Origin of the sequence: Streptomyces sp. NBC_00669, from assembly GCF_036226785.1 — a bacterium.
In the GTDB taxonomy this organism is placed as follows: domain Bacteria; phylum Actinomycetota; class Actinomycetes; order Streptomycetales; family Streptomycetaceae; genus Actinacidiphila.
This window is the reverse complement of record NZ_CP109018.1, coordinates 5,919,850-5,975,000: the sequence shown is the minus strand read 5'-3', so window position 1 is coordinate 5,975,000 and position 55,151 is coordinate 5,919,850. Positions and strand designations below refer to the sequence as shown.

Below are 55,151 nucleotides of genomic sequence, written 5' to 3'. Positions count from 1 at the left end.
GGCCGGGCATCTCGTGCTCGGCGAGGGTGATCTCCTTGCGACCGAACGCGGCAAGGGAGAGGTCCGCGACCTTGAAGTCGGTGGCGGTGGTGGTCATACGGGCTGCTCCTCGTGGTGGTCGAGGTGGACATGGACACGGCGCTGCCGCGCGGCATGGCGTTCCGAGTACTACGGACACACCTGTCCCCTTGTGGCAGCGCAATCCGTCGGAGGCCCTCTCTCCCTCGGCCGGTCGTTGTGCGATGACCGCCCGACCGCCATCAGCAGCGACGTCTGGCTACGTATGAATCTACACCGGACGGCGCTTCTGCCGCAGGGGGTCGCGGTCAGCGGCCGCCGGGGGTCTGGTCGGGGTCGGGGCCCGCCGCGGCGGCGGCCGCGCTGTAGATGTCGGGTTCGAGATAGATGACGCGGGCGATCGGCACTGCGGCGCGGATACGTTCTTCGGCCGCGTCGATGGCGGCGGCGACCTGGACGGCGGTGTCGTCGTGGTCCACGGCGATCTTGGCGGCGACCAGGAGTTCTTCCGGGCCGAGGTGGAGGGTGCGCATGTGGATGACGCCGGTGACGGTGTCCCCGTCGGCGATGGCGGTGCGGATGCGGTCGCTGACCTCAGGACCGGCGCCTTCGCCGATCAGCAGGGACTTGGTCTCCGCGGCGAGGACAAGTGCGATGCAGATGAGGAGAGTTCCGATGCACAGGGTGCCGATACCGTCCCAGACCCCGCTGCCGGTGGCGAGGGCGATACCGACGCCGGCCAGGGCGAGGACGAGGCCGATCAGGGCGCCGAAGTCCTCCAGCAGGACGATGGGGAGTTCGGGTGCCTTGGCGCGGCGGATGAACTCGGCCCAGGACAGGCCGCCGCGGGTGTGGTTGGACTCCTTCACCGCGGTACGGAAGGAGGAGCCCTCGGCGAGGATCGCGAAGACCAGGACGCCGACCGGCCAGTACCAGTGATCGACGGGGTGCGGGTGGCGGATCTTCTCGTAGCCCTCGTAGAGGGCGAACATGCCGCCGACGGAGAACAGGACGATCGAGACGAGGAAGGCGTAGACGTAGCGTTCGCGGCCGTAGCCGAAGGGGTGTTCGTCGTTCGCGGCGCGCTTGGCCTTCTTGCCGCCGATGAGGAGGAGCGCCTGGTTGCCGGAGTCGGCCACGGAGTGCACGCCTTCGGCGAGCATCGAGGACGAGCCGCTGAACGCGAAGGCGACGAACTTGGCGACGGCGATCGCGAGGTTGGCGCTGAGGGCCGCGATGATCGCCTTGCTTCCGCCTGACGCGCTCATGGGTGGTGGGTGTCCTTTCGGTCGGCTCGGTCGGCGGGCGCTCGGAACCCGTCGGTTCGGGGGTTCGGACGGGCATTGTCGCAGAGCCCTGTGGCGGCGTCCCGTTCGTCTGGCGGTGCGTCAGGCGGGCTACGCGGTCACGGTCGCCCGGAAGAGGGTGCCCTGGCCGGTGAGTTCGGTGCGTTCGCCGGCTGGGACGTAGGCGGATTCGCCCTGGGAGAGGGTGAGGGTGGCGGCAGGAGAGGAGGCGGCGTGGGAGGCGTCGACGGTGCGCAGGCGGATCTCGCCGCTGGTGCACAGCAGGATCTGCGGGGTGCCGGCGGGCAGTGTGCGGGGGTCGGCGCCGGGGGCGAGGAGGTAGCGGGAGAGGCGGAACTCGTCGATGGGGGCCGGGTAGAGCTCCTCGCCGTCGGGCGCAGCCTCAGGGCGGAGCACGCCCGGGTCGCCGGCCTCGAAGCGGACGATGCGCAGGAGTTCGGGTACGTCGATGTGCTTGGGGGTGAGCCCGCAGCGCAGGACGTTGTCGGAGTTGGCCATGATCTCGACACCGAGCCCGTCGAGGTAGGCGTGCGGGACGCCGGCACCGAGGTAGAGGGCTTCGCCGGGCTGGAGGCGTACGTGGTTGAGCAGCATCGCGGCGATGATGCCGCGGTCGCCGGGGAAGCTGTGGGCGGCCTTGGCGTAGGCGGCGTAGGCGGCGGCGTGGGAGGTGCCCGGGGTCGCTGCCAGGCGGGCAGCGGCCTCGGTGGCGGCGCGTACGGTCTCGGCCATGGCGGCGGGGTCCGCGCCGAGGACGGCCGCGAGGACCTCGCGCAGGGCACGGTCCTCGGGGTGGGCGCGCAGGATGTCGACGTAGGGCGTGAGGGTGGGGACACCCAGGGCGTCGATGAGGTCGGCGGCCTCCGCGGGCCGGCGGAAGCCGCACAGGCCGTCGAAGGGCGACAGCGCGACGATCATCTCGGGCTTGTGGTTGGCGTCCTTGTAGTTGCGCTGCGGGGCGTCCAGGGGAATCCCGCGGGCCTCCTCCTCGGCGTAACCGGCCGCGGCCTGGGCGAGGTCGGGGTGGACCTGGAGGGAAAGGGGCGCGCCGGCGGCGAGGACCTTGAACAGGAAGGGCAGGCGGGGGCCGAAGCGCTTGACGGCGGCTTCGCCGAGTTCCGCGGTGGGGTCCGCGTCGATGACGGCGTCGAGGGCGACGGGGCCGTGGCCGCGGTCGATGCGGGAGGGGGCTCCGGGGTGGGCGCCCATCCACAGTTCGGCTTGGGGCTCGCCCGTGGGCGCGGTGCCGAGGAGTTCGGGGATGGCGGTGGTGGAGCCCCAGGCGTAGGGGCGGATGGTGTTGGTGAGGCGATTCATTCCGGTCATGGTCTCTCGGTCGAGGCGACGGCCAGGTACGCGGCGGCGAAGTCGGTGAGGGCGAGGAGTTCTGCGGCGGTGTCGAGCGGGCTACCGCCGGGAGCGGTGATCTCGCTGAGCGGGGTGTCGTGGGCGTATGCCTGCTCGCGGGCGGCGGGTGCCGCGGAGCCGGGCTGGTCGGGGGCCTCCTGGAACAGGACGATGCGCAGTCGCAGTTCCTGGGTGTCCTCGACCCGGTCGCGGAAGAAGTCGTCGGGGTCGCCGGCCAGGGTGTGGGCGCCTGCCTGCAGGGGGCCGTGAGCGGTGAGGGCGGCAGGCAGTTCGGCGGCGAGTGCGGGCCGCCCGGCGCGGGTGGCGAGGACGGTCGCGAAGCGGCGCGCACCGGCGGCGGCGACCGGGCCCTGGCTCCACAACAGGGGCAGGGAGCCGTCGAGTTCGGCGGCGAGGGTCTTGGCCGGGTTGCTGTAGGTCGCGACGGCCGGCCCGCAGCGGGCGGCGATCGCGTCGAGCCGGTCGGCGACGGCCTGGAGGGCACTGGTGGACGCGCTGATCAGGCCGATCCGGCCGATGAGGGCCAGCACCGGGGTGAGCAGTGCCCAGAACGCGCCGGTGTCGGTCGTCGCCGGGGCGGAGTCGGCGGCCGAGTCGAAGCCGCCGCCCGGGCCGGCGAAGGGCAGCGCGATGCCGTGGACCTGTCCGACGGCGTCGGCCAGCGGGGCTCTGGCCGGAGTGACGGCGGCGGCGGTGCAGCCGCGGCGGTACGCCTGCTCGACGAGATCGGTGAGGCCCTGCTCGGTGCCGTGCTCGCTGAGCAGGAGCAGCAGGTCGAGGGGGCCGGTCCAGCCGGGCAGGGTCCAGCGGGCCTGCGCCGGTGTGGGGCCGGTCGGGGTGAGCAACTGGACCGGGGCCACGCCGGAGCCGAGCGCGGCGAACAGGTCGGCGACGGCGGCGGCCTCGGGACCGCTGCCCGCGATGAGCAGCGCACGCGGACGGCCGTCGGGCCGCAGTTCGGCCAGGCCCGCTTCCTCGGCGAGCCGTAGGGCGGTGCGCACCCGTGCGCCGGCCGCGGCGACGCCGCGCAGCAGTCCGTGGACGTCGGCGCGGGCGAGCGCGTCGGGGTCCTCCAACAGCGACTCGTCGAACAACACGACCTCCCGGTCGGGTGCGGGTACGGCCTGGGGTCAGGCGGGGCGGCGGGCCTCGTCGACGAGGAGCACGGGGATGTCGTCGCGCACGGGGTAGGCCAGGCCGCAGGTGCCGGAGGTGCACAGGAGTTCGGCCGCGGCGTCGTCCTCGCGCAGGGGCGCGTGGCAGGCCGGGCAGGCAAGGATCTCCAGGAGGCTGGGTTCGACGAGCGGCATGGCGGGTCCTCCGTGCGGGTTGCGGCGGTCGTGGGCCGTTGCGGCCTGCGGGTTCAGCCTATCGCCGTGCCCGGTGGCGGGTCGGACCCGCCCGCTTGCCGGCTCCCGTCCGGGCGCGGTCGGGAGCCGGGCGGCCCGTCCGGGCCGCGGTACGGCGCCGCCCGGACGCCCGGTCCCTGCCGGCAACCGGCCGAACGGCGCCGCCGTTCAGGCCCGTCGGCCCGGCGCGGACAGCGCGGTCAGTCGCGGACAATGGCGAGCACCCGGTCGCGCAGGAGCCCGACCGTCGCGGCGTCGCGGGCCTCGACGTTGAGCCGCAGCAGCGGCTCGGTGTTGGACGCGCGCAGGTTGAACCACCAGTCGGGGGTGGAGACGGTCAGGCCGTCGAGTTCGTCGAAGCTGACACCCTCCTCCGCCGAGAAGGCGGCCCGTACGGCGGCGGTACGGCCGGCCTGGTCGGCGACGGTGCTGTTGATCTCGCCGGAGCCCGCGTAGCGGTCGTAGGAGGCGACGAGGGCGGACAGCGGCCCCTCCTGGGTGCCGAGGGCGGCCAGCAGGTGGAGCGCGGCGAGCATGCCCGTGTCGGCGTTCCAGAATTCGCGGAAGTAGTAGTGCGCGGAGTGCTCGCCGCCGAAGACGGCGCCCGTCTGCGCCATCCGCTGCTTGATGAAGGAGTGGCCGACGCGGGTACGCACCGCGGTGCCGCCGTGCTCGGCGATGACCTCGGGCACCGAGCGGGAGGTGATCAGGTTGTGGATGACAGCGGCGCCCGGGTGCTTGGCCAGCTCACGGGCGGCGACCAGCGCGGTGACGGCCGAGGGGGAGACGGGTTCCCCGCGTTCGTCCACCGCGAAGCAGCGGTCCGCGTCGCCGTCGAAGGCGAGGCCGAGGTCGGCGCCGGTCTCGCGGACCTTCTCCTGGAGGTCGACGAGGTTCTTCGGGTCGAGCGGGTTGGCCTCGTGGTTGGGGAAGGTGCCGTCCAGTTCGAAGTACATCGGCACCAGGTCGATCGGCAGGCCGTCCAGGACGGTCGGCACGGTGTGGCCGCCCATCCCGTTCCCCGCGTCCACGACGACCTTCAGCGGGCGGATGCCGGACAGGTCGACCAGGGAGCGCAGGAAGCCCGCGTAGTCGCCGAGGACGTCGCGGGTGGTGATGGTGCCCGGGGTGGCGGCGCCGGCCGGCAGCCCGGTCGCGGACCACTGCTCGGCCAGGTCGCGGATCTCGGCGAGGCCGGTGTCCTGGCCGACGGGTGCGGCACCGGCCCGGCACATCTTGATGCCGTTGTACCGGGCGGGGTTGTGGCTGGCGGTGAACATCGCGCCGGGCAGGTCGAGACGGCCGCTGGCGAAGTACAGCTCGTCGGTGGAGCACAGGCCGATCTCGGTCACGTCCGCGCCCCTGGAGGCGGCGCCACGCGCGAAGGCGTGGGACAGCCCGGGCGAGGACGGCCGCATGTCGTGGCCGACGACGATGGCGGTGGCGCCGGTGACCGTGGCGAAAGCGGCGCCGAAGACCTCGGCGAGCGGCTCGTCCCACTGGTCGGGGACGACTCCGCGGATGTCGTACGCCTTGATGATCTGCGACAGGTCGGGTGACGCCGAAGAACCCGATGATTGGGGCACTGCACACCTCTGCGTTACGGTCCCGGGCGGTCCGGTCCGGACAACCTATCCGAGACGCGGTCCGGGGCCGGCGAGCCTACTGGTCCGGTGACCGCAGGACCCGCAGGTGCCCGCGCCGGGCGACCTCCACCGGGTCGATGTCGCGCGCGGTGGCCGCACCGCCCTGGCCGCGTTCGTGCGGGCGGGCCGCTTCCCTGACCGCGTTGGCGAGGGCTTCGAGGTCGTCGCCGCTGGGCCGGACCGGGCCGGTGTCGGTGGCCAGGCGGACGACCTCCCAGCCGCGCGGCGCGGTGAGCCGCTCGGAGTGCTCCGAGCACAGGTCGTAGCAGTGGGGTTCGGCGTACGTGGCCAGCGGGCCGAGCACGGCTGTGGAGTCCGCGTAGACGTACGTCAGTGTCGCGACGGCGGGGCGGCCGCAAGCGGTGCGCGAACAGCGACGTACAGGGCTCACGAGGTTGGACGGTACCGCACTCTTGAGCGGGCCGCGACGACTCTCCGCCAGGTCACCCGGTCGTGTCGCTCGGCGCCGTTCAGGGCCGGCTACGCCGGATGTACGAGGCTGACCTGCGGCAACCGTCGGAGCACCAGAAGCGGATACCGAGAGTAACGCTGTGGCCGCCGTCGTCACGTGCGTCGGGTTCGCATGCCGGCTGGCGGATATCCGTCACTTCTGTGGCCCGATCCGGTCCCAACGGGAAACGGATCGGGCAGTAACCGGTCACTGTCGCGGTCGCAGACGCGGCCGGCGGCCGGGGCGTGGCTCGCCCGTACGGCGGGCCGGGCGCGGGTGGAGGTGACGCCCTGCTGTGCGGACCCGTCTCGGGGGCTAGGCTCACGCTGATGGACAGTTCGGCCCCCACTCCCCCGCCCCAGCCCGCGCCTCGGCCGCGGCACCGCGACCGCCACGGCCGCGGCATGCGCGGGCCCATCGCGCCCCCGCAGGTGCCGCTCGCGCTCAGCCGGGCCGACGCCTTCGACGACCTGGTGCGCGATGCCGCCGACCGGTTGGAGCGGCGCTGGCCGCAACTGGCCGACGTGGAGTTCGCCGTGCAGGACGTGCCCTGGCCGCAGGACGCTCCGCCGTCCGACGGCGACCCGGTGCCGCTCGGGCGGCTGATCGGCGCGGCGAAGGACCGGCCGAGCCGGATCGTGGTCTACCGCCGCCCGGTGGAGATCCGCGCCAAGGGCCGCGACGAGCGGGCGCTGCTGGTGCACGAGGTCGTCGTCGAGCAGGTCGCCGAGCTGCTCGGGCTGTCGCCGGAGAACGTCGACCCCAAATACGGCGAGGAGTGAGGGCCGCCTTCGCACCCTGGGCGCGAAGGCGGCACGACGGCGCCTGCGACCCTAGGACGCCAGGCGGCGCCAGGCACCCTGGGCGATCACGCACCCCAGGAGGCCAGGCGCCCCAGGACGCTAGTGCTGAAGGACGCGCAGGTCGGATGCGGCCTGCGGCACGTCGACCATCCCCTGGTCGTCCGGCATCGGCTGGATCGTGAACATCGGCACCCCGTCGAGCGGCAGCGCCAGCATCCGTGACGCGTACAACTGCCCGCCGGACAGCCGCTGCACGGTCACCGCGTAGGAGCCCTTGAGGCCGGAGGGCTCCGAGGGAGCCATGGACAGGGTCGAGCCCGCCTTGACGGTGACCGTCTTGCCGGCGGCGGTGCCCGCGGTGGAGCCCGCCGAAGAGGTGATCTTCACGCTGACGTCCTTGCCGGTGGCGGTCAGGGCGAGCGTGGAGCCCTTGGCGCGGTTGTCGGCGACCGTCGCCTGCCGGTCGATCGGGCTGGTCGCGGGCAGGAAGGCGATCTCCTGCTTGCTGCCCTTGCCGCGGGTGATCCGCAGCGCGGCCACCACCGGTACCGGGGAGTGCGAGCTGCTCGATCCGATGACCAGGGACCCGGCGTCGCCCTTGGTGAGGTCCCCGAGGTCGACGGCCGTGGTCATGCCGCTCCGCACGTGCAGCGTCTCGTGGCCGGCCGGGGTGATCGAGCCGGTGGAGGTGGCGAGCTTCAGCGTCAGGTCGGCGTCGTCGGAGCCGGGCGCATAGGTGATCAGGCGGACGTCGGTGGCATCGGCGGGGATGCCCGGCATGACGAGGTCGCCGGCGGGCTGGGCGGCGGCCGGCAGCCAGTCGGTGCCGGCCTTGTTGTCGGTGGCCTGCACGGCCGCACCGACCCGGCCGCTGCGCGCGACGACGTGCACGGTCAGGTCCTGGACCTTGTCGGCGATGAGCGTGGACAGCAGCACCGGCTTGGAGCTGTTGCCCGGGACCGTGATGCCGTCGCCGGTCGAGCCCTTGAGCTGGCCGTCCTTGCCGTACAGGTCGACATCCACCACGGCGGGGGTCTCGTCGGGGTTGACCAGGTGGACGTAGTCCTGGCGGCCGTCCTGGGTGCTGGCACCGGGGAACCAGAACTCGCTGTCGGGGGCGACACACGAGGTGCCGAGCAGGCCGCGGCCGGGGCCGTCGCTCACGACGGTCGTCTGCTGCACGCTCCACCCGGGCGCCAGGGGGCCGTTCGCCGTGCCGATGAGCGCGGGCGAGTCCGACTTGTCGGTGGACGACGTGACGGGCTTGCCGGTGGCGGTGAGCGGCTTGAGCGCCTTGGGTTTGGGCGTGGCCGGCAGCAGCGTGGCGTCGCCGCCGGACGCGCCGGTGCCCGAACCGCTGCCGGGCGGCGTGAAGGACGTGTACGTGGTGTCGGCGAACTCCGACGTCGACGGCTCGGGGCACAGCAGGGTGCTGCGCTGGACCGGCAGGCGCGACGCGGACGCCGCAGGGGCGGTGTGCGAGTCGTCTCCACCGGTCATCGAGGCCGCGCCGGTCAGGACGGCGAGCGCGACCACGGCACCGGCCAGGGACAGGGTGCTGCGGTTCACTGGTAGTCGCTCCCATCGCGGCGCTGGTCGCCATCTGCGTAGTACGGGGCGGGGTCGACGTAGCCGGCCTGGTCGGGATACGGCTGCTGCCCGCCGCCCTGGCCGTCCTGGCCCTGCTGCTCGCCGTACTCCTGCCGCTGCTCGCCGTAGCCCTGTTCGTACGGCGCCTGGCCGTCCTGGGCGGGCTGCTGCGCCGCGTAGGGGTCGTAGCCGGGCTGCGCCGGGTAGCCGTAGGAGTCGCCGTACGCCTGCTGGTCGTACGTCCCGGGCTCGGCCGGGTACGGCTGCTGCCCGCCCTCCCAGCCGGGGGCGCCCTGGGCGTAGGACGGGTCCGGGTAGCCGCCTTCTTGGTAGCCGCCCTCCTGGTAGCCGGTGTCCTGGTACGTGTAGCCGTCGGCGCTCTCAGGGGCCGCGTACGGGTCGTAGCCGCCGGCCGGGGCGGGATAGCCGGGCTGCTGGTCGTAACCGGCTTCCTGGGCCTCCTGGGCCTCTTCCCGGGCGGGCGGTACGCGGACCGGCAAGGGTTCGGCGGGGGCGTCCGGGGAATCGGGCTCCTCGACCGTCGCGGTGGATGGCGCGGCGGCGGAGGTCGAGGCGGCCCCGTCCGCGGCTTCGGCGGCCTCCGCGTCCGCGGCTGCCTGGAGGCGGCGGGCGCGGCGGCCCTCGCCCGTGGCCTGGCCGGGGATGTCGGCGGTGACGGCGCCCTCCGCGTCGGGCAGGTCGTCGTCGATCTCCTGACGGCGGCCGGGCAGCGCGAGCACGACGACGACGAGCAGCAGGAGCGCCTGGACACCGAGCCAGCCGATGTGGGTGATCGGCTCCTTGTAGGTCACGTCCAGGCGGCCGCCGGTGGCCGGCAGGTCGAAGCCCTGCGCCCAGCCGTCGACGGTGACCGGGGTGAGCGCGGAGCCGTCGAGGGTGGCGTGCCAGCCGGAGCCGGCGGTGTCGGCGATGCGCAGCACCCGGCCGGACGGGCCGGCGGGCACCTTGGTGTGCGCCTGGATGCGGCCCGAGGGGACGCTGACGGGCTGGGAGCCCTTGCTGGTGATGGTGATGCGGGCGACGTTCTGGTTGACCTGCCACAGCTCGGTGCCGTCGGACTGGCTGAGCCGGGACAGGCCGGGGGTGCTGTCGAGGACGCGGCCGAAGGAGTGGGGCGCGCCCTTGGGGGCCAGGACGTAGCGGACCGCGTATCCGGCGAGCCGGCTGCCCTGGTCGGCGCCGGACCCCGCGACGAGGTTGGCCACCACGGTGTCCAGGGCGTGGTCGTGGGGTGCCTCGGCGGCGAGTTCGGCGTCGCCTATCCGGGCGCCGGAGCCGCGCACGACGGCGTAGTCAACGTGGCCTTCGGTGCCACTGATCACCAGGGTGCGGGGCTGGTCGCTGGTGGTTGCTTCCTCGGCGACGAACGCGGGCACCTGCTGCGGGTTGGTGCGCTTGAGCGGGCCGTCGGCGCCGTCGATGACCCAGGTGAAGGCGGCGAGCAGCGGGGCGGCGACCGCGGCGAAGGCGACCAGGGCGGCGACCGGCTGGCGCCAGCCGAAACCGCTGGCGGCGATCCGCTCGTTGGCGCCCTCGGCGCCGATCGCGGCGGCGGCCAGCAGCGCGAGACCGTAGACCAGGGTGGCGGGACCGGCCCAGTCCTTGCCGTTCTCGATGACGGCGAAGAGCAGGCCGGTCAGGGCGACGGCCCAGGCGGTGACGATGGCGGTGCGGCGGGTGCCGCGCATCAGGGCGGCGAGGGCGGCCAGCACCACACCGATCAGCAGGAAGCCGCCGGACGCCTTGGGGCCGCCGGGGCTGAGCAGGAGCAGGTCGAGGCCGGAGGCGGTCTTGGTGGAGTACGCCAGGCCGGCCTCGTTGAGCATGCGCCCGGGGTGCGCGAGCAGGGTCAGCGACCAGGGGGCGAGGAGCACCATCGGGGTGACGACCAGGGCGGCCGAGCGCAGGAGCTGCGGCACCAGCAGTTGCTGCTGTCCGCGCACCAGGCGCCAGGCGATCGCTCCGGCGGCGAGCACCAGGGCGATCGGCCAGGTGACCGGCGTGAACGCGGTGGTGAAGGTGAGCATCAGGGCGAGCACCCAGGTGGCGCGCCAGCCGGGACGGGTGCCGCGCTCGATGGCGGAGTCGCTCAGTTGCAGGCCCGCGGAGGAGATCGCGGCGCGCGCCATGAGCGGCAGCAGGATCGCCAGGACGGCGGTGCCCAGGCGGCCGCCGGCCAGCGCGCCGGTCGCGGCCGGCAGGAACGCGTAGGCGACCGATGCCCAGGCGCGCAGCAGGCGGGACTCGACCAGCGGCCGGGAGGCGAAGTAGGCGGTGACGCCGGCCAGCGGCACGGAGGCGACCAGGAACAGGGTCAAGGTCAGGCCGGTGGAGCCGAACAGCACGGTGGCGAAGAGCGCGAGGACCGCGATGTACGGGGGCGCGGCCTGGGTGCCGCCGTTGCCGAGCGCGTGCCAGGAGCCCGCGTAGGTGTCCCACAGGTCGGAGGCGCCGGGGTCGGCCGGGAGCAGGGCGCCGCCGGCCAGCGCTCCTCCGCCGAGCAGGCCGCGGCAGGCGGCCAGGGAGACGACGAGCAGGACGGCGAAGAGCACCGGCCCCGGTTTGCGGGCGATCCGTTTCAGCCGGCCGAACTGCTCCAGCTCCAGGAAGTCGCCGTCCTCGTCGCCGGGTCCGGACTCGACGGCGCCGCCATGGCGGCCGGCGGCGGCGGTCGCGGCGTCGGCGCGGCCGGCGAAGTTGCTGACGACCTGGTCGACGGTGGCGCGCACGGTCGCGCCGGGCGGCGGGAACAGGGGGCGCAGTTCGGACGGCGGTATGGCGCCGCGGCCTCGGCGGCGGCGGGCGGCGAGTACGCGGCCGGGACGCAGCAGGACGCCGAGCAGGCCGACGATCTCGTCGACGGCCTGGCCGGGCACCTTGCCGACGAGGTAGGCGAGGGTGCGCAGCAGGGTGCCGACGACGATGCGGAGCATGACGTACGGGAGCAGCGGGCCGCGGGTGTTGGCCAGGAGGGTGTAGACGGCGCCGGACTTGTCGACGCGGTGCGGGTTGACCGCGGAGCGGCCGGCGCAGTCGACGGGCCGGCGTTCGCGGGAGGCGGCCTCGGCGTGCCGCATCACCGCGTCGGGGGCGATCAGGACGGTGTGGCCGGCGGCGTGGGCGCGCCAGCAGAAGTCGACGTCGTCGCGCATGAGGGGCAGGCGCCGGTCGAAGCCGCCGAGTTCCTCCCACACGTCGCGGCGCACGAGCATGCCGGCGGAGGAGACGGACAGCACGGGGCGGACCTGGTCGTGCTGGCCCTGGTCCTGCTCGCGGCGCTCCAGGCCGGTCCAGCGGCGTCCGCTGCGGGCGATGGAGACGCCGGTCTCCAGGAGTTGGCGGCGGTCGTACCAGCTGCGCAGCTTGGGGCCGATGATCGCGGCGGACGGCGAGGTCTCGGCGGTGCGCAGCAGCGCGGCCAGCGCCCCGGGGTCGGGTTCGCAGTCGTCGTGCAGCAGCCACAGCCACTGGATCGGGTCGCCTTGCGGCTCGGCGGGCTCGTCGTACGCGTCGTCGTTCCAGGTGCGGCTGACGGGGTCCCAGCCGCTGCGGCGGCGCAGGTAGGGCAGGTCGTCCGCGGTCAGGGGCGTGGTGGAGCGGGCGGCCTCCTCGACGGCGGCGCCGAAGCCGGTGCGGCGGGCGAGGTGCAGCACCCGCTGGTCGCCGAGGGCTTCGGCGAGCAGCCGGGCGGAGTCGTCGGCGCTGCCGGTGTCGGCGGCGACGACGTCCTGGACCGGACGGTCCTGCGCGAGCAGCCCCTGGAGGGCCTTGGGCAGCCAGCGCGCGCCGTCGTGCGCGACGAGCACGGCGGTGACGACATGGCGCGGGAACTCAGGGGTACCGGGCGGATGGACGGCCGGTGCTGGGCTGTTCACGGACATCGAGGTTCGGGCCCCGGTTCGCTGGACTGCGGTGGACGCATCAACCCGCCACTGGCGGGGCATGCATCTCGGACGGCCCCCCACACTAACGGCTCACAACGGCGCGGCCGTCCGGGTGTGGGCACAACAGCGGCCCGCCTGCCGTGCCGAAGGGCGCGGGAGACGGGCCGGATGCGAGGTCCCCGAGGGGCGGGAACCGGGTGGGCGGCGGGGTGCCGGCCAGGGATCGGGGGTCAGACGACGCCCTTCTTCAACCGGCGGCGCTCCCGCTCGGACAGGCCGCCCCAGATGCCGAAGCGCTCGTCGTTGGCGAGGGCGTACTCCAGGCAGTCGGAGCGGACTTCGCAGGCGAGGCAGACCTTCTTCGCCTCGCGGGTGGAGCCGCCCTTCTCGGGGAAAAAGGATTCGGGGTCGGTCTGCGCACACAGCGCGCGCTCCTGCCAGCCGAGTTCCTCGTCGGCCTCTTCAGCCAGCAGCAACTGGAACTGCTCGGTCATGCGCGCCCCTGTCTGTCGTGCTTCCCCGTGATGGTGCCTGGCCGTCGGACCACGTCCGGCGGTCCGGCCGAACGACACGAGTGAAATTACAAGTGTGCCGATCCGGGCCAGTCAAGCCGAGATCTGCTATTGGGCCCGTTATTCACTCCGCTGAACCAAGGAGTGACAGATAGTGTTGATATCGGCCTAAACGACCGCATCCGTCAACCATGGCCCTCACGGCCAAACGCTCACGTTCCGTCAGACGCTGCGGTGACGGGCGACGTTCCGTCCGTTCGAGTGAAGCGTTGCGGATCACATTTCGATCACAGAAGCACAACGTCATACCGGGATGGCGCGTTCTCCCAGATCCGGAAGGCAATCCGCATCAGATCTGCGCGGATGCGCCACCTCCTATCCGCACCCCGTCGCGCACAAACCTTTCACCACCCGACCCTGCCGGATCAGGTGAAAGCAGTCGGGCATTTCGGACATTCGGTTGACAGGCCACCGCTCCGACCGCTTTGCTTGCTCTCATGCATGCCGAGCACAACGCGCCCTTCCGGACTCGCCGCCGCGAGTCCTGCTGCGTCGCGCTCGCACAGAGCTGTTGTTGTTCCTCCCGCTGCCGCTGATCCCCTGACCGGCCGCCACGGCCGCCGGCACCTTCCGCATCATGCGCACCCCGAGGAACTCACCCCATGTACTCCGACGTCTCGATCGCCGGTGACCCGCTCGAACTGCCCCACCTGCTCCCGCCGGTGCCCCAACACCCCCACAGCGTCGCGGAGTTCGCCGGGCTGGCCCGCTCCATCGCCGCCGACCGCGCGCAGTGGGCTCCGCAGGTGCGCTACGACGCCACCACCCGTTGGTACGCACGCCTGCGAACCGGCCCCGGCTACGAGGTGTGGCTGCTGAGCTGGCTGCCCGGACAGGGCAGCGGGCTGCACGACCACGGCCTTTCCAGCGGGGTGCTCACCGTCCTGGACGGCACCTTGCACGAACGCGCGCTGACCGCCCGCGGCGAGACCCGCCGCACCCTGACGCCCGGTCACCAGCGCGTGTTCGCCCCCGGCTACGTCCACGACGTCGTCAACGAGTCGCTGGACGGCGCCGTCAGCCTGCACGTGTACTTCCCCGGGCTGACCGAGATGACCCCGTACGCGTGCACGCCCGGCGTCCGCACGCCCGCACAGGCGTAGCCGGCGGGACGGCCCGGCGTCCCCGGTCGCGGGGCTGACAGACTGGGCCCATGCGAATCGTGGTTCTGGCCGGAGGTATCGGAGGAGCGCGCTTCCTGCGCGGCCTCAAGGCAGCGGCGCCGGAGGCGGACATCACCGTCATCGGCAACACCGGAGACGACATCCACCTGTTCGGGCTGAAGGTCTGTCCCGACCTGGACACCGTCATGTACACCCTGGGCGGCGGCATCCACGAGGAGCAGGGCTGGGGGCGGGCCGACGAGACCTTCGCGGTCAAGGAGGAGCTCGCGGCCTACGGCGTCGGGCCGGAGTGGTTCGGGCTGGGCGACCGGGACTTCGCCACGCACATCGTCCGCAGCCAGATGATCAGCGCCGGCTACCCGCTCAGCGCGGTCACCGAGGCGCTGTGCGCCCGCTGGAAGCCCGGGGTGCGGCTGATCCCGATGTCCGACGACAGGATCGAGACGCACGTGCTCGTCGAGGTCGACGGGGAGCGCAAGGCGATCCACTTCCAGGAGTACTGGGTGCGGCTGCGCGCTTCGGTGCCCGCGCACGCGGTGGTGCCGGTGGGCGCGGAGGGCGCGAAGCCCGCGCCCGGGGTGCTGGAGGCGATCGGCAGCGCCGATGTGATCGTCTTCCCGCCGTCCAACCCGGTGGTCAGCGTCGGCACCATCCTGGCCGTGCCCGGCGTGCGGGAGGCCATCGCGGAGGCCGGGGTGCCGGTGGTGGGCCTGTCCCCCATCGTCGGTGACGCGCCGGTGCGCGGGATGGCCGACAAGGTGCTGGCCGCCGTGGGCGTCGAGTCCACCGCTGCGGCGGTGGCGGCGCACTACGGCAGCGGGCTGCTGGACGGGTGGCTCGTCGACACCGTGGACGCGGGCGCCGTCGAGGAGGTCGAGGCGGCCGGCATCCGCTGCCGAGCGGTGCCGTTGCTCATGACGGACCTGGAGGCGACCACGCGGATGGCGCGGGAAGCGCTCGCGTTCGCCGAGGAGGTGCGGGCATGACCGCGGAAGCGCCCCGCTACGAGGTGTTCGGGGTGCCCGGGATCGGCGAGGTGCAGCCGGGTACCGACATCGCCAAGCTGATCGCCGAGGCCGGCACCGACCTCGCCGACGGCGATGTGCTGCTGGTCACGTCGAAGATCGTCAGCAAGGCCGAGGGGCGCGTGGTGGACGCGGACGACCGCGAGGCCGCGATCGACGCCGAGGCGGTGCGGTTGGTGGCCCGTCGCGGGCCGACCCGGATCGTGGAGACGCGGCACGGCTTCGTGATGGCTGCGGCCGGGGTCGACGCGTCCAACACCCCCGCGGGCACCATCCTCCTGCTGCCCGAGGACCCCGACGCGTCGGCCCGCGCCATCCGGGACGGGCTGCGCGACGCGCTGGGAGTGCGGGTCGGCGTCATCGTCACCGACACCTTCGGGCGGCCCTGGCGCGAAGGGCTCACCGACGTGGCGATCGGCGCGGCCGGCGTGCGGGTGCTGGACGATCTGCGCGGCGGCCAGGACTCCCACGGTAACCCGCTGAGCGTCACGGTCACCGCGACCGCGGACGAACTGGCCGCGGCCGGCGACCTCGTCAAGGGCAAGGCCACGGGGCTGCCGGTCGCGGTGGTGCGCGGCCTGGGCGGCGTACTGCTGCCGGCCGCCCCCCGAGCGGATGGCGCCGCGGACGGTAGCGGCAGCGGCACCGGCACCGGCCCCGGTCAGGACGACGACGGCGCGGGCGACATCGGGGCGCGGGCGCTGGTCCGGGTCGCCGCCAACGACATGTTCCGGCTCGGCACATCGGAGGCGGTGCGGGAGGCGGTGTCGCTGCGCCGCACCGTACGGGAGTTCACCGACGTCCCCGTGGACCCCGCCGCCGTACGGCGTGCCGTGGCCCTCGCGGTGACGGCGCCCGCCCCGCACCACACCACGCCCTGGCGGTTCGTGCTGCTGGAGACGCCCCAGGTGCGGGTGCGGCTGCTCGACGCGATGCGCGACGCCTGGGCCGCGGACCTGCGCGGGGACGGCTTCTCCGAGCAGAGCGTCGCCAAGCGGCTGCGGCGCGGCGACGTGCTGCGCAAGGCGCCGTACCTGGTGGTGCCGTGCCTGGTCACCGAGGGCGGCGCACACCCGTACCCGGACGCGCGGCGGGCGACGGCCGAGCGGGAGATGTTCCTGGTCTCCGGCGGCGCCGGCGTGCAGAACTTCCTGGTCGCCCTGGCCGGCGAGCAGTTGGGGTCGGCGTGGGTGTCCTCGGCGCTGTTCTGCCGCGACGTGGTGCGGGAGGTCCTCGACCTGCCGCCCTCCTGGGACCCGCTCGGCACGATCGCGATCGGGCGGCCGGCGGAGGCGCCCGCGCCCCGGGCCGAGCGCGCGGCCGAACCGTTCCTCGCGGTGCGCTGACCGCCCCCGGCGGGCGGCGGGCCGTCCCCGCGGCCGACCGGTGCGGCTTCAGTGGTGGCGGGGCGGCGCCATCCGCGGCGCGCGCCGGGGCGGTGCGGGCGCGGCGAGCAGGATCAGCCGGGTGGCGCGGTGCCGCTGCCCTTCGTACGGGGCGAGCAGGCGCAGCATCGTCTCGTCGTCGGAGCGCGGTTCGCCGGTGAGGGCGTAGCCGATGTGATGCGGGAGGTGGAGGTCGCCGACGGTGACGGCGTCGGGGGCGCCGTGGCTGCGCTGGAGGGTTTCCGCGGCGGTCCACGGCCCGATGCCGGGGACCGTACAGAGCAGGGCGGCTGCGTCCTCGGCCGGGCGGTCGGCGAGGGAGTCCAGGCGGGCGCCGAGGCGGACCGCGCGCAGGACGGCGGAGGCCCGCTTGTTGTCGACGCCGGCGCCGCGCCAGTCCCACGACGGCACCCGGGCCCAGCCGCGCGGGTCCGGCATGACCCGCATGCCGCGCGGGATGTCGGCGCCCTGCGGCCCCGGGGCGGCCTCGCCGTGCTGGAGCAGGAGCAGCCGCCAGGCGCGGTACGCCTCGATCGTGGTGACCTTCTGCTCCAGTACGGACGGGATCAGCGATTCCAGCACCAGGCCGGTGCGGGTCAGCCGCAGTCCGGGGTGCCGCCGGTGGGCGGCGTGCACGATGCGGTGCCGCGGCACGAAGGCGGACGGGTCGTCGTCGGCGCCGAGGAGCGCGGGGAGGCCGTCGAGCAGCCACTGGGCGCCCGGGCCCCAGGCCGTGCCCTCGATCGCGGCCGGGCTGCCGGTCAGTCGCAGGGTGCCGGGACCGGCGGGGGTACGGCTGGCCCGCCACACCGTGCCGTCGGGGGCGATGCGGAAGGCGGGGTCGCCGCCGCCACGGCGCAGCGGCATGAGGGTGCGGCGTACGTCGAGCGGGGCCGGGGGCACCCACGTACGCGTGCGGCCCGGCGCCGGGGAGGGCGGCTGCGTCGGGGCGGTCGCCTGCGCGGCGGCCGCCCGCGGGGGCGCGGTCTCTTCGGGCACCCCGGAAGGGTATAGCGCGCCGCCGGGGAGCCCCGCCGCGAACGTCACGGTTCGCCCCGGGCCGGCCCCGGCGGCCGCTTGCCGTGTCGGTCGCCGTGCCGGGTTACCGGTCGGGCTACCGGTCGGGCTACCGGTCGGAGGAGAAGCGGATGGCGGCCGCGGGGAGGCGGGCGTCGCACCAGACGCGGGCGCCGCGGAGGAGTTCGTTGTCGGAGCCGACGTCGGCGTTGTCGCCGATCACCGCGCCGACGAGGACCGTACGGGAGCCGACGCGGGCGTTCGCGCCGACGAGGCTGTCGCGGATCACCGCGCCGGGGGCGATGTGGGCGCCGGACAGGATGGCGCTGCCCTCGACGAGGGCGCCGGAGCCGATGACGGCGCCGGGGGCGACGGAGGTGCCGCCGAAGAGTTTGGCGTCGTCGGCGACGACCGCGCCGGGCAGGACGAGGTGCTCGCCGCGGCGGCCGGGGACCGCGGGCGAGGGGGCGCGGCCGAGGACGAGATCGGCGGAGCCGCGTACGAAGGCTTCGGGGGTGCCGAGGTCGAGCCAGTAGGTGGAGTCGACCATGCCGTGCAGGTGGGCGCCGTCGGCGAGCAGTCCGGGGAAGGTCTCGCGTTCGACGGAGACCGGGCGCCCGGCGGGAATCGCGTCGAGCAGGGCGCGGGTGAAGACGTACGCGCCGGCGTTGATCTGGTCGGTGACGATCTCCTCGGGCGTCTGCGGCTTCTCCAGGAACGCGGTGACGCGGCCGTCGGGGTCGGTGGGGACGAGGCCGAAGGCACGCGGGTCGTCGACGCGGGTGAGGTGCAGCGACACGTCGGCGCGGTGGGTGCGGTGGGCGGTGACGAGGGCGCGGATGTCCAGGCCGGTGAGGATGTCGCCGTTGAAGACGAGGACCGGTTCGTCGGGCGCGGAGTGCAGCCGGTGGGCGACGTTGCGCAGGGCGCCGCCGGTGCCGAGCGGATCGGTCTCGGTGACGTACTCCAGGTGCAGGCCGAGCGCGGAGCCGTCGCCGAAGTGCGGTTCGAAGACCTCGGCCAGGTAGGACGTGGCCATCACGATGTGCTCGACACCGGCGGCGCGGGCCCGGGCCAGCTGGTGGGTGAGGAACGGGACCCCCGCGGCCGGGACCATCGGCTTGGGGGTGTGTACGGTGAGCGGGCGCAGTCTGGTGCCCTTGCCGCCGACCAGCAGGATCGCCTCGGTGGCGGGACGTTGGGTCGGATCGGCTGTACCGGCCGCGGAGGCGGGGTGTGCTCGCATGGGAACGATAGTGGCATAAGCGGTAAACCCGATAAACCATCATCTGATAACTCGTCAACCGTTTCGCCACCCCGTCCGACGGCCGCACCGCGCGGCGCCGCGGATCTTCCCAGGTAGCCTGACCGGCGTGACCTCCAGCGCACTGACTCCCGCCGGACTGCTCGCCGACGCGCTGCGCGCGGACCCGGGCCGCCCGTTGATCACGTTCTACGACGATGCGACCGGCGAGCGGGTCGAGTTGTCGGTGGCGACGTTCGCCAACTGGGTGGCGAAGACCGCGAACCTGCTCCAGGACGGCCTCGGCGCCGAGCCCGGCGACCGGGTGGCGCTGCTGCTCCCGGCGCACTGGCAGACCGCGGTGTGGCTGCTGGCCGCGTTCTCCACCGGCGTGGTCGCGGTGCCCGGCGGCGACCCCGCGGACGCGGACCTGGTGGTGAGCGGCCCGGACACGCTGGCGGAGGCGGAGAGCTGCGGCGGCGAGCGGATGGCGCTGGCGCTGCGGCCGCTCGGCGGGCGGTTCCCGCAGCCGCCGCGGGGGTTCGCGGACTACGCCGTCGAAGTGCCGGGCCAGGGTGACCGGTTCGTACCGTATGTGCCGGTGGGTCCGGACGACCCGGCGCTCGAACTCCCGGGCGGCGAGGTGCTGACCGGCGGCGAGGTGGTGGTCAGGGCGCGCTCCGAGGCCGACGTGCTGGAGCTGTCACCTGGCTCGCGGCTGCTGTCCGGACTGCCTTACGACGGCTGGAACGGCCTGGCCGCGGGGCTGTTGGCGCCGCTCGCCGCCGAGTCCTCCGTCGTCCTGTGCCGCCACCTCGACCAGTTGCCGGCCGACGGGCTGGCCCGCCGCAAGGACGCGGAGCGGGTCACCCACACGGCAGTGCCGGACGCCGGCTGAGCGCCCGCTGATCGCGCGGGTGTCGATCCTGCATGAGAACTTCCTCAACTCCCGCACGTAATGGGTGCCCTGGGCAACCCTTGAGGCGTTTCGACAGTCTGAACGAATGCCGTGCGGGTACTCGGGTCCGATCCCCCGGCGACTGATGACGCCCGGCGCGATCCGCCGGGCCCCTGACCGAGGGACGGGCACGACGTGACCACGCCAGCAGAGCCACCGCAGGACGACTCCGCCGCCGACGCGGCGGACGGCTCCGCGACGGAGGCGGCCGACGCAGCGGACCAGAGCGACACGGACTCCGACGGCCCCGACGCGGACGACGGCTCCGACGCCGACAAGGGTTCGGATTCGGGCGAGGCTTCGGATTCGGGCGAGGGTTCCGATACGGGCGAGGACGCGCCGAGTTCGGCAGCCGCACCCGTCGCCGAGCCGACCGCCGAGGGCACCGCGGACGCCCCGAAAGAGCCCGGCCCCCCAGAAGCATCGGACGCCTCGGACGTACCGGAAGTACCGGACGTACCGAACGCCCCCGAGATACCCGGCATATCGAACTCGGCGACCGCCGAGGACTCCCCCGAGGACGCCCCCGGCACCCCGGAGACGGCAGTCGCCGCGGCCGCGGCGGACACCCCCGCCGCCCCCGCCCCCCGGCGCCGTTTCCGCTGGCTGAAGGTCGTCGCGATCAGCACCGCCGTCCTCGTGCTGGCCTGCGCGGGTGGCGTCTGGTACGTGTACCAGCAGCTCAACGGCAACATCACCACCGACACGGTGACCGAGAACGAGCTTAAGGCGCAGGCGTCGCAGCGCCCGCCCGAGGGCCCCGCCTCGACCGAGAACATCCTGCTGATCGGCTCGGACATCCGCGACGGCGCCAACGCGAAGTACGGCAAGGACAGCGGGCAGCGCTCGGACACCACGATCCTGCTGCACCTGTCGGCCGACCGCAGCAACGCCACCGCGGTGAGCATCCCGCGCGACCTGATGATGCACGTGCCGAAGTGCACCAAGTCCGACGGCAGCACGGTCAGCCCGGCGTTCGAACAGTTTAACTGGGCCTTCCAGTTCGGCGGCGCGGCCTGCACGATCCGCGCGGTCGAGGAGCTGACCGGGGTGCGGGTCGACCACCACCTGATCGTGGACTTCAGCGGCTTCAAGAAGATGGTGAACGCGGTCGACGGCGTCGAGATCTGCACGCCGGAGCCGATCGACGACAGCTACTCGCGCCTCCACCTGTCCGCCGGCAAGCACAAGCTCAACGGCGAGCAGGCGCTGGGCTACGTACGGGTCCGGCACGGCATCGGTGACGGCAGCGACACCGAACGGATCAGCCGCCAGCAGGACTTCCTCGCGTCGCTGATCAAGAAAGTGCAGAGCAACGGGGTGCTGCTCAACCCGGGGAAGGTGTACCCGCTGCTGAACGCGGCCACCCACTCGCTGACCGCCGACCCCGGCCTCAACTCGCTCAGCGAGCTGTACTCGCTCGCGCAGCGCCTGCAGAAGATCCCCACCGGCGCGATCCACTTCGTCACCACGCCCGTCGAGCAGTACGTCAAAGACCGCAACCGCGACCAGCTGGTGGAGCCCGACGCCGACAACCTCTTCGCCGCGGTGCGCGCCGACCAGCCCGTGCGGGTGAGCAGCGACGGCAAGAGCAGCGGTTCCCACGGCGGCTCCAGCACGGCCCCGGGCAGCCCCGACCCGTCCGGAACCCCGTCGGGCAGCACCTCGGGCACCCCGTCGAACACGCCCTCGAGCACCCCTTCGAACACCTTGACGTTCAAGGGAACGACGGCCGACCGAGACATCTGCGGCGAAGGCCGATGAACTAAGGTAGGGCGCTCCGGCCACTGCGGATGGAGGTCCCGAGCGACCGTGGACACGCAAGGCTCCGGGTACGTCGACCCGGCGGACCAGTGGGTGCTCGACCCGGTCACGGGCACCTACCAACTGCGGCTGGAACCGGCCGAGTCGGCGGACCCGCCCGCAACCGGCTCCGTATCTCCGCAGGAAACGCCGGCCGCCTCCGCCGCTCCGGCCGCTCCCGTGGCGCCCGCCGCCGTACCGCCGGACGCCGCCGTACCGCCGCCCGCCGCCGTACCGCCGCCCGCCACCCCGCGCGCCCCGGGCAGCCGCCGGGCCCCCTCCGGCCGGGGCGCCCGGCGCGCGCACGGGGCCGCGAACGGAACGGCGACCGGGGGCGCCCCGAGCCGCCGCAAGCCCAAGCAGCGCAGGAGCAAGGCGATGCTGTGGACGGCCGGCACCATCGGCCTCGCGGTCGTCGCCGGCGGGATCGGCGGCTACGTCGCCTTCCACCGCTCCGGCACCGTGGTCCACGCCGTGGACGTCGGCAACGCGGGCAGCGCGGCCTTCTCCACCACCGGGCAGATGAACGTACTGGTGCTGGGCACCGACAGCCGGGCCGGCCTCGGCCACGAGCACGGCACCGCGGCCGCGACCGGGCAGGCCGACACCGCGGTGCTGCTGCACCTGTCGGCCGACCGGAGCAACGCCACCGCGGTGAGCATCCCGCCCAACCTGGTCACCGATGTGCCCGAGTGCCCGGTGGGCAACACGGTGGTGAAGGGCGCGAGCGGGCAGCGGTTCTCCACGGTGCTCGCCGGGCGCGACCCCGGCTGCGCGATGCGGCTGGTCACGCAGCTCACCGGGGTGCGGGTGGACCACTTCCTGATGGTGGACTTCGCGGCGGTGCAGAAGCTGACCACGGCGCTCGGCGGCGTGGAGATGTGCCTGAAGGAGCCGCTGCGCGACCCGGCGTCCGGTCTGTCGCTGGGCGCGGGCAAGCAGAAGGTGGCCGGCGCGCAGGCGCTGGCGCTGGTGCGCGCCGAGCGGGAACTGCCCGGCTCGTCGGGTGTGCCCGCCGGCGGCGACCTGGCCAGGGTGCAGGTGCAGGAGCGGTTCCTGGCCGCGCTGTTCCGTACCGCCACCTCGGGCGCGACCCTGACCGATCCGAAGAAGCTCACCGCGCTGGCCACCACGGCGGCGAGCCTGCTGACCGTGGACACCCCGATCGGCAGCGTCAGCGCGCTGGACGACCTGGCCGGGGAGTTCGGCAAGGTCGACGGGAAGCACTTCACGTTCGCCGAGCTGCCGGTGAAGGACAACCCGGCCGACGGCACCCACCATACGGTCGTCCTCGACAAGGCGAAGTCGACGCAGCTGTTCGACGTGGTCAAGCAGGACATCTCGCTGTCGCGCGGCCCGGTCGGGACCGACGCCAAGCTCGTCGGCGCCAAGGCCACCCCGCACGACACGCGGGTGACGGTCTACAACGGCACCGGCACCTTCGGCGCCTCCCAGGACGTGCTCGCCTGGCTGCAGAACGACGAGGGCGTCAACCGCTCCGCCAACGGCGGCGACTCCTCGCAGCACCCCGCGAAGACGACCCTGCGGTACGCCCCCAACCAGGCCGACCAGGCCCGCTCGCTCGCCGCGATGATGGGCCTGCCCGCCTCGGCCCTGATCGAGGGCACCAAGGACGTGCCACCGCTCACGTACATGTCGCTCACCCTGGGCGCGGACTACACCGCGCCCGGCACCCCCATCGCGTTGCCCACCACCCCGCCCAAGGGCCTGAAGTCGATCACCGCGGACGACACCACCTGCGTGGGATAGGTCACACTCCTGATTGTCCGGTGATGACCCATGTGTCCGGTCCCGCAACCCCGTTGACGGCGACGCGGCGAGCCGGCGGGCGTTTCGGGTGCCCGGTGCCCATGGGCTCCGGAGCACCGGTGTGAAAGCATCACCGGCATCGGCAGCGTGACGCCGACCGTCGTTGTCGGCCGCGAGGGCGCGGCCTCGCCGGTGGTGGGGGATGTGCGGTGCCCGCGGTACACGAAGTGCCCGCTGGTCGCGTCCGGCCGGCGCACACGGTGTGTACGGTGCGTCACGCGCGCGGCCGCCCGGGGGGACCAGGCGGCGCGACGCACGGCGTGAGAGGTCACAGCAAGTCACAGGCACCGGGTTGCAACTATGGCCGGTGCCTGACCGTCTGACATGAGGACGGTCTGAGAAGACGGTCTGAGCAGCAGACGGCGAAGACAGGATGACGGCTGGCACAGCCACCGGTGACAGTGGAGGAGTCCCCATGCGCGACGGCAGGGCGGGAGGGCCCGGATACGGGGCCGCTTCCAACCCCGGCGGCCCGGAGTGGGACCAGGGCTCCTACCACGAGGGGTACCCGCAGGACCTCCGCCAGGGCCGGCCTCCCGGCGACCCGTCGTACGCCCGCTACGAGAACGACTTCGCCCCGGCCGCGGAGCCGCCGCTGCACGACGGCGCGATACCCGGGCCGCGTTCGGCCGGGTACCCGACCGAGCGCGGCGGCGGCGCGGACGGCGCCGGCGACGGGATCGGCGACGGTTCTGGCTCCGGCGGACCGGGAGGTCCGGGCGGACCCGGCGACTCCGGCGGACCCGGCGACTCCGGCAGTTCCGGTGACGGCACCGGCCCGGCCGGTCAGGGCGGCGGCCACCGGCGCGGCGGGCGGCGCAAGGCCAAGAGCCGCAAGCGCAAGGTCATCCGCTGGGTGGCGATCGTGGTCGCGGTGGCCGTCCTCGGTTCCGCGGGCGCGGCCTACGGCTACTACGAGTACCTCGCCAGCAAGATCCGCAAGGGCGAGCGCAGCAGCGGCAAGACCACCGTCGCCAAGTCCAAGGCGAACTCGGCCGGCCAGACCCCGATGAACATCCTCATCCTGGGCTCGGACACGCGCGACGACCCCGAGGACGCGAAGCTCGGCGGCGCCGCCGACGCGGCCGGCGCCCGGGCCGACGTGATCATGATCGCGCACCTGTCGGCCGACCGCAGCAACATGTCGGTGGTCAGCATCCCGCGCGACACCCGGGTGGACATCCCCGAGTGCACCGACCCCAAGACGCACCACGTGTACGCGAAGAAGAACGCCATCATCAACGAGTCGCTCGGCCGGGGCGGCGCGGGCTGCACGCTGGCCACGGTGCAGAACCTCACCGGCCTCTACATCGACCACTGGCTGACCATCGACTTCGCCGGCGTGGTGAAGATGGCCGACGTGGTCGGCGGCGTCGAGGTCTGCGTCAAGGAGAACGTCGACGACCACCCGACCACGGCCCAGCCCGGCGGCTCGCACCTGCACCTGACCAAGGGCACCCACACCGTCAAGGGCAACCAGGCGCTCCAGTGGCTGCGCACCCGGCACGCCTTCGGCAGCGACGCGGGCCGCTCGAAGGCCCAGCACATGTACATGAGTTCGCTGATCCGCAAGCTGCGCGGCCAGGATCTCTTCACCGACCCGGCGAAGCTCAACAAGATCGCCACCACCGCGATGTCCGCGTTCGAGGTGTCCTCCGAGATCGGCACCCCGAAGAAGCTCTACGACCTCGGGATGCAGCTCAAGACGATCCCGCCGGACCGGATCACGATGGCGACCATGCCGCACATCGCCGACCCGGAGGCCCCCGACGCGCACTACCTGCCGGCGCCGAGCGCCGCCACGGTCTGGTCGCTGCTGCGCAACGACGTGGCGATGGACGCCAACGGCAAGGCGAAGACCGGCACCGCGTCGCCCAAGCCGAGCACGTCGGCGCCGTCGGGCCCGGCGGCCGAGGCCGCGGCGAGCATCCCGGTCACCGTGGTCAACGGCACCGCGGGAAGCGCGGACGGCGTGGCGACCCCCGGCCGCGCCGGTTCGATCGCCCAGACGCTCGGCACCGCCGGCTTCACCAAGGCCGAGGCGAGCCAGAACACCGCGCCCCGGGAGAGCACCGTGCTGAACTACCCGTCCAGCGGCGGCGCGCAGAGCAAGTCCGACGCGCTGTCCGTGGCGAAGGCGCTGAAGATCCCCTCGAACAACGTCAAGGCGTCCTCCGACGTGCAGACGATCACCCTGACGATCGGCTCGGACTGGAAGAGCGGCACCGACTACAGCAAGACGCTGCCGAAGGCGGGCTCCGTGCCCGACGACGCCGATGTGATCAACGGCGCCGACACCAAGGGATGCATGGACATCCTGCCGACCTACCAGTTCTGACCGCCGGCGCGGATACGGCAGCCGGTACGGATGCGGCGGCCGGCGCGGATACGGCGAGGGAAGCGGCGAGGGCCCACCGGAACTTCTCCGGTGGGCCCTCGCCGTACTGCTGTGGCGCGGCGGGCGACGGCTACACGTCGGCCGGCGCGGGGCGTGCGGGGCCGGTCACCGCGGGACGGCGGCCGGCGATGACCCGGCGGGCCAGCGAGCGCGGGCTGGTGAGGAAGCCGAAGCCCCAGCACATGTGCATGGTGGCCAGCGCGAGCGGGACCCGCAGCCGGGCGCCGACCGGCAGGCCGCGCCCGGCCGGCAGCGAACCGGCGGTGATGCCGACGACGTACGCGGCCGGAACGGCCAGGGCCCACGGGGTGAGGGCGGCGCCGACCACGATGCCGGCCGCATTGGCCAGCAGGGCCGCCGGGGCGGCGAGGTAGCGCAGGTTCACCGAGCCGCGGTGGTAGCGGGTCACCACGCGGCGCCAGCGGCCGTAGTCCCTGTACTGCCTGGCGAGGGTGCGCACGCTGGGCCGGGGCCGGTAGGAGACCCGCAGTTCGGGCGAGAACCAGATGAGGTGGCCGGCCTCGCGGATGCGGTGGTTCAGCTCCCAGTCCTGGGCGCGGACGAACTCCACGTTGTAGCCGCCCTGCCGCTCCAGCACCTCGCGGCGGAAGACGCCGAGGTAGACGGTGTCGGCGGGGGCGGCGGGCCCGCCGGTGTGGAAGGCCGCGTTGCCGACGCCGATCTTCGACGTCATGGCGGCGGCGACCGCGCGCTCCCAGTCGTTCTCGCCCTCCGCGTGCATGAGACCGCCGACGTTCGCCGCGCCGGTCTCCTCCAGCAGGCGGACGGCAGTGGCGATGTAGTCCGGCGCGAGCATGCCGTGGCCGTCGACGCGGACCACGACCGGGTGCCGGGACGCCTTGATCGCCGCGTTGAGCGCGGCGGGGGTGCGGCCGGTGGGGTTGGGCACCGTACGCACCCGGGAGTCCTCCGAGACCAGCTCCGTGGCGATCGCGTCGGTGCGGTCCGCGGACGGGCCGAGCGCGATGACGACTTCGAGCTCGCCCGGGTAGTCCTGCTCCAGGATGTGCCGGACGGAATCGCGCAGGTGACGCTCTTCGTCGAGCACCGGCATGATCACGGAGACCGCCGGGAGCGGGACGGGGGTGACGGCGTTCATCCCATCAAACGTTACCGCTAACGGGGGACACCAGCGCGTGGGGTGAGGACTGACAGTCCTATTTGTCCCTAGCCTGAACGGGTCTGTACGCAGCCGCTGTGTCGCAGTGCGTCGTCCTGCCCGCATCGCGACGGCTGCACCGCTCTGTTCGGAGGTCGCCCGTGCCGCCCACCCGAAGCCGCCAGTCGTCCTCCGCGGTCCGCCCCCCGGTCCCGGGACCGGTACCGGCGTCGGCTCCGGCGCGGGTCCCGGCACCGGCCCGCGGCGCGGCGCGGCGGCGGCCCGCGGGCGGACGGCGGCCGCGCCCGCGCCCGCCGGTCCGGCTCAGCACCCGGATCGCGGGCGGGGTGGCGCTGCTGGTGATCACCGCCAGCGGCGTCGGCCACGCGGTGGTGGCCGGGCTGAACGGCGCGATCAACCGGGTGGACGCCTTCGGCGGCATGCAGGACCGCCCGGGAGACAGCAAGGGCACCAACTTCCTGCTCGTCGGCACCGACGGCCGGGACGGCCTGAACCCGGCGGAGAAGAAGCAGTACCACCTCGGCGGCGCGCCCTGCCACTGCACGGACACGATCATGCTGGTGCACCTCTCGCAGGACCGGCAGCGCGCGAGCGTGGTGAGCATCCCCCGCGACACGTACGTGCAACTGCCGGACGTGGGGCCCGCGGCCGTACTGGCGAAGCGGCGGGGCGCCGCGCCGAACGCCAAGGCGACGGAGCCGCACGGCAGCGGTACGGCGAGATCCGGCGGCCCGACGCCCGCGGCCGCCACCGCGAGGGCCACCGCGACCGCCACCTCGGCCGGCGGGAAGCCGCTGGTCCCGACCCACCCCGCGAAGATCAACGAGGCGTACGCCGACGGCGGGCCCCAACTCACCGTCAGCACCGTCGAGAAGCTGACCGGCGTGCACATCGACCACTACCTGGAGGTCGACTTCGTCAGCTTCATGAAGACCGTGGACGTGCTCGGCGGCGTCCCGGTCTGCACCACCCGCCCACTGAAGGACTCCTACAGCGGCCTGGACCTGCCGGTGGGCACCACGACGCTCAACGGCGGGGAGGCGCTGCAGTACGTACGCTCCCGGCACATCGACGCCGACTCCGACCTCGGGCGGATGCGGCGCCAGCAGCAGTTCGTGGCCCAGGTCATCCACAAGATCACCTCGGGCGGCACCCTGGCGAACCCGATGAAGCTGGAGAAGGTGGCGGGCACCGTGCTGGGCTCGGTCCGCGCCGACGAGGGGCTGGAGCCGACCGACCTGATCTCGCTGGCCCGCAGCATGAAGGGCTTCACCTCCGACGCCTCGGAGTTCGAGTCGGTGCCGCTGAGCAACCTGAACTACAACGTGCCCGGCGTCGGTTCCACGGTGAAGTGGGACACCGACAAGGCCGGCAAGCTGTGGGCGGCGATCCGCGCCGACCAGCCGCTGACGGCGCACCACGCCGCGTCGGGGTCGTCGAGGCACTCCGGATCGTCCGGCTCCTCCGGGTCTTCCGGGCCCTCCGGTGCGGAGGGCGCGACGTCGGGCGCCTCCTCCGCCAATGCGGTCAAGGTCGATGTCGCCCCCGGCTCCATCAGCGTGCAGGTCGCGAACGCCACCGGGGTGAACGGCCTGGCCGGCACCGCGCAGAAGGCGCTGCACGCGACCGGCTTCGCCACCCCGGGGCTGCCCGTCACCGCCGACCGGCACGCCCAGCACACCACCATCCGGTACGACCCCCGGTGGGACCGCTCGGCGAAGTCGCTGGCCGCCGCGCTGCCCGGCGCGCGACTGGTCCAGGCGAAGGGGCAGGGTCCGGTGATGCGGGTCACCCTCGGCATGGACTTCAAGGGCCGCACGGTGCGGCCGGTGACCACGCAGGCGCCGAAGCCCGCGTCGCAGCCAGCGTCGCAGCCCGCGGGCAGCGGGCAGACCAGCGACGTGGTGGGCTGCTGACCCGTCGCCGAGCGGCCTGCCCGGCTGCCGCTGTCCGTCCGGCTGCCGCTGTCCGTCCGGCCGGAGCTGTCCGTCCCGCTGCCGCTGTCCGTCTCGCTGCCGCTTGTCCGTCCGGCCGGAGCTGTCCGTCCTGCTGCCGCTGTCCGTCTCGCTGCCGCTTGTCCGTCCGGCCGGCGCTACCCGTCCAGGCCCTCCGCGGCCCGCTCGCGGCGCAGCTCCAGGATCGCCCGGCGACGGGCCAGCCGGTGGGTGCGGCGGATCTGGGCCTCCTGCCAGCGGCCCCGGTCCCGGTCGGTCTCGGGGAGCAGCGGCGGCACCGGCCGCGGCTTGCCGTCGGCGTCGACGGCCACGAAGACCAGGTAGGCGCTGGCGACCTGCTCGCCGGGGCCGGCCTGGTTCCACCGCTCGGCAACCACCCGTACCCCGACCTCCATGGAGGTCTTCCCGGTCCAGTTCACCTGGGCCTTGACCTTGAGCAGGTCGCCGACCCTGACCGGTGCGAGGAAGGCCATCTCGTCCATGGCGCCGGTCACCGCCGGGCCCTCGGAGTGCCGGCCCGCGACGGCGCCCGCCGCGTCGTCCACCAGTTTCATCACGACGCCGCCGTGCACGGTGCCCAGCAGGTTCGTGTCATGGGCGCTCATGATGTGCGAGAGCATGATGCGGGAAGCGGAGGTGGGCTTGCCCGGGAGGACCGGGACCTGCGGGGTGGGCAGCGGTTCCGGGGCGGCGGATGAGTCGATCACGTCCCCCACTGTAAGTCCGCCGTGAAATGTGTCGCGGTCCTGTATGCGTCTGTCGCGGATGTGCTGCGGCCGGTGGCCGAATGCATCGGATCTGCTACAGAACCGCCGGTGATTGCGGGTCCCCCGCCGGGTCCGGGCACACTGGCGGACATGAACGGTAGGAGCGATGACACCGAGCGGCGCAGGCTCGCCGAGCCTCCGCTGCCCCCAGAACTGTCGCCGCGCCGTGCCGCCGCTGCCCACGGCGGGGTCCCGCCGCAGCAGGCGCGGCGGCCGCAGCCGAGCCCGCAGCCGGGCGGCGGCTCCGGTGACGGCTACGGGCCGCCGAGCACAGGCGGGCCGGGCGGGCGCGGACCGCGCGGACCGCGCTGGAGCACCCGCAAGAAGCTCGGCTACACCGCGCTCGGCCTGGTCGTGGTGCTGCTCGTGGTGTCGGTCTCCACGTACTTCTGGGCCGACTCCAAGGTGCGCCGCCAGGTGGACCTGAGCGCCATCAACAACGAGCAGGGCGCGCCCGCCAAGGGCAAGGGCACCAACTACCTGATCGTCGGCTCCGACAGCCGCGAGGGTCTGTCCAAGGCCCAGGAGAAGGAGCTGCACACCGGCTCCGACTCCGGCCAGCGCACCGACTCGATGATGATCCTGCACACCGGCAGCAACGGCACCACCATGCTGAGCCTGCCGCGCGACTCCTACGTGACGATCCCGTCGTTCTACGGCAAGGAGACCAAGAAGCAGTACCCGGCCTCCACGCACAAGCTCAACAAGGCGTACGCGGACGGCGGCCCGGAGCTGCTGACCCGTACCGTCGAGCACGACACGGGCATCCACATCGACCACTACGCGGAGATCGGCTTCTCCGGCTTCGTGAACCTGGTCAACGCCCTCGGCGGGGTGCAGCTGTGCCTGGACTCGCCGTTGAAGGACAAGGCGTCGGGCGCGGACCTCAAGAAGGGCTGCCAGAAGGTCAACGGCAAGGAGTCCCTCGCCTACGTCCGCGAGCGGCACCAGGAGGCGGACCAGGACCTGGGCCGGATGAAGCACCAGCAGCAGTTCCTCGCCACGCTGGCGCACCAGGCGGCGTCGCCGTCCACCATCCTCAACCCGTTCAAGCTCTACCCGGTGATCGGCTCCGGCCTGGACACCCTGGTGGTGGACAAGAACATGAGCCTGCTCGACCTGGCGCACATGTTCTTCGCGATGAAGAGCGTCAGCGGCGGCAAGGGCAACCAGCTGACGGTGCCGATAGCCAACGCCAACTACCAGACCGGGGACGGCGACTCGGTGCTGTGGGACAAGACGAAGGCGGGCCGGCTCTTCAGCGAGCTGCAGCAGGACCAGAAGGTCAGCGCAGGCTGACCGGACCGCACTCCCGCGCACCGCGCACCGCGGCCCCGGCTCCCGCCAGGCGGGGGCCGGGGCCGCGGTCGTTCACTGGGCGACGGGCATCCCGGTCGCCGCCGGCACCCACTGGTCGAGCTCGTTGCGCCAGTAGCGCGCGACGTTCAGCCGGGTCGGCTTCTCCTGGCCGGGGAGCAGGAACTTCAGCGAGCTCCACATCGTGTTGCGGTGGACCTCGCTGATCAGGCGGGCCGCCTCCTGCCGCGGTATCGCCGCCACGAGTTCCTTGGGGCGAGCGCTCATCCGGCTCGCCTTGTGGAAGACCACGGCCTGCTCGGTGACCGTGACGAAGTAGTACTTCACGAACAGTGTGCCCATGGCACCGATGGCAGCGATCAGCCACGGGCTCGGACCGGTCTGGACGTGGATCGTGGCGATCGGCCGGTCGCCCGGATTGATCTCCGCGATGGCCTGCGCCACCTGCTCCTGCATGGTGGACTTGCGAATGGCCATGACGTGCCCCCATTTTTTGGACGTGCTGACATGCGACGACGCCGCCACCGGCGAACCGGCGGCGGCGTCGCAGCGTACCGTCCTCGAAGCTGTCGGGGACATGCTGGGAACGTCGTCGAGACGAACCCGTGACGAGCCCGAGGGTCAGTGGCGCGCGGAAGCCGCGCGACGGCGCAGACCGAAGACGGCGCCACCGCCGACGACCACCAGGGCACCCGCGATGCCCGCGATCATCCCGGTGTTGCTGCCGCCACCGGTCTCGGCGAGGTTGCCGCTGGGCGACGGGGAGCTGGTGTCGGCCACGGCGGCGGCCGACGTGCTGGCCGCGGCGGTCGGGCTGGCGGACGGCGCCTCGCTGGTCGGCGAGTTCGACGGCACGGAGCTCGCCGGGGTCGTCGGGGAGTCCGACGGGGAGGCGGTCGGGGTGCTGCTGGCGCCGCACTCGGTGTTCGGCAGCGTGACGCCGTTGCCGACGGCCTGGTTGTCGAAGTACTTCGCGACGGACGCGAGCACCTGGTAGTGCGTGCCGGCGGCCCACGGGACCGAGATGGTGAAGTCACCACTGCGGTCGTTGTACTGCTGCTGGGCGACCTGCTTGCCGCTGTCGTCCTTGACCGTGATCGTGACCGGACGGGTGCCGTCGGTGTCGTGGACCGTGATGACACCGGCGCGGTTCGGCTGGTCGCAGGTGACGGAACCGGTGAACGAGAAGTCACGGATGTTGCAAGCTGACGCGGTGCCTGCGACGCCCAGCGCGAGAGCGGCTGCGGCGGAGGCAACGCCTACGGAACGCACCGTGAGAGAGGTGCGGCGGGATATGGACACGTTTGCCCTTCACAGATTCGGAGCAGAAGCGCGGATGGCCATCCAGCGAGTGGCGTACGCCCCCCGTCGCTGCTGATGGCCCACACAGCTCTACAAGTGTCTGCGGTTGCTTGTCAATTGATCGCAAACCGCCCGCTAAACCTTTCCAACCACCCAAAGTTCGCCCAGCCGGTCACGGCTCCGTCCGCGTTTATTACAGAGTTGAGACGTAGCGGAACCGCGCGCGCCGGACCCCGGCTTCGACATCGCGCCGCAATTGCACCCGGAGCCCCGGGGGCCACGGTCGGTGTCGACGGCCGCGGCCGGGGGCCGCCGGGTTCAGCCCTTGAGGAGCTGACGGGCCATCACGATGCGTTGGACCTGGTTGGTGCCCTCGTAGATCTGGGTGATCTTGGCGTCGCGCATCATGCGTTCGACGGGGTAGTCGCGGGTGTAGCCGTAGCCGCCGAGCAGTTGGACGGCGTCGGTGGTGATCTCCATGGCGGCGTCGGAGGCGTAGCACTTGGCGGCGGCGCCGAAGAAGGTCAGGTCGGGGTCGGAGCGTTCGGACTTGGCGGCGGCGGCGTAGGTGAGCTGGCGGGCGGCTTCCAGTTTCATGGCCATGTCGGCGAGCATGAACTGGATGCCCTGGAACTCGGCGATGGCCTTGCCGAACTGCTTGCGTTCCTGGACGTATCCCTTGGCGTAGTCCAGGGCGCCCTGGGCGATGCCCAGGGCCTGGGCGGCGATGGTGACGCGGGTGTGGTCCAGGGTCTTCATCGCGGTGGCGAAGCCGGTGCCCTCCGCGCCGATCATCCGGTCGGCGGGGATGCGGACGTTGTCGAAGTAGACCTCGCGGGTCGGGGAGCCCTTGATGCCGAGCTTCTTCTCCGGGGCGCCGAAGGACACGCCCTCGTCGTCCTTCTCGACCACGAACGCGGAGATGCCCTTGGAGCGCTTGTCGGGGTCGGTCACGGCCATCACCGTGTAGAACTGCGAGACACCCGCGTTGGTGATCCAGCGCTTGACGCCGTTGAGGACGAATCCGTCGCCGTCGCGTACCGCGCGGGTCTTCATCCCCGCCGCGTCCGAACCCGCCTCCGGCTCCGACAGCGCGTAGGAGAACATGCCCTCCTTACGCGCCAGCGCTCCCAGGTACTTCGCCTTCAGCTCCTCCGACCCCGACAGCTGCACCGGCATCGACCCCAGCTTGTTGACCGCCGGGATCAGCGAGGACGACGCGCACACCCGCGCCACCTCCTCGATCACGATCACCGTCGACAACGCGTCCGCCCCCGAACCGTCGTACGCCTCAGGGACATGGATCGCGTGCAGGTCGTTCGCCTCCAGCGCGTCCCGCGCCTCCTGCGGGAAACGGCCCTGCTCATCGACCTCCGCGGCGAACGGCGCGATCTTCGCCTCGGCCAGCGACCGGACGGCGTCGCGGAGCATCTCATGCTCCTCGGAGGTCCGGAACAGGTCGAAGTCGGCTGCTGCGGCCATGAAGTCTCACTCCCGAGTGTGTTCGCTACCGTTCAGTAACCCCGTCACCCTACGGTCGCGGGAGGGCGGGTGCCAACGGGCCCGCGCGGGTGATCCTTGCCCTCGCGTGACGTCGGCGACACCCGGGCCGGGCGGATCAGGACACGTTCTTGCCGAGCGTGTCGACGCCGTCGGCGGTCGCCATGTAGTGCGCCATGGTGTCGTTGCGCATCGCCTCCCACAGCTCGGCCGAGGCGTTGGCGTCGAGCAGCACCACCGACTGCTTGTCGATGGTGTCGAAGCCCGCGACCGGCGCGTTCATGAACGACATGTCCTTCGAGCGCACCCCGTGCATGTTCCACACCAGGTCGCGCAGGTCGCCGTCGGAGAGCTTGTCGTCGAAGCTGACCACCGAGGTGACCTGGTCGAGGGCGCGCTTGAGCTTGAGCGGGTTGGTGAAGGTGCCGGTGGAGAGCATCTTGGCGAGCACCGCGCGCAGGAAGTTCTGCTGGCGGTGGGTGCGGTCGAGGTCGCCGCGCGGCAGGCCGTAGCGCTCGCGGACGTAGTCCAGCGCCTCGGCGCCGTCCATGTGGTGGGTGCCGGCGGTCCACACCCCGCCGGGGCCGTTGCGGCGCGAGACGGTCTTGTCGACGGTGATGTCCACCCCGCCGATCGCGTCGGTGAGCTTCTTGAACCCGCTCCAGTCGATCACCATCAGGTGGTCGATCCTCACCTTGGTCATGCGCTGCACGGTGTCGATCAGCAGCGGCGGACCGCCCCAGGAGAAGGCGGCGTTCAGCTTGGCCTTGCCGTGACCGGGGATGCTCACCCAGGAGTCGCGGGGCAGCGAGACGACGTACGCGTTCTTGTGGTTCGCGGGTATGTGCACCAGCATCATCGTGTCGCTGCGCTGGGCGCCGGGCTTCCACTCCGGGGCCTTGGCGCCCTTGCCGGTGGTGGGCAGGTCGGACCGCGCGTCCAGGCCGACCAGCAGGAAGGTCTGGCTGCCGCCCTTGGACGGCTGCGGCAGCGCGGACTCCGGCACATCGGTGGGGAAGGCGTTGGGGATGCGCTGCACCCGGCCGGTGTAGTGGTGGTACGCCCAGTAGCCGGTGCCGACGATCAGCAGGACGCCGGCGCACAGCAGGCTCAGGGCGGCGTAGAGCACCCGGCGGGTACGGCGCCGGCGCCGGGAGCGACGGTCGGGTAAGGGGCCGGGGGCGAGGGCGGCGGGTCCGGGTCCGGGTTCGGGTTCGGCAGGTGCCTCTTCGGCGCGCGCGGCTTGAGCGGGTACGGCCTCTGCGGGTACGGCTTCATCGCATGCGGGGCCCGCGGGCTCGTCCGGAGGGCCGGCCGGACCCTCGTCACCCTCGTTCGTGCCGTCCGCTCCACCCTCGTCCGCCATGGACGCACCCCCACCCCGGTAGACCTGTGGCCCTATGCACGCATTGTGTCCCTCTGGCCCTGTCCCCACGCTGGATTCGGCCCAGCCGGTGCCGACTATGCTTCGGCGCATGCCTCTGAAGCTCACCGTCATCGGCACCGGTTACCTCGGCGCCACCCATGCCGCCGCCATGGCCGAGCTGGGATTCGAGGTGCTCGGCCTCGACATCGACGAGGGCAAGGTCGCCATGCTGGCGCAGGGCCGGGTGCCGATGTACGAGCCGGGCCTGGAGGACCTGCTGGCCAAGCACGTGGCCGGGATCGACGGCTCCAGCGGACGGCTGCGCTTCACCACCTCGTGGCAGGAGGTGGCCGACTTCGGCGACGTGCACTTCGTCTGCGTCAACACCCCGCAGAAGCACGGCGAGTACGGCTGCGACATGAGCCACGTGGACAGCGCTCTCTCCCTGCTCGCCCCGCATCTGCGGCGGCCCGCGCTGGTGGTGGGCAAGTCCACGGTGCCGGTGGGCAGCGCGGCCCGGCTGGCCGGGATGCTGAGCGACCTGGCGCCGGCCGGTGAGGACGTCGAGCTGGCCTGGAACCCCGAGTTCCTGCGGGAGGGCTTCGCGGTGCAGGACACCCTGCACCCGGACCGGATCGTGGTCGGCGTGGCGAGCGAGCACGCGGAGTCACTCCTGCGGGAGGTTTACGCCGGGCCGCTCGCAGAAGAGACGCCGTTCATCGTCGCGGACTACCCGACGGCCGAGTTGGTGAAGACCGCGGCGAACGCCTTCCTCGCCACCAAGATCTCCTTCATCAACGCCATGGCCGAGGTGTGCGAGGCCGCCGGCGGCGACGTCGCGGTGCTCGCCCGGGCCATAGGGCACGACGACCGGATCGGCCACAAGTTCCTGCGGGCCGGGATCGGCTTCGGCGGCGGCTGCCTGCCCAAGGACATCCGCGCGTTCATGGCCCGGGCCGGCGAGTTGGGCGCCGACCAGGCGCTGACCTTCCTGCGCGAGGTCGACTCGGTGAACATGCGGCGCCGCACCCACATGGTGGACTGGGCCCGCGAGGCGCTGGGCGGGAGCTTCCTCGGCCGCCGGATCGCGGTGCTCGGCGCCGCGTTCAAGCCCGACTCCGACGACGTGCGCGACTCTCCCGCCCTCAACGTGGCGGGCCAGATCCACCTCCAGGGCGGCCAGGTCACCGTCTACGACCCCAAGGGCATGGAGAACGCCCGGCGGCTCTTCCCGACCCTCGGCTACGCCCCCAGCGCCGTGGACGCGGTCCGGGGCGCCGACATCGTCCTGCACCTCACCGAGTGGCGGGAGTTCCGCGAGCTGGACCCGGCGCGGCTGGCCGAGGTGGCCGGGCAGCGGCACATCCTCGACGGGCGCAACGCGCTCGACGCCGAGCTGTGGCGGAAGGCCGGCTGGACCTACCGCGCGATGGGCCGCCCGAACGCGTAGCGCGACCAGGTCCGGTAAGGCCCGGCCTCCAGGAGCGCGGGCCTTACCGGACTCCAGGGCGCGCGGGTCCGTACGCACGAACACGCGTCGCCGACCCGCGGCGCCCGCCGGTCACTTCCTGCTGCGGTACGCCCGCATCTTCGCCCGGCTGCCGCAGATCGCCATCGAGCACCAGCGACTGCGGCCCGCCGGGCTGCGGTCGTAGTAGACCCAGCGGCAGGTGTCCGCGGCGCACGCCTTCATCCGCTGCCAGGTGCCGTCCGCGGCGGCCGCGGCGATCACCGCTGCCACCCGCGCGGTGAGGGCGGCGACACCGCCGGGCGCGGGCGCCGGGAGCACCGTGGCGGCGCCCAGCGGGTCGATCGCGAGCCGCAGCGGGGCGGCGGCCAGCAACCCGTCGAGCGCGGCCAGCGAGTCCGGGGGCATGTCGGTGCCCGCGTGCGCGGAGCAGACGTCCCGCAGCGCCTCCCGGAGCACCAGCACCGCGTCGAGTCCGGCCCGGTCGAAACCCTCGGGGCCCGGGTCGACACCGCGCCCGCGCACCCAGGCGGTCAGCGCCTCGGGGCTGTCCAGCTCGTCCGCCTCGTCCTCCAGGTCAACGGTGTTGACCAGGTCCTGCACCAGCCGCAGCGGCTCGGGTGCGGCATGACGGTCTCCGGGCTGTTCCACCCTCGCAACGTTACTGCCGAATCACCCTTGCGTCGTTACCACTGCTCCCCCATCATGGAGTAACTGTTACCGGCATAGGCCGTTCACAGGTAACGCAGCCCGCGCAGGTGCGCACGCGACGCCTTCCGGGTACCCGCCCACCTCCAAGGAGCCCGCATGATCGGCACCCTCGGCGCTGTCGTCCTCGACTGCCCCGACCCCGTCTCGCTCGCCGCCTTCTACGCGGAACTGGTCGGCGGCACCGTCGACGCCGAGGACAAGACCTGGGTCGACCTCAACCGCGAGGGCGGCCAGCGGCTGTCCTTCCAATTCGCCCCCGACCACCGGCCGCCGGCCTGGCCCGACCCCGAGCGGCCCCAGCAGTTCCACCTCGACATCGCCGTGCCGCGCGCGGAGTTCGACGCGGCCGAGCGGCATGTGCTCGGCCTGGGCGCGGCCTTGCTGGAGGGCGACCAGGACGGGGCGCGCAACTGGCGGGTGTACGCGGACCCGGCGGGGCACCCCTTCTGCCTGTGCGCCTGCTGACCCGGTAGCCCTCCGGGCGGGCCCGCCCGGAGGAGGGGAGTCCGCCACCTCCGGGCGGGCGGCGCGCGGGTCCGGCCGACGCCAGGACGTGTCCCATCCGTGGCCTGCGCGTATCCCCGCCGTATCCCGGCCCCGCGATGCTGCCCCAGGGGGGGCCGCCCGGTCGCGCCCGACAGGCGGCGACAAGCGGGGCGGGGGCGAGGGCGATGCTGCGGACGCCGGCCAGGACCCGGCTGCGGCCGCGCACCCGCGCGCGCACCCGGACCGCGACCGACGCCGAGCCCGGCCCCGGCACAGAGCCCGGCGCGGCCCCGGACACCTCCCCGGCCCCGGACGCCGCCAGCGGCCCCCGCAGGCCCGCCCAGGCGCCCCTGTGGCGGCGCCTGCCGCTGCGCACCCTCGCCGGACTCGTGCCCGCGGTCCTGGTGGCCGTGTGGGTGGCCCTGCACCGCTCCTTGATGGCGTCGGGCCTGCACGACATGGTCGACGCCGACCCCGGCTGGCTGCTGGCCGCGCTCGCGGGCACCGGGCTCGGCTACGTCGCCAACGCCGTCGCCCGCCAGGGCACCGTCCTGGAGCCCCTGCCGCGCGGCCGGCTGCTGGCCACCCAGTTCGCCGCGACCGCCGCCGGCCAGCTCGCCCCCGCCGGGCTCGGCGCCAGCGCGGTCAACCTCCGTTTCCTGCGCGTCAACGGCGTGCCGCTGGCCCGCTCCACGGCCGCCCTGGCGCTGTACTCGCTGGCCGAGTCCGCCTGCCGCGTGGGCCTGTTGCTGGTGCTGCTCGCCGCCTACCCGCACGCCCTGCACGCCGGGGGCCTGCTGCCGGACGGAACCGGCGTCCTGCTGCTGGCCGCGGCGGCGGCCGCCACCGTGACCGCCGCCGTCCTCACCCTGGTGCTGGTCCGGCCGCTGCGGCGCGCGGTGGCCGGCTTCGTCAGCGCCGCGCTCGCCGACGCCCGCGCCCTGCACGCCCGGCCCGGCCGCGTGCTGGCCCTGTGGGGCGGCTCGCTGGTCTTCCCGCTGCTCCAGGCGTGCTCGATGGCCGCGGTCGCGCGGGCGCTCGGCCTGCCGGTCGCGCCGGTGCACGTGGCGCTCGCCTACCTCGCCGCCACCTGCGCGGCCGCCCTGGTGCCCACCCCCGGCGGAATCGGCTCGGTCGACGCCGCCCTCGCGCTCGCCCTGGTCGCCGCCGGCTCCCCCACCGAGACCGCCGCGTCGGCGGTGCTCGCGTTCCGGATCACCAGCGTCTGGCTGCCGCTGCTGCCCGCGACCTTGACGCTCAGCGCACTGATCCGCCGCAAGGTGCTGTGACCGGCGGTCGAACGGGGTCTGCGTACCACCGGGCCGGTACGGTCCGGCGCGGACTACCATCAAGCCCATGACCCGCGTACTTCTCGCCGAGGACGACGCATCCATCTCGGAACCGCTCGCACGCGCCCTGCGCCGCGAGGGGTACGAGGTCGAGGTGCGCGAGGACGGACCCACCGCATTGGAGACCGCGCTGCTCGGCGCTGTCGACCTGGTGGTGCTCGACCTGGGCCTGCCCGGCATGGACGGTCTCGACGTATGCCGCCGTATCCGCACGGAGGGCCACACCTTCCCGGTGCTGGTGCTCACCGCCCGGGCCGACGAGGTGGACACCGTGGTCGGCCTGGACGCCGGCGCCGACGACTACGTCACCAAGCCGTTCCGCCTCGCCGAACTGCTCGCCCGGGTCCGCGCCCTGCTGCGGCGCGGCACCACCGAGCCCGCCCAGCCCTCCACCCACGGGGTGCGGATCGACGTCGAGTCGCACCGCGCCTGGATGGGCGACGACGAACTCCAGCTCACCGCCAAGGAGTTCGACCTGCTGCGGGTGCTGGTCAGGGACGCCGGCCGGGTGGTCACCCGCGAGCAGCTGATGCGCGAGGTGTGGGACACCACCTGGTGGTCGTCGACCAAGACCCTGGACATGCACATCTCGTGGCTGCGCAAGAAGCTCGGCGACGACGCGGCCAACCCGCGCTACATCGCCACCGTCCGCGGGGTCGGCTTCCGCTTCGAGAAGAACTGACCCGCCCGCTCGATGCGCCGCCGCCTGATCTCCTCCACGCTGGCCGTGGTGCTCGTGGTGATCGCCGTCTTCGGCATCTCCCTGGTCATCGTGGAGGCCAGGACCATCCAGAGCAGCGCCCAGGACGGCGTGCAGTCCGAGGCGGTCCGGCTCACCGGGATCGTGGAGAACCGCATCCTGGCCGGTGAGTCGGTCGACGCCAAGGGCCTGGACCGGCAGATCGCCGACAACCGGTACGCGACCGTCCGGGTGCCCGGCCACCCCGAGGTCCGGCTCGGCGACCGCCCCTCGGGCGCCGTCCTGAAGTCGACCCAGCGCGGCGACCACGGCGAGTCCGTCACCGTCGAGGAGGCGCGCTCCACGGTCAGCCGGCAGATCGGCCGCACCCTGCTGGTGATCCTCGCGGTGGCGCTGCTCGCGGTGCTGGCCGCGGTCGCCCTCGCGGTGCGCCAGGCCCGGCGGCTGGCCAGCCCGCTCACCGACCTCGCCGAGACCGCGGAACGCCTCGGCTCCGGCGACCCGCGGCCCCGGCACCGCCGCTACGGAGTGCCGGAACTCGACCGGATCGCGGACGTCCTGGACGCCAGCGCCGAGCGGATCGGCCGGATGCTCACCGCCGAGCGGCGGCTCGCCGCCGACGCCTCGCACCAGTTGCGCACCCCGCTGACCGCGCTGTCGATGCGGCTGGAGGAGATCGTGGCCACCGCCGACGACCACGAGGCGGTGAAGGAGGAGGCGGCCATCGCGCTCGGCCAGGTCGAGCGCCTCACCGACGTCGTCCAGCGGCTGCTGACCAACTCGCGCGACCCGCGCAGCGGTTCCGCGGTCGACTTCGACCTCGACGAGGTGATCCGGCAGCAGATCGAGGAGTGGCGGCCCGCCTACCAGAGCGAGGGGCGCGCCGTGCAGCTGTCCGGCGCCCGCGGGCTGCGCGCGGTCGGTACGCCGGGCGCGGTGGCGCAGGTGCTCGCCACCCTGATCGAGAACTCGCTGATGCACGGCGCGGGCACCCTCGCCCTGCACACCCGGGTGACCGGCAACCAGGCGGTGGTCGAGGTCTCGGACGACGGCTCGGGGGTGCCGCCGGACCTGGGCGCCCGGGTCTTCGAACGTACGGTCAGCGGCCGCAACTCCACCGGCCTCGGCCTCGCGGTGGCCCGCGACCTCGCCGAGGCGGACGGCGGACGGCTGGAACTGCTCCAGCAGCGGCCGCCGGTCTTCGCGCTGTTCCTGGCCCAGGAGATCACCCCGCCGCCCCCGCGCGAGCAGGTCATCGGCTAGCCGAGCAGACCCCCGCCGATCCGGTCATCGCCCAGCAGGTCATCGCCCAGCGGGTCATCGGCTAGCCGATCCGGTCGGCGGCCTGCCGCTTCCGCTTGCCGGCCTTCTCCGCCTCCGCGCGCTCGGCCGCGGTGAGAAAGGACTCCGCCTGCTCCACCGCCTCGCGGGCCGGCAGCGTGCGGAACACCCAGGTGCGGTACGACCAGAACCGGAAGAGCGTGGCCACCCCGATACCGGCGAACTTGAACACGTTGCTCTGCAACTGGGTGTCCCAGCCGAAGCCGTAGGTCGCGGTGTAGAGCACGCCGTTCTCGATCACCAGGCCGATGGCGCTGAAGAACAGGAAGAGGCTGAGCTCCTTGGTGCGGCCCGCCCGGTCCCGGTCGCGGTAGGTGAAGTACCGGAAGCCGACGTAGTTGAAGACGATCGACACCATGGTGGCGACGATGCTGGCCCGTACCGTCTGCAACCCGCTGTTGTGCCTGACCAGGTTGAACACGCCGATGTTGACCAGCACACCCGCCGCGCCGACCACACCGAACTTGGCGATCTCGCGGTACAGCAGGGCCAGCTTCGAACGCAGTGCGCGCAGTCCGCTCATGGTGTCCGTGGGGCCTGTCTGTCGGGGTCTGGTTGCTCGGCTTCCTGCTGGGGTCGGAGTGCCGGGGGCGGCGTACCGACCACAGCCTAGTCGCCTCGCAGGGGAAGACGGCCGTCGAAGGCGGTGAGTTCCGTCCGGCGCCCGGCGGATATCCTGGACAGTGCCCAGCCCCGTACCACCGGCAGGACACACATCGTGACATTCCCCGTAGTCGGCATGGTCGGCGGCGGCCAGCTCGCCCGCATGACCCACGAAGCGGGTATCCCGCTCGGCATCCGGTTCCGGCTGCTCAGCGACACCCCCCAGGACTCCGCCGCCCAGGTGGTGGCCGACGTGACCGTCGGTGACTACCGGGACCTCGACACCCTGCGTGCCTTCGCCGCGGGCTGCGACGTGATCACCTTCGACCACGAACAGGTGCCCACCGAGCACCTGCGCGCCCTGGAGGCCGACGGCATCGCGGTGCGGCCCGGCCCCGACGCCCTGGTGCACGCCCAGGACAAGGCGGTCATGCGCCGCCGGCTCGCCGAGATCGGCGTGCCCTGCCCGCGCAACCGGGTCGTGGCCGACCCCGACGACGTGGTGCGGTTCGCCGAGGAGGGCGCCGGGTTCCCGGTCGTGCTGAAGACCGCCCGCGGCGGATACGACGGCAAGGGCGTGTGGATCGTCCGGTCCGGGGCCGAGGCCGCCGAGCCGTTCAAGGCCGGGGTGCCGGTGCTCGCCGAGGAGAAGGTGGACTTCGTCCGGGAGCTGGCCGCCAACGTGGTGCGCTCGCCGCACGGCCAGGCGGTGGCGTACCCGGTGGTCGAGTCGATCCAGGTGGACGGCGTCTGCGACACCGTGATCGCCCCCGCGCCCGGGCTGCCGGACGAGCTGTCCACGAGCGCCCAGCGGCTGGCGCTGACCATCGCCCACGAGCTGGGCGTGGTCGGGCACCTGGCGGTCGAGCTGTTCGAGGTGCGCGGGCCCGACGGCACCCCGGCGGTGCTCGTCAACGAACTCGCGATGCGCCCGCACAACAGCGGCCACTGGACCATGGACGGCGCGGCCACCTCGCAGTTCGCCAACCACCTGCGCGCCGTGCTCGACCTGCCGCTCGGCGACCCGCGCCCCCGCGCGCCCTGGACGGTGATGGCCAACGTCCTGGGCGGCGACTACCCCGACATGTACCCGGCGTACCTGCATTGCATGGCCCGCGACCCGGGCCTGAAGATCCACATGTACGGCAAGGACGTGAAGCCCGGCCGCAAGGTCGGCCATGTCAACACCTACGGCGACGACCTGGCCGACGTGCGCGAGCGCGCGAGCCACGCGGCCGGCTACCTGCGAGGAACCATCGATGAGTGAAGCGCCGTCCCCCCTCGTCGGCATCGTGATGGGCTCCGACTCCGACTGGCCGGTGATGGAGGCCGCCGCCGAGGCGCTGGACGAGTTCTCGGTGCCCTACGAGGTCGACGTCGTCTCCGCGCACCGGATGGTGCACGAGATGGTCGCCTACGGCGAGCAGGCCGCCGACCGCGGCCTCAAGGCGCTGATCGCGGGCGCGGGCGGCGCCGCCCACCTGCCGGGCATGCTCGCCGCCGTCACCCCGCTGCCGGTCATCGGCGTGCCGGTGCCGCTGAAGTACCTGGACGGCATGGACTCGCTGCTGTCGATCGTGCAGATGCCGGCCGGCGTCCCGGTCGCCACGGTGTCGGTGGCCGGCGCGCGCAACGCCGGGCTGCTGGCCGTCCGCATCCTGGCCGCCCATGACACGCAGTTGCGCACCCGGATGAGCGAGTTCCAGACGTCGCTGACCGAGCAGGCGACGGAGAAGGGCAACCGGCTGCGTGCGAAGGTGAAGGGGACCGCGGGCTTCGGCTTCGCCCGGTAGCCGCGCGGACCGACGACCCGTCGCGGTGCGCGCCCCCAGGGTGCGCGCCGCCGCACGCACCTGGAGTACTGCCGTGGACCGCCTCCTCGACCGCGCCCGTGACCTGCTGGCCGCCCACCCCGTGGTGGACGGCCACAACGACCTTCCGTGGGCGCTGCGCGAGCAGGTCGCGTACGACCTGGACCGGTTCGACCTGGCCGCCGACCAGACCGCCCGCACCCACACCGACCTGCCGCGGCTGCGGGCCGGCGGGGTGGGCGCGCAGTTCTGGTCGGTGTACGTGTCGGTGTCGCTCAAGGGCGGCGCGGCGCTCACCGCGACCCTCGAACAGATCGACGTGGTGCACCGGCTGGCCGAGCGCTACCCCGACGACCTGTACCTGGCGACCAGCGCCGACGGCATGGAGGCCGCGCGCGCCTCGGGCCGGATCGCCTCCCTGATGGGCGCCGAGGGCGGGCACTCCATCGACTGCTCGCTGGCCGCGCTGCGCGCCCTGTACGCGCTGGGCGTGCGGTACATGACGCTCACCCACAACGACAACACCCCCTGGGCGGACTCCGCGACCGACGAGCCCGCCGCGCACGGGCTGACCGCCTTCGGCGAGGAGGTGGTCCGCGAGATGAACCGGCTGGGCATGCTGGTGGACCTCTCGCACGTCTCCGCCGACACCATGCGCGCCGCGCTGCGGGTGGCGCAGGCGCCGGTGCTGTTCTCGCACTCCTCGTCCCGCGCCGTCTGCGACCACCCGCGGAACATCCCCGACGACGTGCTCGCGCTGCTGCCCGGCAACGGCGGCGTGGCGATGGCCACGTTCGTGCCGAAGTTCATCCTGCCGGCCGCGATCGAGTGGACCCTGGAGGCGGACGCGAACATGCGCGCCCACGGCCTGCACCCGCTGGACACCACCCCGGCCGGCATGGACGTGCAGCACGCCTTCGAGGCCGCGCACCCCCGTCCGACCGCCACCGCGGCCACGGTCGCCGACCACCTCGACCACATGCGCGAGGTGGCCGGCGTCGACCACCTCGGCATCGGCGGCGACTACGACGGCACCGCCTTCACCCCCACCGACCTCTCCGACGTGGCCGGCTACCCGCACCTGATCGCCGAACTGCTCGACCGCAACTGGTCCGACGCCGACATCGCCAAGCTCACCTGGCACAACGCGGTACGGGTGCTGCGCGACGCGGAGTCGGCGGCGGCCGGGCTGCGCGCCGAGCGGGGGCCGTCGGCGGCGACGATCGGGCAGCTCGACGGCTGACCCCGCGACCCACGACCCACGACCCACGGGACGGCGCGGAGAGCGGCGAAGGCCGGCAGGCGCGGCCGTCGGGCCGGCGGGAGCGTCGGAGCGCTCCCCTGCGCCGCTCCGACGCCCCCGTCCGCACCTGTCCGCACCTGTCCGCACCCGCGCGTTCCGCCCGTTCAGGCGCCGCTCACGCCAGCGGCCAGGGGCGGGCCACCGCGCCGAGCCGGTTCCAGGCGTTGATCACGGTGATCGTCCACAGCAGCTCGGCCAGTTCGGTGGGGCCGAAGTGCTCCGCCGCCTCGTCCACGACGGCGTCGGGCACCGGGCCGTCGGTCAGGCGGGTGGCCGCCTCGGTCAGCGCGAGGGCGGCCCGTTCGCGGGCGGTGAAGAACGGCGTCTCCCGCCAGACCGCGAGCGCGTGGAGCCGCTGCTCGCTCTCGCCGCCCGAGCGGGCGTCCTTGGTGTGGGTGTCGACGCAGTAGGCGCAGCCGTTGAGTTGCGAGGCGCGGGTCCGGACGAGTTCGAGCAGCGGGGCCTCCAGGCCGACCTTGCGGGAGGCGGCGTCCAGGGCGTTCATGGCGCGGTTGATGTGCGGGGCGAGGGTGTCGACGGCGAACCGGACCGGCGGCACGACGCGGGCGTCGGCCGCGCTGCCGCTCCCGGCAGCGGAGTCGGTGGCGGGAGCCGCGTCGGTGGCGGGCTCGGTGGTCTTCGCGGTGCTGGTGTCGTTGCTCATAGGGCGAACCTAGGGCCGGAATGGACCGCGGATAAGATCCATTTCCATGCGCGAATCCTGGCCCACTTCGACGGGTGCCGCAGGTGTGGACCTGCACCTCGACCTGCCGACCGGCCCGGGGCAGGGCGGCCGCCGCGCCGCGCTGGAGCGGGCGCTGCGGGACGCGGTCCGCGACGGCCGGCTCGCCCCGGGCGCGCGCCTGCCGTCCACCCGCCGGCTCGCCGCCGACACCGGGGTGGCGCGCGGCACCGTCAAGGCCGCGTACGACCAGCTCGTGGCCGAGGGCTACCTCGACGCGCGGCAGGGCTCGGGCACCGTGGTCGCCGACCGGCCCGGACCGCCGGCCGCGCACCCGGGCGACGGCGGCGGCCCCGCCCCCGTCCCCCGCCACGACCTGCGGCCCGGCAGCCCCGACGTGACCTCCTTCCCCACCGCCGCCTGGATGCGGGCGACCCGGCGGGCCCTGGGCGCGGCTCCCTCGGCCGCGTACGACTACGGCGACCCGCGCGGCCGGATCGAGCTGCGGACGGCGCTGGCGGAGTACCTGGGGCGGACCCGCGGGGTGGTCGCGGAGCCCGGGCGGATCATCGTCACCTCGGGATACGTCCAGGCGCTCGCGCTGCTGGTGCGGGTCACGGCGCGCACGGTCGCCATGGAGGACCCGGGGCTGCCCTTCCACCGCGAGGTGGTCCGGCGGGCCGGCGGCCGGGTAGTCCCGCTGCCCACCGACGAGCGCGGCGCGCGCACCCACCGGCTCGCCACGGGCGCGGGCGCGGTGGACGCGGTCGTGGTCACCCCCGCGCACCAGTACCCGACGGGCGTGACCTTGCACCCCTCGCGCCGCCACGCGCTGACCGCCTGGGCCCGGGAGACCGGCGGCCTGGTGGTCGAGGACGACTACGACGGGGAGTTCCGGTACGACCGCCAGCCGGTGGGCGCCCTCCAGGGCACCGCGCCCGACCACGTGGTGTACGTCGGCACCGCCTCCAAGACGCTCGGCCCGGCGCTGCGGCTGGGCTGGATGGTCCTTCCGCCGCGGTTGGTGGCGCCGGTCGCCGAGGAGAAGCTGCACAGCGACTTCCACACCGGCGCGCTGGGCCAGCTCACCCTCGCCGAGCTGATCCGCGACCACGGCTACGACCGCCAGGTGCGGGCCGGCCGGCTGCGCTACCGCCGGCGCCGCGACCTGCTGGTGGCACGGCTGCGGCGGGCGTACGGCACGGGGCCCGAAGGCGGCGAGGGCGGGCCGTACGGCCTGGACGGGATCGCTGCGGGCCTGCACGCCCTGCTGACCCTGCCGCCGGGCGAACCGGCGGAGGCCCAGATCCGGCGGCGCGCGGCGCGGCTGGGGCTGGCGGTGGGCACGCTGGGCGACCACTGGCACGAGAACGACGGACCGCACGAGGGCGGCCCGCCCGAACAGGGGCCCGCGCACACGTCAGCGGCGGCGGACCGCCCGCAAGGTCTGATCATCGGATACGGCACGCCGGGCGAGGGGGCGTACCCGGCGGCGCTGGACGCGCTCATGGCCGCGCTGACCAGGCCGTAGCGCGGCCGCACCCCGGGCGCGGCCGCGGTCGGGCCCAGCGTTCCGTCCTTGCCCCCGCCCGCGGCGGCGCGCGGACGACTACTGCGGAGCCGCCAGCTCCGCCCACACGGTCTTGCCCGGGCGCTCACCGTCGCGGACCACGCCCCAGTCCAGGCAGAGCCGCTGCACGATGAACATGCCGTGGCCGCCGGGACGGCCCGCGCGGTGCGGGGAGCGCGGCGCGGGCTCGCCGCTGCCGCCGTCGACGACCTCCAGGCGCAGCGCCTTGCCGTTGCGCAGCAGTCGCAGCTCCTCGGGCCCCCCGGCGTGCAGGCACGCGTTGGTGACCAGTTCGGAGACGACCAGCAGGACGTCCTCGGCGGCGGCCTTGCGGTCGGCGGTGGACCCGGGCAGCCAGCCCCAGTCGCGCAGCGCCTGGCGGGTGAAGTCCCTGGCGCGCGGCACGATCCCGCTCTCCCCGGAAAGCGCCAGCCGCCGTACCGGCTCCGGCGCCCGCAGATCCACGTCCGACTCGCTCTCGCCGTCGCCGTCGCCCGCGTCGGGCGCGTGGTCACCCGCGGCGTACGGCCGGGTGGTGCTCATCTTGGCCTCACCTCACGGATGTCCGGCTGGGTCCGAACTGTCTTCTGCCCGGTCGATCTCCGGGAACACGCGCCACAGGCGACCAATGCGCGTGCGATCCGGCTGGTTCCTCTCATGCAGCTTGCCCCCGTCCCCGACCCCGCTACTCCTGGAGTGCCTGGTCGAGCGTTTCGTGCACGGTGAACACCGCGTCTGCGCCGGTGATCTCGAATACCCGTGCGACCGTCGGCCGCATGGCTGCCAGGTGCACCGTGCCCCCACGCGCCTCGACCTGGAGCCGCGCCCCGAGCAGGACGTTGAGCCCGGTGGAGTCGCAGAACTCCAGGCCCGAGCAGTCCACCACCAGACGGATCGCGCCCCCGTCGACGGCCGCGGTCATCGGCTCGGCGAGGAGGTCGGCGGTGTGGTGGTCGAGCTCTCCCGACGGGGTGAAAACGGTACTGCTGCCCTGCTGCCCCACCTCGACGTGCAGCCGGCCGAGACCGGCGGTGCCCACCGCCTCCTGGTCCATCTGCTCTCCCTCGCTGCGTCCCTGGTCACACACCCTGCGCCCCCGGGTGACGCGAGCCCGACCCTACGCGTTCCCGGGTGCGTGCGGTAGTCGATCCGGCAAGCCCCCGGACTTGCGGGACACCGCCGGATGGCGGTAGGGCTGAAGTACGGCAGAGGAAAGACACCCGCGCCGCAAGAGAGGGATGAGCGCATGACACCCCGGCTCGGCCCGGATCAGGACCAGGAGCGACAGGGGGGCTTCCCCGCCCGCTGGGAGGGGATGCTCGGCGAGGAGACGCACGAGGCGGCACACATCGGCCACGAACACGCCGGTCCTGACCACGGCGAGGACGACGGCGAGCACGCCCACGCCGACGTCGAACACCACGGCCTCGAACACCACGGCCTCGAACTCGACGATCTGCCCGAGATCCCGCCCTACGACGAGATCGGCCCGGTGGACGCGCGGGCGCTGTCCAAGACGCTCTTCGGCCGCCTCCAGTCCCTGGAGGAGGGCACCGGCGAGTACAGCTACGTCCGCAACACGCTCGTCGAGCTGAACCTCGCGCTGGTGAAGTTCGCCGCCTCCCGGTTCCGCAGCCGCAGCGAGCCGATGGAGGACATCGTCCAGGTCGGCACGATCGGCCTGATCAAGGCGATCGACCGGTTCGAGCTGGCCCGCGGGGTAGAGTTCCCGACCTTCGCGATGCCCACCATCGTCGGCGAGATCAAGCGGTTCTTCCGCGACACCTCGTGGTCGGTGCGGGTGCCGCGGCGGCTCCAGGAGCTGCGGCTGGACCTCGCCAAGGCCGGCGACGAGCTGGCCCAGCAGCTCGACCGCAGCCCGACGGTGCGCGAACTGGCCGACCGGCTCGACCTGCCCGACCACGAGGTGATCGAGGGCATGGCGGCGAGCAACGCGTACACCGCCAGCTCGCTGGACGCCCAGCCCACCGAGGACGACCCCGAGGGCGCGCTCGCCGACCGGATCGGCTACGAGGACCACGACCTCGAAGGCGTCGAGTACATCGAGTCGCTGAGGCCGCTGATCGCCAAGCTGCCGGCCCGGGACCGGACCATCCTCTCGCTGCGCTTCGTCGGCAACCTCACCCAGTCCGAGATCGGCGAGGAGCTGGGCATCTCCCAGATGCACGTCTCCCGCCTGCTCAGCCGCACCCTCGCCCGGCTGCGCCGCGGCCTGCTGGTCGAGGACTAGGCCGTGTTTTGGAAGTCCCGCCTGGCCCGTGGCGCCTGGCACGCACGCTCGCTTCGTTGTCGGGCTTGTCCGAGTAGGCCCACTACGAGGACAACCCTCCGCCTTGCGATCGCACGCACCAGACGCCACGGGCCCCGCCCTTTGGGCGGACGGCGCTACTTCCAAAACACGGCCTAGGGCCCGCCCGCCCCGGCGGCCCACCGGCCCCGCAGAACGCCCCCGTCGGGGTGGTCAGCGGGGCCGGTTGCCGTACTCGGACCTGCTCGTCTCGATCTCCTCGTGGTGCTCGACGGCCCAGCTCGCGAGCGCCGCGCGGGCGGGATGCGGCTCTTGCCCAGGGCGGTGGGACGTCCCCGCTCCGACCGCCGGCCGACCCGGTGCCCGCCGGGCACCGGGACGGCCAACCACCCGCACGTCCACGCGCGCCTGCCGCTACCGGCCCGCCACGTTCGACTTCTCCGCCGCCTTCGCCGCCTCGGCACCGAAGTCCCCGTCGGCCAGCCGCTTTTCGAGGCGCTGCCCCTCGATGTCCGAGTCGGGCACCCAGCGGCCGAACCACTTCGGGTGGTACCAGATCCGCCCACCGATGAGGGCCATCACCGCGGGGACCAGGGTCAGCCGCACCACGAAGGCGTCGAGGAACACGCCGACCGCGAAGCTGAAGCCGATCGCCTGGATGGTCGGATTGCTGGTGAACATGAAGGCCACGAAGATCGAGAACATGATCAGCGCGGCCGCGGTGACCACCCGGGCCGACAGCGCGGTGCCGCGCTGCACGGCCGCGCGGGCGTCACCGTGCCGGGTGAACTCCTCCTTGATCCGCGAGACGACGAACACCTCGTAGTCGCTGGACAGTCCGAAGATGATCGCGAGCATGATGATCGGCAGGAAGCTGATCGTCTCGCTCGGGGTGATGCCCAGCAGGTGCCGGCCCCAGCCCCACTGGAAGACCGCCACCTGGGCGCCGAGCGCGGCGGCCATCGACAGCAGGAAGCCGACGATCGACTTCAGCGGCACCAGGATGGTCCGGAAGGCGAAGGTCAGCAGGACGAACGCCAGGCCGACGACGGCGATCAGGAAGACCGGCAGCGCGCTGGAGAGCTTCGCGGACACGTCGATGTTGGAGGCCGTGGTGCCGCCGACGAGGATGTGCGCGCCGGTGCCGGACTCGATCGTCGTCCGGTTGTCGCGCAGGGTGTGCACCAGGTCCTGCGTGGCGGAGTCGTTCGGCCCGGACTTCGGGATCACCCGGATCAGCGCCACACCGTTCTGCGCGGCGATCGGGGTGGCCTGGACGACGTCCGCCTGCCGGCCGAGCGCGGCGGAGATCTTCAGCGTGTCCGACGGCGAGGAGACGTCCTGGGCGACGATCAGCAGCGCGCCGTTGAAGCCGGCGCCGAAGCCCTCGGTGGTCAGGTCGTACGCCTTGCGCTGGGTGTTGTCGGTCGGCTGCGAGGCGCCGGACGGCAGACCGAGCCGGATGCTCGTGGCGGGGATCGCCAGCACGCCGAGCAGCACCACGCCGACGACGGTGACCAGCACCCGGTGGCGTACGACGAACCGCGACCAGCCGGCGCCCGCGGTGCTGTTCGGGTCGGCGGCGGTACGGCGGGCCACCCGCTCGGCGTGCGCGCCGAACTTCGGCAGCCGGCTGAAGCGGGCCACCCGGCGCCCGGCGAAGCCGAGCAGCGCGGGCAGCAGGGTGAGCGCGATGAGCAGCGCCACCAGGACCGAGGCCGCCGCGGCCAGGCCCATGACGGTCAGGAACGGGATGCCGACCACGGTCAGCCCGCACAGCGCGATGATCACCGTGAGCGCGGCGAAGACCACCGAGCTGCCCGCGGTGCCCATCGCCAGTGGCACGGACTCCTCCGGCGGCACGCCGCGCAGCAGGTTGGCGCGGTGCCGGGACAGGATGAACAGGCCGTAGTCGATGCCGCAGGACAGGCCGAGCATCAGGGCGACGGTGGTGGAGGCGGAGGCGATGGTGATGACCGAGGCCGCCGCCGTGACGCCCATCAGGGTGGTGATCACCCCGATGATCGCGCTGATGATCGGCATGCCGGCGGCGGCGAACGCGCCGAAGGTGACCATCAGAATCCCGAACGCGATCACCAGGCCGATCAGTTCGGGCGTCTCGGAGACCTCGAAACGCCAGCCCGGGAAGACGCTGCCGTTGTACTCGACCTCCAGGCCGGCGGCGCGCACCGGCTTCATCACGTCCTGCATGGCGTCGAGGTTGGCGTCCTTGACGTCCGGTGGCTTCGCGGTCCACTGGACCTGGCCGAGGGCGATCCGGCCGTCCTTGGAGACCAGGCGCCCGGTGAACGGGTCCACGGACTTCGACACCTGCGGCACGGACGACAGCTTGGTCATCGCCGTACGGATCTCGTCCCGGGCGGCGGGCGTGGTCAGCGTGGCGCCCTTCTTGGCCGCGAAGACGATGGTGCTCTGCCCGCCGCTGAACGCGGGGAGCTTGGCGCTCAGCACGTCGGACGCCTTCTGCGCCTCGGTGCCCGGGATCGTGAAGTCGTCGTTGGTCTTGCCGCCGCTCACCTGGGCGATCGTGACGGCGGCGATCGCGGCCACCAGCCACAGCACGAGAACGAGGACGCGTCGCCGGTAGGAGAAGCGGGCGAGGCGGTACAGATAGCTGGACATAAGTGACTTCCCCACGTCTCCCGTACATCCGAACGGCAGGTCGGCGCGGTTGCCGACCTGCTCGACGACGCTAAGCATTCACTAGCCGCTCGTCAAGTGAATGACTGGCCAGCGGCAGGTGATTCACCAGCCGGAGGCCGGTGAAATCGTCATGCCGCGATCAGCCGGACGACGCGGGCGCGCAGGTGGGGCGGCAGGTCCGGCGGCAGGGCGGCAGCTCGGTGTGCGATCTGGTGACGGCGGGTCCGGTGGCTTGTATGCTGCGGACTCAAGGGGGACGAAGGAGGAACGCAGCCATGGCGACGTCGGCCAAGGGCCTGACCAGTCGCGCGGCGCAGGCCGAGCAGACACGGCAGCAGATCCTCGACACGGCCCAGCGGCTCTTCTCGGAACTCGGCTACAGCGCCACCTCGCTCCAGATGATCGCCGACGAGCTGGGTCTGACGAAGGCGGCCGTCTACTACCACTTCCGGGCGAAGAACGACATCCTGCACGCGGCCCTGATGCCCGGCATCGAGCGGATGGGCACGCTGCTGGACGAAGCGGCGGCGCTGCGCGGCCGGCGGGCCAGGATCGAGCACGTGGTGCACGGCTTCGTGGACTTCCTCGTCGCCAACCGGCAGAACATGGTGATGGCCTCCACCGACCCCGAGCGGCCCGTGCACCCGGAGAAGACCCAGGTGCTCACGATGCGCGAGCGCGGCCTCCACCTGCTCTTCGGCGAGCAGCCCAGCGGCGCCGAACGGCTCGCCTACAACGCGGTGTTCACCGTGCCGGACTGCCTGGCCGAGCTGATGGACCTCACCGACCGCGAACTGCGCGAGGCCCTCACCTCGACCCTGCTGCGCATCCTGCGGGTGCCGCCCGCCAGGGCCTGAGCCCCCGGCCGCGCGTAGCGGCGTACGGCCGCGGCACAGGTACCGGCACCGGCACCGGCACCGGCACCGGCACCGGCACGCACGGAGCCCGCCGCCGTACGGTCACGGCACCCGCACGCGGTCACAGCGGCGGCTGGTCCGGGCGGACCCGCTCGCCCCCCTGCCACACCGCCGCGGTGAGCGGGACGCCGGGCCGGTAGGCGAGGTGCACATGGGTGGGGGCGTCCAGCAGGTGGAGGTCGGCCCGAGCGCCGGGGGCGACCGTCCCGACGTCGGTACGGCGCAGGGCGCGCGCGCCGCCCTGGGTGGCCGCGCGGACCGCCTCGTCGGGGGTCATGCCCATGTCGCGGACGGCGACGGCGACACAGAAGGCCATCGAGGACGTGAACGACGATCCGGGGTTGCAGTCGGTGGACAGCGCGACGGTCGCGCCCGCGTCGAGGAGGCGCCGGGCGTCGGGGTAGGCGGCGCGGGTGGAGAACTCGGCGCCGGGCAGCAGCGTGGCGACGGTCCCGCCGCTCGCGAGAGCGTCCACGTCGGTGTCCGTGAGGTGGGTGCAGTGGTCGGCCGACGCGGCGCCGAGTTCGACGGCGAGCAGGACCCCCGGGCCGTGGCCGAGCTGGTTGGCGTGCACGCGCGGGGTCAGGCCGCGGGCGAGCCCCGCTTCGAGCACCGCGCGCGCCTGGTCGCCGTCGAAGGCGCCCCGCTCGCAGAACACGTCCACCCAGCGGGCGTGGGGCGCGCACGCGTCGAGCATCGGGCCGGTGACGAGGGCGACGTACCCGGCCGGGTCGTCGGCGTACTCGGGGGCGACGACGTGGGCGCCGAGGTAGGTGGTCTCCGGGGTCTGCTCGGCGGCGATCCGCAGCGCGCGGGCCTCGTCGTGGACGGTGAGGCCGTAGCCGGACTTGACCTCGACCGTGGTGGTGCCCTGCCGCCGGGCCTCGGCGAGGTAGCGGGCGAGGTTGCGGGCGAGCTCGGCGTCGGAGGCGGCCCGGGTGGCCGCCACGGTGGTGCGGATGCCGCCCGCGCTGTACGGGCGCCCGGCCATCCGCGCGGCGAACTCCGCGCCGCGCTCGCCCGCGAAGACCAGGTGCGCGTGGGAGTCCACGAAGCCGGGCAGCAGTGCGCGGCCGCCGGCGTCGACCCGATTGTCAGTGGTGGGTGCTTTGCTGGAAGCACCGGTCCAGACGACGCGGTCGCCCTCGATGACGACGGCGGCGTCCTGGATCAGGCCGAGAGGGTTGTCCGCGCTGGTGAGGGAGGGGTCGTTGGTGATCAGGCTGCCGATGTCGGTGATGGCCGTGCTGACCGTCATGGCCTGCTCCTTCGTGGTGCTCGCGTGGGCGTGGGCGCCCGCGGTGGCGCGGGTGCCCGCCGGGGTTCGGGGCCGTTTCGCGGGGGCACGGGGGTCCTCCGCGGCGCGGCCGCGACCGGCGGGTTCCGGTGTCCCCGCGGGTCGAGGTGGCGGCTCGGCGGGCGACGGCCGGACGGGCTTCGCACGCGCGCGCCCCGCCTTCAGCCGCGTACGGCGGCGATCGCGGTGGCCAGCGCACCCGCCACGTCCGGCACGAGCAGGTGCCGTCCGTCCGCCACGACCTGACGGCCCGCCACCACCGTGTGCCGGACGTCCGCCGCGGTCGCCGCGAATACCGCGGTCTCGGCGGCGAGCCGGGGCGGTGGCCCCGCGGTACGGACCGAGTCCAGCGCGATCGTGGTGAAGTCGGCGAGCGCGCCCCGCTCAAGGCGGCCCGCCTCGGGCCAGCCGAGGCAGGCGTGGCCGTCGGCGGTGGCCGCGCGCAGCAGATCGGCGGCGGACCAGTGGCCGCGGGTCCGGGTGCGCAGCCGCTCGTTCAGCTCCATCGCGCGGGCCTCCTCCAGCAGGTCCACCACGGCGTGGCTGTCGCTGCCCAGGGTCAGCGGACTGCCGGCCCGCTGAAGCGCGGGCGCGGGGCCGATCCCGTCGGCGAGGTCGCGTTCGGTGGTGGGGCACATGCACACCGTGGCGCGGGCCCCGCCGAGCACCGCGATGTCGTCGTCGGTGAGGTGGGTGGCGTGCACCGCGGTGGTGTTCCGTCCCCACAGGCCCGCGTCGGCGAGCAGCCGGGCCGGGGTGCGGCCGTGCACGGCCAGGCACGCCCCGTTCTCGGCGGGCTGCTCGGACAGGTGGACGTGGACCGGCACGTCCCTGGTGCGC

The 55,151-nt window shown here is 73.2% G+C and carries 47 protein-coding genes (2 of these 47 only partly in view); 21 read left to right on the top strand and 26 right to left on the bottom strand.

From position 1 onward, the window contains the following. The 7 genes from ahcY to OG896_RS25280 all read right to left on the bottom strand — a co-directional run. Positions 1–97: the 5' portion of an adenosylhomocysteinase gene (ahcY, locus tag OG896_RS25310; protein WP_329369000.1), read on the bottom strand. Its footprint begins 1,355 nt before the window's first position; 97 of the gene's 1,452 nt are visible here — the first part of the coding sequence; the start codon lies at positions 95–97; its stop codon lies beyond the left edge, outside the window. 229 nt (positions 98–326) lie between these two features. Then, the gene (locus OG896_RS25305; RefSeq protein WP_329368998.1) at positions 327–1,286 is read right to left on the bottom strand and encodes a cation diffusion facilitator family transporter; all 960 of its coding nucleotides are present in this window, start codon (positions 1,284–1,286) and stop codon (positions 327–329) included. A 129-nt stretch (positions 1,287–1,415) separates the two neighbouring features. Then, a complete protein-coding gene (manA, locus tag OG896_RS25300; RefSeq protein WP_329374252.1) occupies positions 1,416–2,642 on the bottom strand; it encodes a mannose-6-phosphate isomerase, class I in 1,227 nt (408 codons plus the stop codon). 5 nt (positions 2,643–2,647) lie between these two features. After that, positions 2,648–3,787, bottom strand: coding sequence for an SIS domain-containing protein (locus OG896_RS25295; RefSeq protein ID WP_329374250.1), 1,140 nt, complete (start codon positions 3,785–3,787; stop codon positions 2,648–2,650). A 36-nt stretch (positions 3,788–3,823) separates the two neighbouring features. Continuing rightward, complete coding sequence (locus OG896_RS25290; protein WP_329368996.1) at positions 3,824–4,003, bottom strand: Trm112 family protein; 180 nt, start codon at positions 4,001–4,003, stop codon at positions 3,824–3,826. A gap of 239 nt (positions 4,004–4,242) precedes the next feature. Further along, complete coding sequence (locus OG896_RS25285) at positions 4,243–5,628, bottom strand: phosphomannomutase/phosphoglucomutase (RefSeq protein WP_329368993.1); 1,386 nt, start codon at positions 5,626–5,628, stop codon at positions 4,243–4,245. Between the two features lie 76 nt (positions 5,629–5,704). Beyond that, on the bottom strand, positions 5,705–6,130 hold the full coding sequence (locus OG896_RS25280; protein WP_328474135.1) for a DUF3499 domain-containing protein: 426 nt from the start codon (positions 6,128–6,130) through the stop codon (positions 5,705–5,707). A gap of 338 nt (positions 6,131–6,468) precedes the next feature. Between OG896_RS25280 and OG896_RS25275 the strand changes: the two genes are divergently transcribed. Further along, positions 6,469–6,921 carry a metallopeptidase family protein gene (locus OG896_RS25275; RefSeq protein ID WP_329368991.1) on the top strand — a complete coding sequence of 151 codons (453 nt, stop codon included), beginning with the start codon at positions 6,469–6,471 and terminating at the stop codon, positions 6,919–6,921. A 120-nt stretch (positions 6,922–7,041) separates the two neighbouring features. On the opposite strand, the gene OG896_RS25270 is transcribed toward OG896_RS25275, so the two are convergent. From OG896_RS25270 to OG896_RS25260, 3 genes are all read right to left on the bottom strand, one after another. Beyond that, positions 7,042–8,511 carry a DUF5719 family protein gene (locus OG896_RS25270; protein WP_329368989.1) on the bottom strand — a complete coding sequence of 490 codons (1,470 nt, stop codon included), beginning with the start codon at positions 8,509–8,511 and terminating at the stop codon, positions 7,042–7,044. After that, positions 8,508–12,434, bottom strand: coding sequence for a glycosyltransferase (locus tag OG896_RS25265; protein WP_329368987.1), 3,927 nt, complete (start codon positions 12,432–12,434; stop codon positions 8,508–8,510). Before OG896_RS25265 ends, OG896_RS25270 begins: the two co-directional genes overlap by 4 nt. 233 nt (positions 12,435–12,667) lie before the next feature. Continuing rightward, positions 12,668–12,931: a WhiB family transcriptional regulator gene (locus OG896_RS25260; protein WP_031519519.1), complete on the bottom strand. Its 264-nt coding sequence runs from the start codon at positions 12,929–12,931 to the stop codon at positions 12,668–12,670. Between the two features lie 680 nt (positions 12,932–13,611). Here OG896_RS25260 and OG896_RS25255 point away from each other — a divergent pair. From OG896_RS25255 to OG896_RS25245, 3 genes are read left to right on the top strand one after another with little or no spacing between them, the layout of a single operon-like run. After that, entirely contained in the window at positions 13,612–14,112 is a 501-nt protein-coding gene (locus tag OG896_RS25255) for a cysteine dioxygenase (protein ID WP_329368985.1), read from the top strand. 50 nt (positions 14,113–14,162) lie between these two features. Next, a complete protein-coding gene (gene cofD, locus OG896_RS25250; RefSeq protein ID WP_328464689.1) occupies positions 14,163–15,119 on the top strand; it encodes a 2-phospho-L-lactate transferase in 957 nt (318 codons plus the stop codon). Beyond that, on the top strand, positions 15,116–16,504 hold the full coding sequence (locus tag OG896_RS25245) for a coenzyme F420-0:L-glutamate ligase (RefSeq protein ID WP_329368983.1): 1,389 nt from the start codon (positions 15,116–15,118) through the stop codon (positions 16,502–16,504). Before cofD ends, OG896_RS25245 begins: the two co-directional genes overlap by 4 nt. A 48-nt stretch (positions 16,505–16,552) precedes the next feature. Here OG896_RS25245 and OG896_RS25240 read toward each other — a convergent pair whose 3' ends face one another. After that, positions 16,553–17,542, bottom strand: coding sequence for a DNA-3-methyladenine glycosylase family protein (locus tag OG896_RS25240; RefSeq protein WP_402452204.1), 990 nt, complete (start codon positions 17,540–17,542; stop codon positions 16,553–16,555). 127 nt (positions 17,543–17,669) lie between these two features. Then, positions 17,670–18,806 (bottom strand): NDP-sugar synthase, encoded by a 1,137-nt coding sequence (locus OG896_RS25235; protein ID WP_329368981.1) that lies wholly within the window; start codon positions 18,804–18,806, stop codon positions 17,670–17,672. Positions 18,807–18,933: 127 nt separating this feature from the next. Between OG896_RS25235 and OG896_RS25230 the strand changes: the two genes are divergently transcribed. The 4 genes from OG896_RS25230 (at position 18,934) to OG896_RS25215 (ending at position 25,732) form a co-directional block, all read left to right on the top strand. Beyond that, complete coding sequence (locus OG896_RS25230) at positions 18,934–19,701, top strand: TIGR03089 family protein (RefSeq protein ID WP_329368980.1); 768 nt, start codon at positions 18,934–18,936, stop codon at positions 19,699–19,701. 195 nt (positions 19,702–19,896) lie between these two features. Further along, positions 19,897–21,525 (top strand): LCP family protein, encoded by a 1,629-nt coding sequence (locus tag OG896_RS25225; protein ID WP_329368978.1) that lies wholly within the window; start codon positions 19,897–19,899, stop codon positions 21,523–21,525. Positions 21,526–21,573: 48 nt separating this feature from the next. After that, positions 21,574–23,334 carry an LCP family protein gene (locus OG896_RS25220; protein WP_329368976.1) on the top strand — a complete coding sequence of 587 codons (1,761 nt, stop codon included), beginning with the start codon at positions 21,574–21,576 and terminating at the stop codon, positions 23,332–23,334. A 475-nt stretch (positions 23,335–23,809) separates the two neighbouring features. Then, positions 23,810–25,732, top strand: coding sequence for an LCP family protein (locus tag OG896_RS25215; protein ID WP_329368975.1), 1,923 nt, complete (start codon positions 23,810–23,812; stop codon positions 25,730–25,732). 130 nt (positions 25,733–25,862) lie between these two features. On the opposite strand, the gene OG896_RS25210 is transcribed toward OG896_RS25215, so the two are convergent. After that, a complete protein-coding gene (locus OG896_RS25210) occupies positions 25,863–26,912 on the bottom strand; it encodes a glycosyltransferase family 2 protein (RefSeq protein ID WP_329368973.1) in 1,050 nt (349 codons plus the stop codon). Between the two features lie 440 nt (positions 26,913–27,352). On the opposite strand from OG896_RS25210, the gene OG896_RS25205 reads away from it, so the two are divergent. Continuing rightward, positions 27,353–28,849, top strand: coding sequence for an LCP family protein (locus tag OG896_RS25205; RefSeq protein ID WP_443057268.1), 1,497 nt, complete (start codon positions 27,353–27,355; stop codon positions 28,847–28,849). Positions 28,850–29,025: 176 nt separating this feature from the next. Here the strand turns inward: OG896_RS25205 and OG896_RS25200 are convergent, their stop codons facing one another. Continuing rightward, entirely contained in the window at positions 29,026–29,508 is a 483-nt protein-coding gene (locus OG896_RS25200; protein WP_328474139.1) for an acyl-CoA thioesterase, read from the bottom strand. A gap of 237 nt (positions 29,509–29,745) precedes the next feature. Here OG896_RS25200 and OG896_RS25195 point away from each other — a divergent pair, with 237 nt between their 5' ends. Next, positions 29,746–30,954, top strand: a complete 1,209-nt coding sequence (locus OG896_RS25195; RefSeq protein ID WP_329368971.1) for an LCP family protein — start codon at positions 29,746–29,748, stop codon at positions 30,952–30,954. Between the two features lie 72 nt (positions 30,955–31,026). On the opposite strand, the gene OG896_RS25190 is transcribed toward OG896_RS25195, so the two are convergent. From OG896_RS25190 to OG896_RS25175, 4 genes are all read right to left on the bottom strand, one after another. Continuing rightward, on the bottom strand, positions 31,027–31,449 hold the full coding sequence (locus OG896_RS25190) for a hypothetical protein (RefSeq protein ID WP_329368969.1): 423 nt from the start codon (positions 31,447–31,449) through the stop codon (positions 31,027–31,029). Between the two features lie 144 nt (positions 31,450–31,593). After that, positions 31,594–32,244 (bottom strand): LAETG motif-containing sortase-dependent surface protein, encoded by a 651-nt coding sequence (locus OG896_RS25185; RefSeq protein WP_329368966.1) that lies wholly within the window; start codon positions 32,242–32,244, stop codon positions 31,594–31,596. Positions 32,245–32,592: 348 nt separating this feature from the next. After that, positions 32,593–33,756: an acyl-CoA dehydrogenase family protein gene (locus OG896_RS25180; protein ID WP_329368965.1), complete on the bottom strand. Its 1,164-nt coding sequence runs from the start codon at positions 33,754–33,756 to the stop codon at positions 32,593–32,595. A gap of 136 nt (positions 33,757–33,892) precedes the next feature. After that, the gene (locus tag OG896_RS25175) at positions 33,893–35,140 is read right to left on the bottom strand and encodes an LCP family protein (RefSeq protein WP_329368963.1); all 1,248 of its coding nucleotides are present in this window, start codon (positions 35,138–35,140) and stop codon (positions 33,893–33,895) included. A 109-nt stretch (positions 35,141–35,249) separates the two neighbouring features. On the opposite strand from OG896_RS25175, the gene OG896_RS25170 reads away from it, so the two are divergent. Continuing rightward, the gene (locus OG896_RS25170) at positions 35,250–36,590 is read left to right on the top strand and encodes a UDP-glucose dehydrogenase family protein (protein ID WP_329368962.1); all 1,341 of its coding nucleotides are present in this window, start codon (positions 35,250–35,252) and stop codon (positions 36,588–36,590) included. Between the two features lie 111 nt (positions 36,591–36,701). On the opposite strand, the gene OG896_RS25165 is transcribed toward OG896_RS25170, so the two are convergent. After that, positions 36,702–37,259 (bottom strand): CGNR zinc finger domain-containing protein, encoded by a 558-nt coding sequence (locus OG896_RS25165; RefSeq protein ID WP_329368960.1) that lies wholly within the window; start codon positions 37,257–37,259, stop codon positions 36,702–36,704. Positions 37,260–37,415: 156 nt separating this feature from the next. On the opposite strand from OG896_RS25165, the gene OG896_RS25160 reads away from it, so the two are divergent. From OG896_RS25160 to OG896_RS25145, 4 genes are all read left to right on the top strand, one after another. Further along, complete coding sequence (locus tag OG896_RS25160) at positions 37,416–37,784, top strand: VOC family protein (protein ID WP_329368958.1); 369 nt, start codon at positions 37,416–37,418, stop codon at positions 37,782–37,784. Positions 37,785–37,990: 206 nt separating this feature from the next. Then, the gene (locus OG896_RS25155; protein WP_329368956.1) at positions 37,991–39,094 is read left to right on the top strand and encodes a lysylphosphatidylglycerol synthase transmembrane domain-containing protein; all 1,104 of its coding nucleotides are present in this window, start codon (positions 37,991–37,993) and stop codon (positions 39,092–39,094) included. Between the two features lie 67 nt (positions 39,095–39,161). Next, the gene (locus tag OG896_RS25150) at positions 39,162–39,836 is read left to right on the top strand and encodes a response regulator transcription factor (protein ID WP_093784848.1); all 675 of its coding nucleotides are present in this window, start codon (positions 39,162–39,164) and stop codon (positions 39,834–39,836) included. Positions 39,837–39,848: 12 nt separating this feature from the next. Continuing rightward, positions 39,849–41,117 (top strand): ATP-binding protein, encoded by a 1,269-nt coding sequence (locus OG896_RS25145; protein WP_329368952.1) that lies wholly within the window; start codon positions 39,849–39,851, stop codon positions 41,115–41,117. A 61-nt stretch (positions 41,118–41,178) separates the two neighbouring features. On the opposite strand, the gene OG896_RS25140 is transcribed toward OG896_RS25145, so the two are convergent. Further along, positions 41,179–41,718 carry a GtrA family protein gene (locus tag OG896_RS25140; RefSeq protein WP_329368950.1) on the bottom strand — a complete coding sequence of 180 codons (540 nt, stop codon included), beginning with the start codon at positions 41,716–41,718 and terminating at the stop codon, positions 41,179–41,181. 216 nt (positions 41,719–41,934) lie between these two features. Here OG896_RS25140 and OG896_RS25135 point away from each other — a divergent pair, with 216 nt between their 5' ends. The 3 genes from OG896_RS25135 to OG896_RS25125 all read left to right on the top strand — a co-directional run bounded on the left by OG896_RS25135 (position 41,935) and on the right by OG896_RS25125 (position 44,852). After that, positions 41,935–43,065, top strand: coding sequence for a 5-(carboxyamino)imidazole ribonucleotide synthase (locus OG896_RS25135; RefSeq protein WP_402451080.1), 1,131 nt, complete (start codon positions 41,935–41,937; stop codon positions 43,063–43,065). Next, positions 43,058–43,591, top strand: coding sequence for a 5-(carboxyamino)imidazole ribonucleotide mutase (gene purE / locus OG896_RS25130; protein ID WP_329368948.1), 534 nt, complete (start codon positions 43,058–43,060; stop codon positions 43,589–43,591). The genes OG896_RS25135 and purE overlap by 8 nt, the downstream gene beginning before the upstream one ends. Before the next feature lie 73 nt (positions 43,592–43,664). Beyond that, positions 43,665–44,852, top strand: a complete 1,188-nt coding sequence (locus OG896_RS25125) for a dipeptidase (protein WP_329368946.1) — start codon at positions 43,665–43,667, stop codon at positions 44,850–44,852. Positions 44,853–45,027: 175 nt separating this feature from the next. Here OG896_RS25125 and OG896_RS25120 read toward each other — a convergent pair whose 3' ends face one another. Beyond that, positions 45,028–45,576: a carboxymuconolactone decarboxylase family protein gene (locus OG896_RS25120; RefSeq protein ID WP_329368944.1), complete on the bottom strand. Its 549-nt coding sequence runs from the start codon at positions 45,574–45,576 to the stop codon at positions 45,028–45,030. Positions 45,577–45,622: 46 nt separating this feature from the next. Between OG896_RS25120 and pdxR the strand changes: the two genes are divergently transcribed. Beyond that, a complete protein-coding gene (gene pdxR / locus OG896_RS25115; protein ID WP_329368942.1) occupies positions 45,623–47,125 on the top strand; it encodes a MocR-like pyridoxine biosynthesis transcription factor PdxR in 1,503 nt (500 codons plus the stop codon). Positions 47,126–47,203: 78 nt separating this feature from the next. On the opposite strand, the gene OG896_RS25110 is transcribed toward pdxR, so the two are convergent. After that, on the bottom strand, positions 47,204–47,707 hold the full coding sequence (locus OG896_RS25110; RefSeq protein WP_328464739.1) for an ATP-binding protein: 504 nt from the start codon (positions 47,705–47,707) through the stop codon (positions 47,204–47,206). A gap of 142 nt (positions 47,708–47,849) precedes the next feature. Further along, positions 47,850–48,218: an STAS domain-containing protein gene (locus OG896_RS25105; RefSeq protein ID WP_329368940.1), complete on the bottom strand. Its 369-nt coding sequence runs from the start codon at positions 48,216–48,218 to the stop codon at positions 47,850–47,852. A 261-nt stretch (positions 48,219–48,479) separates the two neighbouring features. On the opposite strand from OG896_RS25105, the gene OG896_RS25100 reads away from it, so the two are divergent. Further along, positions 48,480–49,415, top strand: a complete 936-nt coding sequence (locus OG896_RS25100) for a SigB/SigF/SigG family RNA polymerase sigma factor (protein WP_443057267.1) — start codon at positions 48,480–48,482, stop codon at positions 49,413–49,415. 432 nt (positions 49,416–49,847) lie between these two features. On the opposite strand, the gene OG896_RS25095 is transcribed toward OG896_RS25100, so the two are convergent. After that, positions 49,848–52,154, bottom strand: coding sequence for an MMPL family transporter (locus tag OG896_RS25095; protein WP_329368937.1), 2,307 nt, complete (start codon positions 52,152–52,154; stop codon positions 49,848–49,850). A 218-nt stretch (positions 52,155–52,372) separates the two neighbouring features. On the opposite strand from OG896_RS25095, the gene OG896_RS25090 reads away from it, so the two are divergent. After that, entirely contained in the window at positions 52,373–52,954 is a 582-nt protein-coding gene (locus OG896_RS25090; RefSeq protein WP_328464749.1) for a TetR/AcrR family transcriptional regulator, read from the top strand. 121 nt (positions 52,955–53,075) lie between these two features. On the opposite strand, the gene hutI is transcribed toward OG896_RS25090, so the two are convergent. Together hutI and OG896_RS25080 are read right to left on the bottom strand one after the other, a co-directional pair. Continuing rightward, positions 53,076–54,272: an imidazolonepropionase gene (gene hutI, locus OG896_RS25085; RefSeq protein ID WP_329368934.1), complete on the bottom strand. Its 1,197-nt coding sequence runs from the start codon at positions 54,270–54,272 to the stop codon at positions 53,076–53,078. 200 nt (positions 54,273–54,472) lie between these two features. After that, a protein-coding gene (locus OG896_RS25080; RefSeq protein WP_329368932.1) for a formimidoylglutamate deiminase crosses the window boundary here: on the bottom strand, positions 54,473–55,151 show its end. Its footprint extends 725 nt past the window's final position; 679 of the gene's 1,404 nt are visible here — the last part of the coding sequence; its start codon lies beyond the right edge, outside the window — the gene reads right to left on this strand; it ends in the stop codon at positions 54,473–54,475.

Bases quoted from the DNA above. Each gene is read 5' to 3' on its own strand.
- OG896_RS25305 (WP_329368998.1), bottom strand. From the start codon at position 1,286: ATGAGCGCGTCAGGCGGAAGCAAGGCGATCATCGCGGCCCTCAGCGCC.
- manA (WP_329374252.1), bottom strand. From the start codon at position 2,642: ATGAATCGCCTCACCAACACCATCCGCCCCTACGCCTGGGGCTCCACC.
- OG896_RS25290 (WP_329368996.1), bottom strand. From the start codon at position 4,003: ATGCCGCTCGTCGAACCCAGCCTCCTGGAGATCCTTGCCTGCCCGGCC.
- OG896_RS25275 (WP_329368991.1), top strand. From the start codon at position 6,469: ATGGACAGTTCGGCCCCCACTCCCCCGCCCCAGCCCGCGCCTCGGCCG.
- OG896_RS25265 (WP_329368987.1), bottom strand. From the start codon at position 12,434: ATGTCCGTGAACAGCCCAGCACCGGCCGTCCATCCGCCCGGTACCCCT.
- OG896_RS25260 (WP_031519519.1), bottom strand. From the start codon at position 12,931: ATGACCGAGCAGTTCCAGTTGCTGCTGGCTGAAGAGGCCGACGAGGAA.
- OG896_RS25255 (WP_329368985.1), top strand. From the start codon at position 13,612: ATGTACTCCGACGTCTCGATCGCCGGTGACCCGCTCGAACTGCCCCAC.
- cofD (WP_328464689.1), top strand. From the start codon at position 14,163: ATGCGAATCGTGGTTCTGGCCGGAGGTATCGGAGGAGCGCGCTTCCTG.
- OG896_RS25245 (WP_329368983.1), top strand. From the start codon at position 15,116: ATGACCGCGGAAGCGCCCCGCTACGAGGTGTTCGGGGTGCCCGGGATC.
- OG896_RS25235 (WP_329368981.1), bottom strand. From the start codon at position 18,806: ATGCGAGCACACCCCGCCTCCGCGGCCGGTACAGCCGATCCGACCCAA.
- OG896_RS25215 (WP_329368975.1), top strand. From the start codon at position 23,810: ATGCGCGACGGCAGGGCGGGAGGGCCCGGATACGGGGCCGCTTCCAAC.
- OG896_RS25210 (WP_329368973.1), bottom strand. From the start codon at position 26,912: ATGAACGCCGTCACCCCCGTCCCGCTCCCGGCGGTCTCCGTGATCATG.
- OG896_RS25205 (WP_443057268.1), top strand. From the start codon at position 27,353: ATGCAGGACCGCCCGGGAGACAGCAAGGGCACCAACTTCCTGCTCGTC.
- OG896_RS25200 (WP_328474139.1), bottom strand. From the start codon at position 29,508: ATGCTCTCGCACATCATGAGCGCCCATGACACGAACCTGCTGGGCACC.
- OG896_RS25195 (WP_329368971.1), top strand. From the start codon at position 29,746: ATGAACGGTAGGAGCGATGACACCGAGCGGCGCAGGCTCGCCGAGCCT.
- OG896_RS25190 (WP_329368969.1), bottom strand. From the start codon at position 31,449: ATGGCCATTCGCAAGTCCACCATGCAGGAGCAGGTGGCGCAGGCCATC.
- OG896_RS25180 (WP_329368965.1), bottom strand. From the start codon at position 33,756: ATGGCCGCAGCAGCCGACTTCGACCTGTTCCGGACCTCCGAGGAGCAT.
- OG896_RS25175 (WP_329368963.1), bottom strand. From the start codon at position 35,140: ATGGCGGACGAGGGTGGAGCGGACGGCACGAACGAGGGTGACGAGGGT.
- OG896_RS25170 (WP_329368962.1), top strand. From the start codon at position 35,250: ATGCCTCTGAAGCTCACCGTCATCGGCACCGGTTACCTCGGCGCCACC.
- OG896_RS25160 (WP_329368958.1), top strand. From the start codon at position 37,416: ATGATCGGCACCCTCGGCGCTGTCGTCCTCGACTGCCCCGACCCCGTC.
- OG896_RS25155 (WP_329368956.1), top strand. From the start codon at position 37,991: ATGCTGCGGACGCCGGCCAGGACCCGGCTGCGGCCGCGCACCCGCGCG.
- OG896_RS25150 (WP_093784848.1), top strand. From the start codon at position 39,162: ATGACCCGCGTACTTCTCGCCGAGGACGACGCATCCATCTCGGAACCG.
- OG896_RS25145 (WP_329368952.1), top strand. From the start codon at position 39,849: ATGCGCCGCCGCCTGATCTCCTCCACGCTGGCCGTGGTGCTCGTGGTG.
- OG896_RS25140 (WP_329368950.1), bottom strand. From the start codon at position 41,718: ATGAGCGGACTGCGCGCACTGCGTTCGAAGCTGGCCCTGCTGTACCGC.
- OG896_RS25135 (WP_402451080.1), top strand. From the start codon at position 41,935: ATGGTCGGCGGCGGCCAGCTCGCCCGCATGACCCACGAAGCGGGTATC.
- purE (WP_329368948.1), top strand. From the start codon at position 43,058: ATGAGTGAAGCGCCGTCCCCCCTCGTCGGCATCGTGATGGGCTCCGAC.
- OG896_RS25120 (WP_329368944.1), bottom strand. From the start codon at position 45,576: ATGAGCAACGACACCAGCACCGCGAAGACCACCGAGCCCGCCACCGAC.
- pdxR (WP_329368942.1), top strand. From the start codon at position 45,623: ATGCGCGAATCCTGGCCCACTTCGACGGGTGCCGCAGGTGTGGACCTG.
- OG896_RS25110 (WP_328464739.1), bottom strand. From the start codon at position 47,707: ATGAGCACCACCCGGCCGTACGCCGCGGGTGACCACGCGCCCGACGCG.
- OG896_RS25105 (WP_329368940.1), bottom strand. From the start codon at position 48,218: ATGGACCAGGAGGCGGTGGGCACCGCCGGTCTCGGCCGGCTGCACGTC.
- OG896_RS25100 (WP_443057267.1), top strand. From the start codon at position 48,480: ATGCTCGGCGAGGAGACGCACGAGGCGGCACACATCGGCCACGAACAC.
- OG896_RS25095 (WP_329368937.1), bottom strand. From the start codon at position 52,154: ATGCTTAGCGTCGTCGAGCAGGTCGGCAACCGCGCCGACCTGCCGTTC.
- OG896_RS25090 (WP_328464749.1), top strand. From the start codon at position 52,373: ATGGCGACGTCGGCCAAGGGCCTGACCAGTCGCGCGGCGCAGGCCGAG.
- hutI (WP_329368934.1), bottom strand. From the start codon at position 54,272: ATGACGGTCAGCACGGCCATCACCGACATCGGCAGCCTGATCACCAAC.